The organism is Moheibacter stercoris (assembly GCF_040545805.1).
In the GTDB taxonomy this organism is placed as follows: Bacteria; Bacteroidota; Bacteroidia; order Flavobacteriales; family Weeksellaceae; genus Moheibacter; species Moheibacter stercoris.
The window spans coordinates 1-57671 of sequence record NZ_JBEPMO010000007.1 but is presented as its reverse complement, the minus strand read 5'-3'; the positions used below and the strand labels follow the sequence as shown (position 1 = coordinate 57671).

Here is a 57671-nt window from a genome sequence, read left to right as displayed (position 1 = left end):
AAAAAGATTTTGGCAATCGCAAACATATAGGTCATATTTTGCCAAACAACTGGGAAGTTGAACATACCCAATTTGGCTAAATTCAATGAAAATTCCCCAACATTGGGTTTGATCATCGCAATTCCCACACCCATCAAAATCAACATCACAAAATACAAGATGGTGAAAATTCTCGCTGTTTGATAATAGAAAATTTTATTCCATTCAATTAATAATAAACGGATCATACTATTTTAATTTTTGGGTGATTTGTAAAAACTGTTGCTCTAAACTTTCTTTGCGTTTGACCAAATGGTTGACCACAACCCCTTGTTCAAATAGAAGTTTGTTCAAAGATTCTGAACTAATATCTTCTTTTAAAATCGCTTTGAAATAACCTCCTTGAGAAGTGATTTTGTCGAAATAAGGCATGGATTCCAAGAAATTCTGTAGTTTTTGAGAATCATTGGAACCAACTTCAATGTATCCATAACTTGCCGTCATCTCATCAACAGATCCACTGTAAAGAGTTTTTCCTCTTTCTAAAATCACCACATGAGAACAAACTTTTTCAACCTCATCCAACAAGTGACTTGCTAAAATGATGGTGGTTCCTTGCGCCGCAATATCTTGGATGATTTCTCTAATTTTGATAATCCCTTGAGGGTCTAAACCATTGGTCGGTTCATCTAAAATCAACACATCTGGATCATTTAACATTGCGCCTGCAATCGCTAATCGTTGTTTCATCCCCAATGAAAAAGTTGAGAACTTATCGTTTTTGCGCTCCCATAAACCAACGATTTTTAATTTCTCTTCAATTTTCAGATAATCTGCCCCTTTGATTTCGGCCACGATTTCTAAGTTTTTCTTGGCTGATAAATACGGATAGAAATTAGGTCGCTCGATGATGGCTCCTACTTTTTTTAGGGATTCAATGGAATGTTCTTCTCCAAACCATTTCCAATTTCCTGAAGTCGGATTTACGACATTCAAGATCATTCCCAAAGTGGTGGATTTCCCACTTCCATTGGGGCCTAATAGCCCATAAACATTTCCTTTTTCAACCGAAAAACTTAAATCATTGACGGCAGTCAATTTTCCAAATTGTTTCGTAAGGTTATTGATTTCCAAAACTTTTTCCATACTTCAAATATTCAATGAAGAAACTAGTTGATTTTTCATATTGGTAGTAGGATTTTAAAATATGTAACAATCAGAAACCAAAAAACTTCAAAAGTTTTCACCTTTGAAGTTTTTAGATAAATTTTAATTTTTTCAATTTTTTATTTCACATCATATTTTCCAGGATTTTCAGCAAACATTTCCTTACAACCTTTGCTACAAAATCCAATCACTTTTCCGTTATAATGAAGGGTATCTGATAAATATTCTGCCGTTACCATTTCACAAATTGGATCAATTTTATTGTCTACTTCCACATTTAGTTTTTGAGAAGCTTCCATCTGATGTTCGTCAACTTTGTTGATTTCAATCGTTTCCTCTTTTTTATTGTCACATGAAATAAAAACTAAGGAAAGAACCCCAACCAATGCAATCAATTTTTTATTCATACTAATGTTTGTTTATAGATTATAGATTCGTTTTATTCTTGAAGTAGAATCAAAATATCTTCTTTCAAGTAATTTATTTCGGGATGGAATTCGCCACCCAAACTTTCAATTTGCCCTTCAGCATCAGAATAATTTAAACCAGAATAATACAAAATGGGCATTCCTTTTTCGTCGTAACGTGACCGAATCATCCCATTTTTATCGACCAATGCCAATTTCCCACTATGGTTCAATCCTTCTGAAGATGCATAATCTTTCCCAATGTAAATATTAAATTCCTTGCTCACATTGTAAATATAGTCTCGATCTCCCGTTAGAAAATGCCAATTTGGATTTTGAACTTTCAATCGGTTTTTTTGAATTTTTAAAATTTCTGGTGTGTCACGTTTTGGGTCAATGGTGATGGAAATAACGCCAAAATCAGGATGGTTGATTTCCTTTTCAATCTCCATAATATTGGTTTTCATCACAGGACAAATGGTCGGGCAGTTCGTGAAAAAAAATTCCACCAAATACACCTTTCCCAGCATGTTTTGATTGCTGATTTTTTGGTTATCCTGATTGGTCAGTTCGAAATTTGGAACCTTCATAACCGTAAACAATTCCGAACGATTGAAGTTTTTGTAGAGAATAAAAACGACAATTGAACTTATGACCAAAATCAATCCAACAATAAATTGCTTTTTCATGAGAAATAATCTTCCTCCAAATTTACGAATCGATTGGAAAATAAATTCCCAATATAAATCAGTTAATCTAGCATTCGATAATTTATAAAGAATATCCTTTTTTTATTTAGAATTATTCTATAGTTTTGCGTTTATTTAGAATTAATAAAAATAACAAACATTTGAATAAATGAAAAAATTTAGCATAGCATTACTATTAATTGCCTCAGTTGCAAACTCATCATGTAAAAACGACACTCAGTCGACAAATGAAGAAACGACAACTTCAACTCCAGTTGACAATCAAAAAATTGTCACACTTAGTGGAGCTATTACCGAAACAGTAGCCGCTTTGGGTAAAAGTAGTGAAATCGTGGGACGCGATGTTACGAGTACTTTTCCAGCAGATTTAACAGCTACAGATTTAGGTCATGTAGGAAGAGGTATGACCGTTGAAGGTGTGATGGCTACTAATCCGACTTTGGTTATCGCATTGGAAAAAGAAGCAGGATCTGAGGTTTTGACCAAAGTAAAAGAATCAGGAATCAAAACAGAATTTGTTCCACAAGAATATTCAGTAGAAGGTGCTAAAAACTTAATCAAATCTGTTGCTAGTTTAATTGGTAGTTCAGAATTCCAACCATTATTGGATAAAATTGACTCCGATATGGCTCAAGTTCAACCTATCGAGAAAAAACCAAAAGTCTTGTTTATTTATTCAAGAGCCAATATGTTGATGGTTGCTGGAGCAAAAACTCCAATGGAAGCCATTATCAATTTGGCAGGTGGAGAAAGTGCTGTAACCGAATTTGAAGAATTCAAACCCTTAACACCTGAATCTTTAATACAAGCCAATCCAGATGTCATTTTAATGTTTGACAAAGGAGTTGAAGGTTTAGGAGGATTGGAAGCAGTTTTGAAAGTTCCAGGTGTTGAACAAACCAATGCAGGGAAAAACAAAAAAATCATTTCCTTGGACGGAGGTTTGTTAACCAATTTCGGTCCTAGAACAGGTGAAGCTGCTTTGGAATTGAACAAATTATTGATCGAAGCGACAAAATAATAATTACACAAATTCCCCAATTGAAGTTTCTGAAAACTTCAATTGGGGTTCTTTTTTTCCATGCAAAATAAACTTCTCCTATATCTTATTTTAAGCATAATTCTGTTAATCGCTTTAGCGATTGGGGCTTTATTTATGGGTGTTTATGATTTTGGTGGAAAATCGCCTATCAGAGTTTTGCAACAAATCATCGCCCATGATCCAAACATCAATTTAAGCGAAAAATATGTCCTTTGGGATGTACGTATGGCACGAATTGTTATGGCAATTCTTGTCGGAAGTATTTTAGCCGTTTCGGGTACTGCGATGCAAGGAATGTTCAAAAATCCTTTGGCAACGCCTGATTTAATTGGAATTACAGCGGGTGCAACTTTAATGGCTGCCATCACCATTGTTTTAGGCAGTTTTTTCCGTCACCTTCTCCCCGATTATTTGCAATTTTCCTTGCTAAGTATCGCCGCATTTGTAGGTGCATTAATTACAACCATATTGGTATACAAAATGTCCACAACTCAAGGAAAAACCAACGTCATTATCATGTTGCTTTCGGGAGTTGCAATTTCTGCTTTGGGATTTGCTTGTACTGGATTCCTCATTTATTTGTCCAAAGAAGAACAATTACGTGATTTGACGTTTTGGAATTTAGGAAGTCTGGGCGGAGCAACATGGGTAAAAAATGGAATTCTTTTGGTGGTTATGATCCTTTCTTATTCTATTTTAATTACCAAAGGAAAAGCTTTAAACGCCATGATGTTGGGCGAAAAAGATGCTGAACATTTAGGAATTCCTGTTGAAAAAATAAAAAAACAAATCGTCGTTTTGGTAGCGTTGATGGTCGGAGCTTGTGTGGCATTTTCAGGAACGATTGGATTTGTTGGCTTAATTGTTCCGTATATATTACGCCTAATATTCAAATCCAATTACCAAATCATTTTGCCGCTTTCGGCAGTGATGGGAAGTATCTTATTGTTGGTTGCTGACACTTTTAGCCGAACGGTTGTAGCCCCATCTGAAATTCCGATTGGTGTTTTAACTGCATTTTTGGGTGCGCCTGTATTTATTGCGATTTTAATTCGATATAAAAATTCCATGTAATGATAAAGGGAACTAACATAACCTATTCTCATAAGAATTTTCCCATATTGAATGAGATAAATTTGACAGTTGAATTCGGGGAATTTTTAGCCATCGTTGGCCCAAATGGCGCAGGAAAATCAACTCTTTTAAGTGTGTTGGCCAATGAAATTTCTATTGTCAATCCAAAAGATGTTTTGTTCAAAGAGAAAGAATTTAAACAATGGAATTTAAAAGATTTAGCTCATAATAAAGCGAAATTTTCTCAACATAATCCCGCAGAAATTACTTTGGTCGTAAAAGATGTCGTAATGATGGGACGTTATCCCTACTTTCATTCGACTCCATCTCAAGTTGATTTTTTGGCTGTTGATGAATCTATGTCGGAAACCGATGTAACCCATTTGAAAGATCGTGAATACAATACGCTTTCTGGTGGTGAAAAACAAAGGGTACATTTGGCGCGAGTTTTGGCACAATTAAAAAATGACATTCATCAAAAATTGATGTTTTTGGATGAACCTTTGAATAATTTAGATGTGAAACATCAATACAAAGCTTTGCAAACATTGAAAGATTTTACTAAAAAAGAAAACTCGGCTATTGTGGTGATGCATGATTTGAATTTGGCAGCGCAATTTGCCGATCGAATTTTGTTGATGAAAAACGGTAAAGTGGTTTCGCATGGCAAACCAGAAGAAGTATTCGAAGAAAAAACAATCAGTGATACCTATAATTTTCCTTGCGCAATTTGCAAACATCCCTTAACAAAAAATCCAATGATTATATTTGGAAATTAATTACTTAGACTTAAAGAACGAGACATTATACATTTATACATTATATAATAAGAAAAAACATGAATACAACCATCGATACATTAAAAGAAAAGTGGGAGGCTTTGAAAACAGAGCAACCCCAAATGCGCATTCGTAACGCAGCAGATGCTTTGGGCGTTAGTGAAGGTGAATTGATTTCTACCCAAGTAGGTGACTATGTAACAGTTTTAAAACCCGATTTTGCTGGAATTCTAACCGAAGTTGAATCTCTTGGGAAAGTAATGGCGTTAACACGCAATGATGAATGTGTACACGAGCGTAAAGGAGTTTATTTAAATCCTGATTTCAGCAGTCCGCACGCACAATTGTTTGTAGGTGAAGACATCGATTTACGTATTTTCGGAACGCATTGGAAATATGCTTTTGCAGTTGTTGAAGGCGACAAAAAATCCATACAATTTTTCGGAAAAGACGGTATGGCTATCCACAAAATCTATTTAACGAAAGACAGTAACGAAGCAGCTTTCGACACTTTAGTGGAGAAATTCAAAGCAGAAGAACAAAACCCAGGAATGCAAACGGAAGCTATTGCCCCTAAAGCCGAAGAAAAACCAGACTCCGAAATTGATATCGAAGGTTTTCAAACTGCTTGGAAAGAATTAAAAGATACGCACGATTTCTTTATGATGATGCGCAAATTTGGTGTGAGCAGAACCCAAGCTTTGCGTTTGGCGCCAGACACGACTTTTGCGAAAAAAATCGACAACGAAAAAGTAGTGACGATGTTGGAACAAGCTTCTGCTCGTGATTTACCAATTATGGTTTTCGTTGGAAATAGAGGAAACATCCAAATCCACACAGGAAATGTCAAAAAAGTAATGTGGCACGGACCGTGGATCAATGTGATGGACCCAAATTTCAATCTACATTTGGACACGACTCGAATTGCTGAAACTTGGGTGGTTCGCAAACCAACTGAAGACGGAATGGTTACAGCAATCGAAGTATTCAACAAAGAAGGCGAAATCATCGTTCAATTCTTTGGAAAAAGAAAACCTGGAATTCCTGAATTGGAAACTTGGAGAAATTTAGTAGCAGAATTAGAAGCATAAAAAATATGAAACCTCATTTTGAATGGGGTTTCTTTTTAAATTAGAACTATGAAAAAATTAATCGCATTCCTTTGTTTTTTGTCAACCACTTTTGTATTTGGACAAGATTTACCCGCTTATAAATTTTACAACCAAAAAGGAAAAGAAGTGAAATTTTCCAAAATGGTTAATGAGCTAAGCCAATACGATATTGTTTTGTTTGGCGAACATCATAATAATTCCATCAACCATTGGTTGCAATTACAACTCACCAAAGAATTGTACAAGAAAACCAATGGAAAACTAATTTTGGGTGCCGAAATGTTTGAACGCGACAATCAATCTCAACTCAATAAATATATAGCAGGTGAATTAGACGAAAAGGTATTGAAGGACTCCATGCGATTGTGGAATAATTTCACGACCGATTACAAACCTCTCGTTGATTTTGCCAAAACGCACAAATTGGAATTTATTGCTACGAATATTCCACGTCGCTATGCTTCGATTGTTGCCAAAAAAGGATTGGATAGTTTGAATACTGTTACCCAAAAGGAAAAAGCTTGGATGATGAAACTTCCCGTAGAAGTAACACTAGATACACCTGGCTATCCCGAAATGATGGAAATGATGGGCGATCACGCCGGACCCAATGCAATGAATTTCGTAGCGGCTCAAGCAGTAAAAGACGCCACAATGGCAGAATCCATTTTGAATGCGTACCAATCGGGGAAATTATTTCTGCATTACCACGGAGATTACCATAGCAAAGAATATGGAGGAATTTATTGGTACCTGAAAAAAGCGAATCCAAAGTTAAAAATTGCGGTGATTTCTGTTTTCGAATCAGAAAATCCGAATTTACCTACACCCAAAGAAAACTATAAACCGACGGAATATAACTTGGTTTTTCCGGCAGATATGACGAAGACGTATTAAGCTATACGTTCTAGGTTTTAAGTTGTGAGTGAAGACAATAAAGATTAAACTGTAGACGCCTCAGAGTAAACTGCAGATGTCACAGATTAACAAGTTTAGGTGTTTTTTTTTACTGCAGAGAGCGCAAAGAGTTCGCAGAGGCCGCAAGAAGAAAATCATTTGAAAGAGAATGAATCATGCTTCAACATGCTCAACTTGACATGAAATTATATAATAGACAAATAGCTTTGTCAAGGCTTGAATTATTTAAGACAACTTGTAATTTTTATGAATAAAATAGTGAATGATCAAGATTTACAAATTCTTTTGGATAAAGATGAAAAAATTCGTTTTATCTATTCGGAATTTGGCGTTCCACCCAATTGGAAACGGGAAGCGAATTTTATTTCACTTGCTAAAATCATCCTAGAACAACAAGTAAGTTTAGCATCAGCCAAAGCACATTTTTTAAAATTAAAGGAATATATAGGAGAATTCACACCTGAGAATATTTTGAAATTGACTGATGTAGAAATGCGGAATTGCCAAATCAGTCGACAGAAATCAATCTATTTAAAGGAAATTTCTAAAGCAGTCATTTCAGGTAAACTAAATTTTAAGGAATTGAATCATTCAGATGAAAATACAATCCGTGAAATTTTAACTTCCATAAAAGGAATCGGAAATTGGACAACTGAAATTTATCTTCTCTTTTGTTTACAGCAAAAAGATATTTTCCCCATTGGGGATATTGCGATTCGAAATTCCATCAAAGAATTGTATCTAGTTTCAACTATAGATGAAATCAGTCAGATTGCAGAAAATTGGCGCCCCAACCGATCTTTGGGAACCTATTTTATGTGGCATTATTATTTAAAGAAACGAGGTAGAACTGCGGAATATTAAAAAAAAAAAACTTTCGAAAGGGTCATTAAAATTGTATAATGATTCTTTCGAATTTATGAACTATGCTTCGACAAGCAGCATGACACCTAACTATTTTCTAGGTAAATAGCCTTGCCAAGGTTCAAAACCTTGACAAGACTGAAAAAAAAATTTCTATTTCACCAATTCAACCAAGCGGATGAATTCTGCTTTGTATCCTTCTGGATCATTGCCAACGGCTTGTTTCGCGAAATCGGAAATGGCTTTGGTTTCTTTGTTTTGGATGAATTCGGAATCGCGTAATTTCAATCCGAACCAAGCAACAGCACTCGCAAATTTGAAATCTTCCGAAGCTTGAGTTAAAGATGAACTATGATTGGAAATCGGTTGAACGATTTCAATACTTTTTTCACCATCTGTTTTTTTGTATCGGAATTTTACCGTTGCCAATTCGTTTTGAAATTCTGCATTGGCTGTATAATTCGAATATTTCAAATCTTGTGGTTTCTCCACATAATTCGTCTGAGTACCCATCGGAATGATTTCATACAAAGCAGTTACTTGATGTCCTGCACCTATTTCACCTGCATCAATCGCATCGTTAACAAAATCTTCGTCGTTTAATTTTCTAGTTTCATATCCAATCAAACGATAAGCTTGCACCAAATTCGGATTGAATTCAATTTGAATTTTTACATCCTTCGCGATTGTATAAAGGGTTCCCGAAAATTCCTTCACCAAAAATTTATTGGCTTCTTGCAAATTATCGATGTAAGCATAATTTCCATTTCCTTTGTTGGCAAGGGTTTCCATACGATTGTCCTTGTAATTGCCCATTCCATAGCCCAAACATGTCAAGAAGATACCTGTTTTGCGTTTTTCAGCGATCAAAGTTTCCAAATCCATTACCGCAGAAGTTCCGACATTGAAATCGCCATCTGTAGCGAGAATCACACGGTTGTTTCCACCTTTGATGAAATTTTCTTCTGCCAATTGATAGGCCAATTCAATTCCGGCTGCACCTGCAGTACTTCCGCCCGCAGAAAGATTGTTCAAGGCATCTAAAATCTTGGTTTTCTCGGCTCCTGAAGTTGGCGGCAAAACCATTCCGGCTGCGCCTGCATAAACTACAATCGAAACTTTGTCTTTATCTCGAAGGTTGTTGACCAAAAGTTCGAAAGACTTTTTCAGCAAAGGCAATTTGTTGCTATCATTCATCGACCCCGAAACATCGATAAGAAAAACCAAGTTAGAATTCGGCAAACTTTCAACTGGAAGATTTTTTCCTTGTAAACCAATTTTGACCAATTTATGTCCAGGATTCCAAGGCGCTTCGCTGTATTCAGTATTTATTAAAAACGGATGCTGACCTTGGGGTTGCGGATATTTATACGAGAAATAATTGATCATTTCTTCGATTCGCACGGCATCTTTGGGAACTTTTTGACCATTGTTCAACATACGTCTGATGTTGGAATAAGCTGCTTTGTCAACATCTACAGAAAAAGTAGAAAGCGGATTCATTTTTGGGCTTTCGAATTTGTTTTCGATGAAAGAGGAAAATTCCTCATTGTTCACTTCCACTGGTGGAATTGGAATTTGATTGCCTTGTTTTTCCATTAACTTTTCCAATTCACGGCGTTCTTTTCTGGAAAGTCCCTTTTTGGTATTGATGATAATGACACCGTTTGCGGCGCGTGCACCATATAAGGCTGTAGCAGAAGCATCCTTTAAAACGGTAACTTCTTTAATTATGTTGGGATCAATATTATTCAAATTTCCTGCTTTTACCACAATTCCATCTATGACGTACAAAGGATTTTGCATATTGTTAAGTGAACTAACACCTCGTATTGCGACTTTATTTGTAGTACCAGGTTGACCATTTTGTGGCGTAATTTGAATACCAGCAACTCTTCCAGCCAAAGCTTGTTCGATGGAAGCAATGGGTTGGGTATTGGTAGAATTATAGCCTTTGGATTTAATGTCTTCTGATTTTACAACAGAATAAGAACCTACTTGCTGCGCAGAATCCATTTTAATACCACCAATTAATACCACTTTTTGTAATGCAACCGTTTGACCAAATTTTAATCTTCCTAAATTGTCTTTGGTAACAGGAAATTCTTCTGTTATTCCCATCAAGTCTGTAACAACAAGGACATCTCCAATATTTGCTGCAATATCAAATTTCCCACTTCCGTCCGTAATGGTGGTAAGATTTTTTCCCTTGATGCTAACTTCAGCATCTCCGATTGGTCCATACTCATCTTCTAAAAAACCTTTGATTGTAGTCATAGGTTTAGATTCAGGTAAAACTTTTGTCAATTGAATGATTTCTGGTTCTGTTGAAAAAGTAGAATTTGAATCATCTACGTCTACATTTTGTTTTTTAATTCTATCGCCTATGAAGACACCTTCGGAATCAGTTGTTCTTGAATTTTGAACAATTTGGGGTTCCAATTGTTCACTAATCTCAACATCTTTTGTTGGCTTTGGAACGAATTTCTCTTGGTCAGATTGAACAATCTCTGCTTCATTGGTTGGAATGATTTCTTCTGAATCCTCCATTTCAATTGGTTGAATTTCAGTTGGAAGCTCTTCTAACTTCACCATTTCTGGAATTGATTGAGTCGTAGAATTTTGATCGGATTGGTTTTGCATCAACCAATATCCGAGTCCAAGAATCAACGCAAGAGATGCAGCAATTCCGATGGATTTCCACCAAGGAAAAGCAATGACTTTTTTGTTTTCTTGTTTGGGTTCGGTATCTAATTTCTGTTCGAGTTTATCCCAAATGTTTTCTTTGCTTAAAAGGTCGCGAGATTCTCCCGCTTCTAATTTTTGGAATATCGTTTCTAATTTGTTTGAATCTTTCATTTTAATTGGCTTTTGAAAAGTAATACACATTGACTAAATCTTGTAGTTTGGTTTTCGCAACGTTTAACTGCGATTTGGAAGTCCCAACCGAAATGTTGAGTTCCTCGGCAATTTCTTTGTGCGAAAAACCTTCTACGACAAATAGATTGAAAATCGTTTTGCATCCGTCTGGGATTTTCTCGAGCAAACCCATTAGATCTTCCATTTCGAGTGAATCGGCAAACTCCCAATTCGTCAAAGAAATTTCGGATTGATTTTCATCTATTGTTATTTCAAAATCCACTTTTTTCTTAAGGTAAGCCAGACATTGGTTGACCATGATTCGTTTGCTCCATGCATGAAAAGCATTTGAATCTTTCAATTGGTCCAATTTGGTAAAGATGGTCATAAAAGCATCGGCCATTGCTTCTTCTTGATCTTCTCTGGCTTTCAGGTAGCGTTTACATATAAAATGTAGTTTCGGATAAATAGCATCGTACAAATGCCGCTGGGCATTTCGATCTTTTTGGATACATAGTTGTAGAATTTTTACGTCCATAGTGACAGGTTTCTACCTATATAGAGAGCTATTTATCTCCAAAGGTTGGGAGAAGGTAAAAAATATTTCATTTCATTTTGGAAATATCAGAAATTCAGGCATAAAAAAATACCCTCTCGTTTGAAAGGGTATTTTGGATATTGTTATTTATTCGTTAGAATAGTTGAATAAAATAATAAATCAAGGCTGCAATCAAAGCCGAAACTGGAATGGTTAAAATCCAAGCCCATAAAAGGTTGATCGTTACTCCCCAACGAACTGCAGAAACACGTTTGGTGATTCCCACCCCGATGATAGAACCGGTAATCGTGTGCGTTGTTGAAACTGGAATTCCTAAAAATTCCGATAAATATAAGGTCATCGCACCTGCTGATTCAGCTGCTACACCTTCTAATGGCGTTACTTTGGTAATTTTGGTTCCCATTGTTTTCACAATTTTCCATCCGCCAGACATGGTTCCTAAACCAATTACCAAGAAGGAAACAAAAGGTACCCAACCCCATTCTTGTACGAAATAGTTGAACTGATTTGGATGATTGATCCAATCGGCATGACCTGCATCTACGTGATAGAAAATTACCGCTGCTCCAATGATACCCATTACCTTTTGCGCATCGTTACCTCCGTGCCCTAAACTGAACAAAGCTGAAGATACCAACTGCAATCTTTTGAACCATTTTTCCGCCTTTTTATGGTTGGATCGACGGCATATATTCATGATGAGAATAGTCAAGAAATAGGCAATCATCATCCCAATCATTGGTGCGAGAAAGATAAACAAGAATACTGGTAAAACCTTTACATAGTTGATCACATCTACTCCATCTTGCGCCAAAGCTCCTGCGTGAGCAACTGCTGCACCCATAAATCCACCTAGTAAGGTATGAGATGAGGAAGAAGGAATCCCAAACCACCAGGTCAATAAATTCCAAATAATGGCGGCTATGATCCCCGCAAGAATAACTTCTAGCGTGATAAAATTTTCGTTGACCGATCGTGCAATGGTATTACCAATTTTAAATTCTCCAATCCAATAAAGTGAGATGAAATAAGCTGCGAAGTTAAATGATGCAGCCCATAAAACAGCTTGAAAAGGGGTCAAAACTCGAGTCGCTACAATTGTAGCGATTGAATTTGCAGCGTCGTGAAATCCGTTGATAAAGTCAAATACAAGTGCTAAGACTATGATGACTATCAATAGTATTAATTGTGGTTCCATCTAAAGTCTTAAGAATGTTTAACTGAAATCCCTTCTAAAACGTCTGCCACATATTTACATTTGTCAGTCGTTGTTTCAAGAGCTGAAAATACTTCTTTGTATTTAATGATTTCTTTAACGTTTTCGTTTTCATTGAAAATTTCGTAGATCTCCTTGTCATAAATGTTGTCTACTTTGTTTTCCAATTTGTTGATTTTCTCACAAGATTTTAAAACGGCTTTCAAATCTTTGAAGCCTTCTAAAGATTTGATGGCTTTTTGAATTTGCTGACAAGCTTCCAAATTCGCTTCTGTAATTTTACGAATGGATTTCTTTACCTTGTCAACTTGGTACAATCTCATACGACTTGCACTTCCGTCAATATAATCTGTCACTTCATTCATTTTACTGGTCAAAGCATAAATGTCTTCGCGGTCAAATGGTGTTAAGAAGTTTTTACTCAATTCAAAATTAACAGTTGCCATTAATTTCTCACTTTCTACTTCTAATTCTCCTAATTTATTGAAGAATGGTTCTCTCTCTTCTTGTTTTACATTTACTGCTTCATGTAATGTCGTTGCCATATCTACCAAGATTTGAGCATGTTGATGAAACAATGGAAAAAATTTCTTGTCCTTTGGAACCAAAAATTGTAAAATACTATTTAATGACATATTTCTATTTTAAGAATGCGCAAATTTAGGAATCTCTATGTTAACTCATTGTTAAATCAAGCCGCCTTAATATCAGATTATTAACAAAATTAATGAAAATGAAATTATCGATTTTCCCACAAATAATTCACTAATAATCAGTTAATTTACATAAAATTCAATGAGCTAATGTTGGTAACCAATATTATTTAAATGTTACGAATGATGGGTTTCGCTGTGAACTATTAGTATTTAAATAACCTTGACTTAAATTTGCAAAAAATTTCTCATGACAGTTGAAATTATATTAATTATTATCACTCTGTTATTCATACTGGCAATAGCAGATTTAATTGTGGGCGTGAGTAATGACGCAGTGAATTTCTTAAATTCAGCAATTGGGTCAAAAGCTGCGCCTTATAAGGTAATTCTTATCGTTGCAATATGTGGAATTATCATAGGCTCGATGTTCTCAAGCGGCATTATGGAAATCGCAAGAAAAGGAATTTTTCATCCGGAATTTTTCACATTTGATAAAATTCTTTTTGTCTTTTTAGCGGTTATGCTAACGGACATCATTTTGCTGGATATTTTCAACACCATGGGACTTCCTACTTCCACAACCGTTTCCATTGTTTTCGAATTATTGGGAGCGTCACTTATGGTAGGACTCTTAATGACCTTTGACCAAAATGCAGCGATTAATGAAGCCTTTAAATACATCAATTTTGAAAGTACACGATCGATTATTTCCGGAATATTTCTTTCTATTATAATTGCATTTACTTCGGGTGCGATCATTCACTATGCAACTCGTTATGCATTCACTTTTAATTATCAAAAACGATTGAGTAAAATCGGACCTTTTTATGCAGGTCTTGGTTTAACTACGATTGTTTATTTCCTTTTGATCAAGGGAATGAAAGGAACCACAATTTTAAGTGAGAATGCCAAAGAATGGATTGATTTATATACATGGCCATTAATGCTAGGAATATTGGCAATCAATACCCTTATTTGTTTCATCGTATATAAATTCGCCAAAGTCAATCCGTTAAAAATCGTGGTGTTGGCGGGTACTTTCTCTTTGGCTATGGCCTTTGCAGGAAACGACCTTGTCAATTTCATTGGAGTTCCTATTACCGGATTTTTAGCATTCGAAAATTGGCAAGCTTCAGGAGTAGCTCCAGAAAGTTTATATCAAACTTATTTGGCAGGAAACGATGTCATTGTTCCGAATTATATGTTGCTTATTGCTGGTATTGTCATGGGATTGACTATTTGGCTAAGTGCCAAGGCGAAAAAAGTAACGGAAACCGAGGTAAATCTTTCTCGACAAGATGAAGGAGAAGAAAGATTCAAACCCAACGAAATGTCAAGAAACATCGTTCGAACTTCCATGCGTTTAGGTAGCTTGTTGAATGTTTTGATTCCAGAAAAAGTACGTCGCAGCTATGATTTAAGTTTCGAAAAAAGCAAATTGAGACATGCAACCAATACCCAAGAATCTACTGCATTTGATTTGGTTCGTGCTTCATCTAACTTGATCATTGCATCTGTTTTAATTGCCTGGGCAACTTCTCTAAAATTACCTTTATCTACAACTTATGTCACGTTTATGGTAGCAATGGGTAGCTCACTGGCCGACAAAGCTTGGGGTAGAGAAAGTGCTGTTTATCGTGTAGCTGGTGTGATGAGTGTTATTGGAGGATGGTTTATCACTGCCTTGATTGCCTTTTCGGTCGCAGCTATTTTTGCTTTCATCTTGTATAAAGGAGGAACTGTAGGGCTTGTTTTGCTTGTACTTACGGTTATTTTCTACAACATCATTTCACATGTTTCTTTTTCAAGAAAAGAGAAACTTTCTAAAATGAAAAATGAAAAATTATTATTGCTTGACGAGAACGATATCGACATTATCCAAACTCATAAAACGATGACTTTGAACATCATTTCCGATGTCAAAAACAATTACAACAGCGTTTTGGAAGGAATTCAATTGGGCGATAAGAAAATATTGAAAGCAGCCAATAAGAATTTGAATGAGTTGGAGGATTATTCCAGAAAACTTCGAAACAAAAGTTTGAAATTCATCCGAAATTTAAAAACAGATCAAGTTGGACTTGCCAAAACGCTTGTTTACAGTAGTGATTTGATTCATGACATCATTCAATCCAATCAGGTTTTAAGCGATGAAAGTTTGAATTATGTGAAGAATCTACACAAAATGCCAACCCGAAATTTCATTCTATTGTTGAATGAATTAGAAGAGAAAATGAATTCACTTTTCAACTCTGCGTATGTTTATATTGAAAATGAAGATATCGCATCGTTTGAAAAATTAATTGAAGAAAGAAATTCAGTTCGTGATTTCATCAACCAGAAATTGGAAAAACAGATTTTGGATATTCAAAATGAAAAAATGGGTGTTAAACAAAGCTTTTTCCAAACCAACATCCTACTACAAAGTCGCGATATTCAAGCCGTTTTGATGCGTATCTCTAAAATGTACAAAAAGCAACAAGATAGCATTGCCAATGATTCAAAAGAAATCTAAACAATAGATTTCAAGTAGTTCATTATACTTTTTATAATAAATTAAAAAAGCCTGAACAGATTAATTCTATTCGGGCTTTTTCATTCATTCAATTCAATTTATACCTGCTTAAATTTTGGATTGGTTCAAGTATTTTCCGAATTCAGAACTTAAAAATCTTTTCATTTTTCTTACACGAATTAAACTAGAATTTGAATAGGTAAGCAACGATCATTACTTTACCTACTAACTGAATTTAGAAGTTAAGAAATATAGATTTTAGTATGCTAGTTGAATTCTACCTACCATATCCAATTATCCTAGAGAATGAAAACAAAAAAGCCTGAACAAACGAATTTGTTCAGGCTTTCTTATTAAATATAACAGAAATTAATAATCGTAATTATTGGATGTTTCTCCTCCAAATTCCCATGTAAGGGCAAATCGTAGGGTATTTTCCAAGGCATTGTTGGTATCAGACATTGGCAACAAATACGAGAAGTCTAGTCCGAATGCATTGTATTTCAAACCTGCTCCCAACGTCAAGTGTTGGCGATCTCCTTTCATAGGACTCTCATGGAAATAACCAGCACGAACAAATAATACATCATTGTATGAATATTCGGCAGAAGCACTCCATGTAAACTCTTTCAATTCTTCGCTAAATCCGCCTGGAGCATCACCAAATGAACTAAACATCCCTTCCACAACCCCTTTGTTTGGAATATATTTTCCAGTCACCAAACCTGTACTATCATTGACAATGTATTGAGGAGTTGGAACCAATAATTTGGACGTTTCCAAGGTAATAGCTACGGTGTTGTATTCATCTAAGAAGAAATCATATCCAGCTCCAATTCGTAAATTGGTTGGCAAATAAGCAGCATTGTCTTCTGAATTGGAATAATCCAATTTTGGTCCAATATCGCTAATGTTGAAACCTGCTCTTAAACGACCTTCAAAATTGTTCCATTGGTGTCTTGGCGTCTGATAGAAACCAGAAACACCTGCAGAAAATGTGTTGGCTGGTTGAACGGTTTGATCGGGAACGTTGTTGAATAAATCGGAACGAATGAAACGTCCTGTTACCGCCATACTATAATTATCTGTCAAACGTAAACCATAAGACAAATCAAATGCGAATTCGTTGGGTTTTGCTGTTCCGTTAGAAACGATGTCTGTACCCACGATTTCTGTTAAGTCAATTTCTCCAATATTGAAATAGTATAAACTTGCCGATAAGGTACTTCTTTCATCTTGACCCAAAAAGGTATAAAAAGATGCATTTAATAAGAACACATCATCGGTAATACTACTCATATAAGGAGTATAAGACAATGCTACTCCAGAATGGCTACGGCTAAATGCATATTTAGCAGGGTTCCAATATTGTGAAAACGCATCAGCCGAAGTAGCTGCACCCATGTCTCCTAACGCACCAGCTCTTGCATCTGGTGAAACACGTAAAAACGGGGCTCCTGTCAATACAGGATTGGGCTGATCTTGTTCTTGCGCAAATGTTCCTACAGAAGCTAGTAGTAAACATCCAATCGTAAGTTTCTTAATATTCATTATCATCTATTTTAATATCACTAGTTTTTCTACTGCTGTGGCCGATCCTTTACATACATCAGGATTCACACCTCTCGCTGTGACGCGGTAAATATACACACCTTTTCCAATTTTATCACCAAAATCATCCAATCCATCCCATGGAATTGCAAATCTTCCAGTGCGGTAACCCTCTCTCCAAGGTTCTGCTGAAACGGGCTGACGTATGGTCTTTACCAATTTTCCAGATACGGTAAAAATTTGGACCATGACTTCCAATTCAGAATCACAATTGTGCTCAAAGTGGAAATAGGTTTGATTGGTAAAAGGGTTGGGCCAGTTCAATAATTTGTCAATGTAAATGGACTGAGACCCTTCATGCATCACTACGAAATCTAACGTTTGTTCAGAAGAATTATTGTTAATATCCCATGCTTTGAAAACAATTTGATGGTTCCCCAGTTCCAAATTGCTTAAACGGTACATGACTTGACCCTTTTGGTAATCCAAAACTTGAGGGTTGGTACATGGATTATTATCACCACCTTCATAATATTCGTTCAATACATAAGTTCCTTCTAAATTTTGATCCAAAACTGCCGTAATATCATGTCCTATGGCAATTCCACTCGTGTTGATCCCAGTGTCATCTACCAAACAAGCCAATAAATACGGATTTTTATTGGTGATGCCACCGTCCACAAAATTCAAATTATTCATATACAAACCGATAGTAGGACCTTTGTCATCATTTAAACCTTCAGGATTTTGATCACCGACCATTACATGTTGGTAGGTAACGCCATCGGTCACATTGTTATGAGCATATACAACGAATTTTCCTTCGCCGACTTCATAATTGATGTCTTTTGGAATGTAGAATTGAAATTTAAATTCTCCATTGGTCACATTGGTTCCTCCTTTGAAAATCGAATTCACTTGTTCTTGGAAATTCATCACACCCATGCCTCCGTCATTGTTCAAGGTTGATTTGTTAACAGGCTTGTCAAACAAAGTTCCATTGGCTTTTCCGTTAAAGGAAACGTCACGTTGGGTTCCTTGAACATTCAACACTTCTCCTTCAATTTCAACAAAATCCATCGCGCGTAAAGTTCCCGTAAAGGTACTCGCATCTTCCCCGTTGATTTTGGTTATACGCAATTCACGAGGTGGTTTTGCTATACTCAACATAGGGTCACCCAATAAATTAATCTTCAATCCAAATGGTGAATTTTGATTAATTTTTGCTTTGGTTAAGGCTGTTCCAAGTGCTTGGTATTTATTTCCCTCGACCGTCAATACTTCTTCTACAATTTTTTCATTGAATTCACCTCCAAAAAATACTCCAACAGGTCTACTTGTGGTGACCATAGCAGCTGCACCACCCAAAGGAGCCTTGAACATATAGACACCTGCCGATGGCAAATATGGTAAATCCCAAACGGTAAATTCGCAGGTAATCGTCATAACAACTGGTAATCTTGAGAATAATCCTGTATAGTTGGAGAAATTATTGATTTCTTCATAGGTAATTACCCTTTCTTGCGCCCAACTACGAGGCCCTCCATGTCCAAAATAAACAATAAGTGAGCTTCCTAAGTTAAAAGAATTGGAAATTAATTGATTAACAGCAGGGTAACGTGGACCGGCCGAAGTTCCTTCTTGTACATAGGCATCCAAATATCCTTTTTTCAAGGTAGCATATGGAATATTTTGTTGAATGAATTGTGCAGAACTATTTTCTACCACTTGATGGAATGGTGGTCCACCATCCTTATCATCATCCACCACCAATAAAATTTTGGTTTTCCAATCTCCAAAAGAAGTTCCTTGGTTTGGTAATTTGTTATAATAAGAGATGGTTTTATCAACCATAATTTTCATCTCTGTTAAATCATGCGCTGGAAATCTTCCAATTGCTACATCCATTTGGTTCCCAACTCCACCTGTTTTAAATTCACTTGGACGATCAATGTTTGTCAAAATTTCATCGGAATTGTCCAACATGGTAAAATAATCATCGCTCACAAAAGAACCATCCAAATCTTTGGAGTTAAAACTAATATAGGAAGGAACGAAATTGGAATTATTTTGAATTCGATCTTTGTAATCAAATGAAGCACCACCAAACATCAAAATGTATTTCAAAGGATTTCCTGTATCACGAAGATGTTTGAAAAAATCACGAATTCCCGAAACATCTTGCGCACCCGATGAAAAATCATTGTAGACTTGTTCGGTTGTGACAACCTGAATTTTGATTTGGTCATTTTGTTGTCTAAAGTTGGCAAATCTTGCAGCCTCTCCTAAAAATTGAGGATGCGTCACAACGATATATTCTACATCTGTATAACTTCTCAAATCCTGATTGGCAACTGTACCAACATATTCGATTTGAGTATAAGCAGCCGATTCATTGAATGCTACGAACTCATTTAAAAAATGAGGACTTGTCGATTGATATTTGTAAACTCCACCAGAACTGATGACATTTTGCACATTGGTTATATCCGAAATATTCCAAACTTTTTGAGGCCCATTCAAGCTAAATCCGTAAACATTTCCATCGTTTAAATTTTGTAATCGACGAAAGTTCATTTGGGTTCCATTGAACGTCAAATTGGCCAAATATTTCACTTCCAAATAATCCAAAAAGGTAAATGATCCTGGATTGGACGAATTCCCAATAGCAATATTAAACGTAAAAGTATTTCCTGAAGCAGTAAAAGGAAATCCATTACTAGTAAATAAAGGAACATCTACAAAAGCCCCTGGCCCAAAGGTTCCAGTTGGTAAAGTCGTACCATTTATTGAAACATTATAGCTTACTCCTCCAGCATCTTTTCCTAACAATTTAAACAATGCATAGGCCTCACCTGCTGCAGGCGCAGAACCTGTAAGCGTAAAAGATTGGTTGGGTTCCAAATTGAAGGATTCTCCCGCCCATTGTTTTCCCAATTGGTTCAAACTAATGGAATCTTTTTCATGAAAAATATATTCATCAAATTGATTGAAAGTCTGAATTGGATTTCCTTCGATGGAAACATCTTGGACACGTTTCCCTGGTGAACCTCCAAAACTGATAAAGTAGTACGCGTAATCTGAATATTGATTAAAGCGATGACGTAAATTTTCTAAGGTTGAATTGGGCAAACGAGTCCAATCATGTGGACCTTGCGCATAAAAGTAAATGGCATCATTGGCATCAAACGATCCATCTTCTTCTCCATTGAATTGGATAGCATTTTCTTGTAAAGCTCCATAACGGAAATCTCCCGGATTTTCATTCAACATCTTTCCTCCATTTCCATAGATTTTCAAGGTTCTCGGATCAAAATTCGTAGGAATATTATGTTGTTGGAAAAAATTTCGATCCAATTTAAAAATCCCCGATTTCTTTACTCTGATTTTGTACCAATTACCCGATTTTAATACACTTGTAGTAGCGGGATCGATGGTTTCATCCGTTCCATATTCAGGAGTTGCACCTTGTTGAAATTGGATATCAAATGAAACAACTTTCTTAATCTGATTGTTTTCTTTCACAAAAGGATTCATCCCAACAGTGACAAAATATTGACTACCTGCTTGATTGACTTTGGCTCGATAATCCAAAGAAGTTGGAATATTCGAAATATTCAGTTCACCTCTTTCATTAGAATTTACAGGTGCAAATTGAATGTTAGAAATTTGAACAATTCCCTTACCAGAAACTTCATACGAATGGGTGAAATACGGCAAATCATTCAATAAACTATAACCATCATTATTAAAATGTGGTAATTTTTTTTGAACAGTTTCATTGATAGAAATATCTTTCACTCCGTTCCAATCGATTGATATAGATTGGGATTTCCCTAAAATGAACGATAAAAACAATAAAAACAGAAAGGATTTTTTCATGTTGTGTTAACGATAATTCGACAAATATATTCTATCTCACAATAAAAAAATAATAACCACGTTAAAGATAGGCAGAGTTAAGTTTGTGAATTCGCGAGAATTTGTTTTCTTTGCAAATCGTTTTTCGAAAAATATAGTTGAAATAACATATAGTAACATATGAACAAGGGTAGAATTTTAGCGATTCTTTTAGTAGCATTTTCATTAACTGTCGTGAGCTGTACAGGTCGCGGTGGCGGAAGAAAAAAAGGTGGTGGTACTAAGAAGTTCACCAGTACAACAGGTTGGAAACCCAACGACCAAAAAGGTTGGTTTTTCAACGGAAAGAAAAAACCCAAAGTTAAAGCATGGCCAGGAATGGTATTCATTGAGGGTGGATCCTTTACCATGGGGTTAGTAAAAGATGACGTAATGCATGATTGGAATAATACTCCAAAGCGTATGCAAGTTCGTTCATTCTTCATTGGAGAAACAGAAATTACCAATTATCAGTACCGTGAGTATTTGACTTGGTTAAAAGTTGTTTTCCCACCAGAAGAAGATCAATACAAACACATCTACGAAGGATCACTTCCAGACCCTGAAGTTTTCAACAACAAATTATCTCGTAATGATTTCGATAATGAAACTTATTTGTTCTCGAATGAATTTAGCTATTACCCAGTTGTTGGTGTTACTTGGTTACAAGCAAGCAACTATTGTGATTGGTTAACAGACAGAGCAAACGAAAAAGCATTGATGGATAAAGGTATTTTGAGCAAAGATTATTATTCAAACGAAGAATATAATTATGGTTCAAAATATTTCGATGCTGAATCTTACAAAAACAGCGATAGCAACGTAAAAGATGCAATCGACACCACAAGATTGGCAAAACAGACGTTGATCAAATCTACGAATCAAAGAATTCAAAAAGCAAACCGTTCTACGACAGCATTAGAAGTTGCTCCATTCCGTTTACCAACAGAAGCTGAATGGGAATATGCAGCTTTGGCTTTACCTGCTGATAGAGAATACAACGAATACAAAGGAAAACCAGTTGTTCAAAATGAATTGCGTGGTCAAAAAGGTAGAGATCGCGGACAATACATGGCTAACTTCAAAGTTGGACGTGGAGACTATTCAGGAATCGGTGGATACGGAAACGATGGTTCAGCGATTACAAGTGACGTTAAAAAATACCAATCAAACGAATTTGGTGTGTACGGTATGTACGGAAACGTTGCGGAATGGACTGCTGATGTTTACCGTCCAATCATCGATGATGAGGCAAATGATTTCAACTACTTCCGTGGAAATGTTTACAAAACGACTATCGACAATGAAAATGGTGGTTTCGCAAAACATGAAGACGATATTGAATTTGATACCTTAAACAATGGTAAATTGACGTACAAATCTTTACCAGGTAAATACAAAAAAGAAATTGAAGAAGATAACATTAACTACCGTGATGGTGACCGTATGTCTTCTTTAAATCCAAGACCACAAGATGACATGGCAGAAACCTTTGCTTCAAACGTGATGACAGATTCTTTAGGAAATGTAATCGAAATGCCAACTGATTCTTCTTCTAACATCATGGGTGGTTCTTCAAGACCTGCAAGTACAACAGGTGAAATGTATAACGCTCCTTCTCGTAAATTCTACGTTGACGAAAAAGGTCGTGTTATCTTAGAAAAAGAAGATGAACAAAGAACTTCTCAAATTTCAGACGAAGTACGCGTTGTGAAAGGTGGTTCATGGAGAGACCCAATCTATTGGTTGGATCCAGGACAAAGAAGATTCTTGCACCAAGCTGAAGCAAAAAGCTGGATTGGATTCCGCGTTGCTCAAGATTACCAAGGTTCTCACGAATCTAGCAGATCTAAATCAGGTACAAAATAATCTGAAAAACATATAATAATCTTATCCCAATCTGAGAAATCTGATTGGGATTTTTTATTACATTTACTCTATGAACATCGAACAGCTTTACTCCTTGTATTTACGTTGCAATATGGTTTCTACCGACACGCGCAACATCCCAATGAAGTCCATGTTTTTCGCTTTAAAGGGAGCCAATTTTAATGGAAATCAATTTGCTGAAGAAGCCATCAAAGCAGGGGCTCTTTTTGCAATTGTGGATGAAAAGGAATACGAAAATGAATCCATGGACACTTACTATGTCGAGGATACCTTAAATGCACTTCAGAAATTGGCAATGTATCATCGATTGAAGTTGAACATACCCATCATCGCACTAACTGGAAGTAATGGCAAAACGACGACCAAAGAATTGATGACAAATGTTCTGAGCAAACGATACAATGTTCTGGCAACCGAAGGAAATTACAACAATCATATTGGCGTTCCATTAACGCTTTTAAAAATAAATCCGAATCATGAAATTGCAGTCATCGAGATGGGTGCCAATCATTTGATGGAGATTGATTTTTTAAGCAATCTTATCCAACCCGATTTCGGGTATGTGACCAATTTTGGTAAAGCGCATTTGGAAGGTTTTGGCGGATTGGAGGGTGTGATCAAAGGGAAGTCGGAATTGTACAATTACCTACGTGAAAATGAAAAAACCGTTTTTGTGAATTCCAATGATGAAAAACAAGTGGAATTAACAGAGGGTATCAAACGAATTTGTTTCGGAAACAATGCAGAAGCAGACTATCCTATTTTTTTCTCAGATTCTTTATCTGGAAAATGCCCTTCCATAGTATACGAACAAACGCATATAGAAAGTCCATTGATTGGCGAATACAATGCAAGTAACGTTGCAGCAGCCATTGCAGTCGGATTAACATTTGAAGTCGATTTAGAACAAATCAAAGAAGCTATTGAAGAATATGAAGCCGACAACAACCGTTCGCAAATCATCGAATTAGAAAATCATAAAATAATTTTGGACGCTTACAATGCCAACCCATCTAGTATGGAAGCAGCCCTTACCAATTTTCAAAAATTAGAAGGTTCCAAAATGGTGATTTTGGGAGATATGTTTGAATTGGGAGACAATACCTTGGAGGAACATCTTATCATAGCCAAAAAAACTCAGGAATTAGGTTTTGATAAAATTTTATTGGTTGGACAAAATTTTCATCAGATTGATTTAAACGATCAAAACAATTTATTGAAATTTGCCACCAGAGAAGAAGTTGAAGAATATTTGGATTCACAAACAATTTCAGAGCAAACCATTTTAATCAAAGGTTCAAGAGGTATGCAGCTAGAAAAATTGTTAAACCATTTCCCTTCCTAAAATAAAATGTTTATTTTTAAGTTATTAAAGTACTAATTCAACTTTTTAACTTACATGAATAAATTATTTTCTCTTGTCTTATTGATGATAATGGGCATATCGTTTGCCTTTATCAACCAAGACTATTTTGAATGGTCAAATGAAAAAAAGTTATCATTCAATGATTTTAAAGGAAAAATTCCAAGCAATATTGCGACAGGCGCAAGTGTAAACTTGTCAACCTTGATTTCTTATCAAACTTCACAAGCACAAGGATCCGTTCCAAAAATTACGATTTTCAATTATGTCGATCGGAACAGTTCATGGATCAAAGTAAAAAAACAAGAAATTCTAGACATCCAACAAATCAAATTTGATCAATCGGAATTAACTGTTCGTAAAATCCGCAAAGAGATGGAGAACATGAACAAAAAAGGAGTTAAAGATCGTCAAGCTTATTTAGATCGAATTACCAAAATGAGTCAGTCAGCCAAGCAGAAAAACAATTCAAAATTTGTGATGCTGGAAGATCAACCTCATTTGATTAAGATTATGAAAAAAGACATTTCAGATTCATTGAATCTTTATAAGGCATATGCAAAATAAAAAAAGGCAACTCTAGAGTTGCCTTTTTTAAGTATTGTAAGATTGCTTTAGAAATCTTCTATATCAATATCAGAATCAATATCCAAATCATCAAATCCTGCCTCAGCATCATCATCCAATGTCAAAGGCTCATCTTCATCTAAATTGATGATATCATTGTTTCTTTTTGGTGCTTTTAATGGCATTGCTCCAAAACGATAAACCGTTAATGGATAATTCAAAACAGCTTTCTTGTCTTCAATCGAAATAACTTCAACCGAGAAAGTCCACATATCCAAATAGTCATAAACAAAAATCATACGAGATCCAACCTCTGGCAACACTTCATAAATATGATAGTCAGCCATGGTGTTGTCTTCGTTTGACTCGTCCATACTTTCCAATGGAATTTCTCTCCCTTGCGTCCATCCTTCATCAGACTCGTAAAATGAAGCCAATTCTTCACCTTGTAAGCTAAATGCACTCATTATGCCCTTATAGAGTGTAAATAACGTCTGCTTATCACGAACCTCTATATCCCTAAAAACATCTTCTTTTGTGTCGAGAATTACACGAATTTTATAAATCACTGTTCTTTAATTTTGGTACCAAATATAATTTTTTTCCTAATTCTAACATATACTTTAACGCAGATTCGTAATTATTTTCAATTTCTCCTTCCAAAATAGCTTCTTTTATGCTCATTTTGATTATTCCAATCTCTTTACATGGCTGTAAACCAAAGGTTTCCATAATCTCTTCACCCGAAATTGGAGGTTGAAAATTTCTTACCCGATCACGTTCTTCAACTTCTTTTATTTTTTGCTCAACAACTTGAAAATTTTCTTTAAACTTTCGTTGTTTGCGTTCGTTCTTGGTGGTAATATCTGCTTTACAAAGCGTAATCAAATCGTCAAAATCCTCTCCAGCCTCAAATAACAATCTTCTCAAAGCAGAATCCGTAACGTGTTCATCAATCAAAGAAATGGGTCTTGAACTCAATTTCACAATTTTTTGAACATATTTCAAAGGCGCTCCCAATGGCAATTTTTGTCTTTTGAACAATTTAAAGGCCATTTTAGCCCCGACAAATTCATGCGAATGAAAAGTCCAACCAATGGTTTTATCGTATCGTTTGGTTGGTGCTTTTCCTATATCATGCAACAAGGCGGCCCATCTTAACCAAATATTGTCAGTATGAGGAGCAATATTGTCCACAACTTCCAAAGTATGATAGAAATTATCTTTATGCTTCTGCCCTTCTACTTCTTCAATTCCTTTTAAAGCGACCAATTCTGGCAAAATATATTGCATCAATCCCGCATCATCCAACAGTTTCAACCCAATGGAAGGTTTGTCTGTTTGCATGATTTTTTGGAATTCATCCATGACACGTTCTTGCGAAACAATTAAAATTCTTTCTGCATTTCGGATAATGGATTGAAAGGATTCTTCTTCAATTTCAAACTGCAACTGTGCTGCAAAACGAATCGCTCGCATCATACGCAAAGGATCGTCAGAATACGTAATATCTGGATCCAATGGTGTTCTGATGATCTTTTGTTCTAAATCCTGAATGCCTCCAAAAGGATCAACCAATTCGCCATAGTCCCCTTGATTCAAAGAAATCGCCATCGCATTGATGGTAAAATCTCTTCTTTTTTGGTCATCATCCAAGGTTCCGTCTTCCACATAGGGTTTTCGGCTATCTTCGGAATAACTTTCTTTGCGTGCTCCAACAAATTCAAGTTCCAAATCATTCATCTTGAACATCGCGGTTCCAAATCGTTTGAAAACCGAAAGTTTTGAAGCTGACTTCACCTTACCATGAACGTTTGTTGCCAAATTAATCCCACTTCCAACAGTCACAAAATCGATATCCTTTTTTTGATTTCGATCCAATAAATAATCACGCACAAAACCTCCAACAACATACACATCTTGTTGTAATTCTTGAGCGGACTCGCTAACCAATTGAAAAATAGGATGTTTTATAGCACCTTCCAGATTCATGGTGCAAATGTAAGCATATGATAATTTTAATCCCCAAAATTCTATTCAAAATAATCTAAGTTTTGGGGAATTTTCACATATTATTCACGCAATACTTTCACAACGCCATCTTTTGAAAGTTTGATGACAGAGGATCCAGAAAATTTAGGATGAAATGTTTTCGTTTCTGGAAAAATATAATCGACACCATTTATAATTTCTTCCGAAATTTCCTCAAAGGAACTCGGCGTTGGTTCTCCCGAAATATTGGCAGAAGTTGAGACAATCGGTGCTTTTAATTTGCCAATAATTTTTTTACATCCTAAATCATCGGTCAAACGAATCGCAATTGTACCATCTTCCGCAATCAATTCTTGGGGTAAATTTTTAGGATCATCGTAGACAATTGTTACGGGTTTTTCTGACAAATCCATAATGTCCCAGGCCAATTCTGGAACGTCCACAATGCTTTGCAACCTCGCAGGTGTATCGACCAAAATGATCAAAGATTTAGACTCTGCTCGTTTTTTCAAGTCGAAAATTCGACGAATACTTTCCACATCATTCGCGCTACACCCTATTCCAAATGTGGTATCAGTTGGGTATAAAAAGATTTTATTTGCGATCTCCTCCATTTTTTAGTTTTTGAAAATAAAAGTTAAATAATTCGATTTTTGTGTTTCAAATTCAAATTCTGGCAATTCTTCAAATTTGTCCACATCATGTTCTATCTGTTCGAATATTTTGACAAAATTAGTAAACTCATAGAAAAGACAATTCTTCCGAAATTCCTTGAGGTCTTGAAAACTTTTTTCCATCAATAATTTCTTTTGATACCCAAATCCTAAATTATAGCTTCCACTAATCTTGTATTTCAAGAAATTCTCAAAATGCTCAATATTGGGATGAATCAATGGCAAAATATAATCGGTTTGGCTGATGTAATTTTGGAAGCTAGCATTGTCAACGAATTCCTCAAACCATATAAATTGCTCAGAATTTGCGTGCGATTTCAATTTCTCTAAAAATTCAAAAGCCTGATTTCCAACAGGCCTACCCAAGATGATAAATTTAATGTGTTTTGGAATTTCAAGTTTCAACAATGCATTGTAATCGCGTTTATTAAAATCAATAATTCCAGGAATGGAAATCCAAACTTCTCCCTCTTTTTTGGGTTCAATTATTTCAGGTTTTGGAAAATAAATCGGATAAAAATGAGAAAGTTTTTTGTTGAAAATTCTTTCTTTTCTCACCACCTCTTCAATAAATTCAGACAAAACCAAAATTTTATGCAATCTTCTCGCAATGAGTTTGTTCTTAAATTTCTGCTTGACTTTTTGTGTATTGTGAATGATACCAGTTAATTCCGTCTTACGAGGAAAAGGTAATAGAATCAATTTAAAAATATTGCTTTCGGCGGTATTGAAGACAACTTTTGTAATTTTTTGTTGCTTGACAAATCGCCGTATTTTAAACCAATTTTTGTATTTATTTTTCTTTTCAGAAAAATCCAAAAACAAAAAATGATCTGCAGGATAATCCTTTACGCGATCTTTGATTTTTTCATTACAAATTAAAAACGTTTCGTGTTCCGAGTTGGCAAAAAATAAAAGTTGGCTGTATAAACATTCATCATGAAATGTCGCTACTTCAATAATAGCGACTTTAGCCATTTAGGTTTGAGTTTAAAAATAATTGCATTACAAGATAAAAATAAGACATTTGTGAAAGAATGGAAAATAAAATTATATACGTACTCCATAAATCGGGAGCAAACAGTCATTATACGGGTCTTGAAGAATTTTGCCAACAAAATGGTTATGAGGTACGATACCGCGAATTTTCTGTTGAAAGTACCCTTTTTAAAAGTATCCTAAAATTCAATTTTAAATTGTTTCGCAAACAACTTGTCAATGCTAAATTTTTGAAAAGTTTGCCTCAAAACAAAAATTGGAAAGTCGTTTTAGGAATAGCGCCTTATGATTATAAATTGCCTGGACTTCTGAAAAAACTGGAGAATCACCAAGTATATTACCATACCTCTTGGACCAATTGGGATGGAAGTTTTGTTCCCAACACAAAACACCAAACTCCAGAATTAACCGAGGTTTGGAAAGAATTTATTGAAAAAAAATCCCAACATATATTCGCCGTTTCAAGCAAAACCAAAGATGAATTGTTGAAAAATTATGAATTAAGTCCAGAGAAAATTTCTGTGGTGTATCATTCGTTGAATTCCAAACATTTCAATTCCAACAAAAGCCAGCAAAGTTCTGAATCAACCTTAGAATTTATGTACGCGGGACGTTTGATCCCTTCTAAAGGTTTGAATGAATTATTAAAATTTTTCGCAGAAAATCCCGATAAAAATTTGAAAATCGCGGGCAAAGGAAAGTTAAAATCTTTGGTCGAGCAATATGCCCAAAAGCATTCCAACATTCAGTTTTTAGGACAAATTTCCAATCCCGATGAACTCGCCAAACAGTTTGGACAATCGCATTATCTCGTGTTGAATTCCAAAAAATCGGGCAAATGGGAAGAATTATTTGGGATGGTGCTTATCGAAGCAATGGCTTGTGGTGCGATTCCAATCGCAACTTTGCACACAGGTCCAAAAGAAATTATAGAACATAACAATTCTGGATATTTAGTTGAAGAAAACCAAATGATTGAATTTTTGAGCAATTTGACTCCGAAATCTTATTCAGTCGAAATAAAAAACAACGCAATAAAAGCTGCAAAAGAATACGAATTGGAAAAAATTAGCCAGCGATGGAAAGCGATTTTAGAGGATTAAATTTTTGATTCCCAAAACGCTTTTACTTTGGGTTTGTTAAATCCGTGACAGGCAAAAGGCAATTTGTTTCCATTGATTTTAAAAGCTATATGCGGTTTTCGATCGATACAAAAATCTACCGCTTCTTTGTAATCTGGAATTTTCATTTCTGGAAAAAATCTTGGAGCATACAAAGAAATGAACACATCTTCCTGGTAGAATTTCAGTTCGTCTCGGGTAACCAACATTTTTTCGATTTCTGGCTTCAATTCCGTTACAATTCGAAACATGGTTTGCACTTTTCGTAAGGAAAATCCGCCATTTCCAACTTTGAAAAAATGATGATCTGATTTCTTTTTGGAATTGAATGCATTTCGAATTTTCAACATCATCTTGTTCCAGGAATTTTGTGGTGAAGCAATCCATGGAGCGCCGATGTAATCATAATTTTTCTGGCACCAATAGGTCAATTCATCTCGAAAAACATATACATCTGTTTGACAAATCAAAATATAGTCGACATCTAAAAATTCCTTGTAAAAATCTTCAGATAACATCAATCGATTATAACCTTCAATTCCCTTGAAATACAATGGATCCAATCGTTTGATTTCCCAATTGGTTTGTTGAAAATAAGGTTCAATTTTCGAAATATCAAGACCTTCTGGACAAATGATTGAAAAATGAAAATTTTTCAAAACCTCAACCGAACGTTGAAGACTTTTTTGTTCAAAATCATCTAAATCAGATTTATAAATAGGAACGACAATTTTGACAGAATTCATGAAAATTTTTATGAGATTAACTTCGAACAAAATTAGTGAATTAAATGTCTAACTTTCACTATTTTTGCCCAAATTCAACGAATGACATTTCAAATAAACCCTGAATTTGCCCAATACGAAAAAGAAATTCGAGATTCTTTTCAATCTTTTGATGCCAAAGGAGAAACTTTTATCAAGGGAGAACGAAATACCATCAAGCTATTTGAGATTGGCAATGAAAAGATGAATGTCAAATCGTTTAAAATCCCCAATAAGCTCAATCAATTTGTCTATCGCTATTTCAGAAAATCCAAAGCGAGACGTTCATACGAATTTGCGACTATTTTATTGAGCAAAGGAATCGGTACGCCTACGCCAATTGCTTACCAGGAAAATTATGGAAGTTTAAGTTTGCAAAGAAGTTTTTACGCTAGCATTCATCAGCCTTACGATTTAACTTTTCGTGAATTGGTGGAAGTGAAAGATTATCCAGATGAGGAATCTATTTTGCGACAATTCACCCGATTTTCCTACAAAATGCATGAAGCTGGAATTGAATTCAAAGATCATTCGCCAGGAAATACTTTGATTAAAAATTTGGGCAATGGTCAATATGAATTCTTTTTAGTAGATTTAAACCGAATGAATTTCCACGATTCCATGAGTCTAGATCTTCGCATGAAAAATTTATCAAGATTGACACCCAAAAAAGAAATGGTGGAAATCATGTGTGACGAATATGCTCAATTAATTGGTGAAAATCCACAAAAATTAACCGATCTATTATGGGGTTATACGTCAAAATTTCAAGAAAAATATCATCGTAAGCTGCGCGCCAAGCAAAAATTAAAATCTGTATTTAAATAAAATGAACTATTGCTTTTCCCTAATCCTTACACTTATTTTCATCCAATCTTATTCGCAATCCATCCTAAAAGTAAAATGGGGCGAAATTTCCCAAGAAGAAATACAATTAAGTTCTGTTGAATTTGAAAAAGATGCAGATGTTGTTATACTTTACGAAAAAGGAAATGCCATCATTGGGGGAACCTTTCAAAATCATGTCTACCGTAGAGTTAAAATTTTAACCGATAAAGGTTTGGATTTCGCCAATCAGGAATTGAAGTATTATTCCTTTAAAAACATCGAAAACATCTCCAACTTAAAAGCACAGACCCTAAATATAGTCAATGGAAAACCCGAAATAAGTACAGTTGACAAAAATTCAATCTTCGATGTCCAGGTAAACGAATATTATCATGCCAAAAGGTTTGCTTTCCCCAATGTAAAAGTTGGTTCCATACTGGAATACGAATACAAGATTGTAGACCAAAATATCCATCATATTGATGCTTGGCAATTTCAACATGAATACCCAACTCTATTTAGTCATTTTTCTATTGAAAATAAAATGCAATTGAATTATAATTTTATTGCCATTGGAGATAAAATCATCCATCAACCCAAACTCAATACTCGTTCTGAAGTTAATTCATGGTTCTTAAAAAATCTTCCAAGCTATGGTAAAATAGACTATCTGCACAATGCAGAAGACATGGCTGAAAGAATCATTTTTCAGTTAAACGGTTCGTCCTATTCTAGCATAAATTCGTCATTGAACACAATAACTACTTGGAAAGAATTAAAACAAAATCAATTCAATTATTTCCAAGAATATCTCAATAATGGAATTGGGAAAGAAATTGCCAATCAAATTCCAAAAGGCAATTCAGAATTGGAAAATTTAGAAAACATTTACCAGTATTTTAAATCCAATTATAGATGGAATTCATTCATTGGCATTTCTCCAAAACTAAACAACCGACAATTGCAAAAAGAAAAACTTGGCAATCAAGCAGATTTAAATCTTTTGTTACAAGCCATTTTAACCAATAGTGGATTTACATCGGAGCTTATTTTACTCAGCAATCGCAGCAATGGAAGAATTTTAACTGGATATCCGTATTTGGGAAGTTTCAATATGCTAGTCAATCTTGTTACACTTAAAAATGGTGCGACATATCTTATCGATGCTGCTCGTATGAATGGTGATTTAGGATACGCGCCCAAAGACATTTACAACTATTATGCTGTTGCATTACAACCCTTTGATGAAAGCTTTATAAGTTTGAAACAACAAATTTCAGAAAACTTATCCTTACAAAATTTCATTTTTCATAATGGGAAATGGAATTTGATCCGTACCGATAAACGAAATGGTTATTTCAAAGAAAACCTATCTGAGAATTCTAATTCGTCAGAAGTTGTTCATTCTATGGATTTGAAATTAAATGAAATCAAAAAGGAAAATAGAAATCTTGACGAAAAAAATTATCGTATTGATAAAACACAACATTCTTCGGAATCTTTGATTGAACCTGAATTTATACTAATTGAAAATCCGCTTAAAAAAATCATTTCAAAGTATACCTTTACAGAATTAGAACGCGATCGATATTTGGAATTTGATTTTCCGTTTTACTATAAAACCGATGTAATTGTAAAGATTCCAGATGGATACAAAGTTGAAATCCCTGCCGATTTTAACCAGGTTTATCAAACAGAAACCAAACAATTTATTTACAATCAAACCACATCACAACAAGAAGATAATTTGATTGTGCAATATGAGTTTTATTTAAAAGATTATATTGTAACCGATAAGTATCTAGATGTAAAATCTTTCTTTGAAAAAGTTAATTTGGCCGGAAGCAAAACATTATTATTAAAAAAAATTTAAGCAATTATGAAATACCCTCTTTCATTCATCATCCTTTTTATAAGCATTGTTTCTCAGGCACAAATCAACAAAAACACCAAATGGGGACAGGTTTCACAAGAAGAAATTCAGTATTCCGATGTAAATTTTGAACCAGGAGCTTCTGCAGTAATCTTGTATGAAACTGGTTTCATGTTCATGAAAAAACCCATTCAAACAAAAGTATATAGAAGAATTAAAATTTTGAACGAACATGGATTGAAACAAGCCAACATAAGTTTGGGTTTTGAACATCACGAAAAATTACAAAACATATCAGGACTACGTGCACAAACCTTGAATCAGGAAGGAGGAAAAACGGTAAATTATCCTTTAAAAAACAGTGATTTTTATACAAAACAATTGAACGATTATCATTCTTCAATTAGTTTTACGTTTCCAAATGTCAAAGTTGGTTCCATTATCGAATACGAATATACCTTTAACAATGACAACATTCGTTGGATTGAGGCATGGCAATTCCAACATGAAATCCCAACTGTTTTCAGTAAATTCTCTATAGATCCAGAAAATTTATTGGCAGGATTTGCAACCATTGCTGTTGGCGAAAATTTTTCCAAAACGCCAAAGAAAAGAGATGGTTTTAACCAACATGAATATTCAATGAGCAACCTAAAAAGCTTCTCCAATGTTGATTTTGCGTACAATAACACAGACCAAGCAGAAAAATTAATCCTGCAGTTAAAGAGTTATTATGCAACCCAAAACAGCTATTACAATACATCGCCTCAACTTATGGAAATCACCACCAAGTGGACCGATTTGTTGAAAGAAGTAGAAAATAGACAAAATTCATTTACCAACAATAGTTTCGCAAAAACGCTGTTGGCTGAAATTCCAAAAGGTTCAGACAAGCTTTCTTATTTGCAAAACATTTCGGATTATTTTCAGAAAAATTATCGATGGAATGGTTTAACCTCAACCGTTCCGATTCCGCAAAGCTCTAATCGTCAAGTTCATAATGACAAGATTGGAACGTTACCTGATTTAAATTTGCATTTATACTCAATTTTAAAAGCAGCCGGATTTGATACTAGTTTGGTTATTTTAAGTACCCGAAATCACGGAAAAATCATCACCACTTATCCATATTTAGGTCAATTTAACGCCGTTGTCAACATGGTTAAATTTCCAACAGGTGAAATTTATTTTCTAGATGCATCCAATCTAAGCAATGGTCTTGGATTTATGCCAAAAAACAATTACAACCAAGTCGGACTCATCGTCAATTCCAAACAAGAAAATTTCATATCGATCAATTCTCCAGTTTCAGAACTGCATATTTCTCAGAATTATGCTTTTACCAACAATCAAATCACAGCTGTTTCTACACAAACCAGCAATGGATTTTTCAACGAACAAAATTTTGTACAATCATCTAAAATCAAACCTTCATTAGACGTAGAGTTTGTTGAAAAGTCAAAAACCAATCCCACTTCAATCGCGACAAAATACTTGGGTTTTAGAACCACTTCTCAATCCGAAAACATCAATCAAGAATTTTATACGATTCAAAATCCTTTGAATACAATACTTCAAGAATTCAAATTCACCGAACAAGCACGTGAACGCTCATTAGAATTTGATTTCCCATTAATGTACAAAATTCAAACAATTGTCAAAATTCCAGAAGGTTACAAGGTTGAAATTCCTTCCAATTTCAATTCTGTTCATAATGTTCAAAAAGAGGATTTGGCTTATAGCCAAAAAGCTGAATTGAAAGATGGAGAACTTCAAATTGTCTATGAATTCTTATTGGGAAAAGCAATTATTGCCAATCAATATCAAGCTGTGAAATCTTTCTTTGAAAAGGTCAATGTAGACGCTCAAAAATCTATTTTATTGAAGAAGAATTAAACATCTGCAACCATTAAATTGCAGCCCCGCACATCTGAATGATCAAATCTACCAAGGATTTCAAAGGTTCCGTCTGGATAAATCTTTCCTAAATCATCGGTAGCAATAAAACTACAAGAGTTTAAATTGGCAAGGTCGATGACATTAATTCCACCTGTTTTGCCTACTGGCAGTAGATTTAAAGGATCCTCCGTGTCGCGAATTTGAATTTTCATCCATTGGGGCGTTTGAAATTTCGCATTTCCTTTGGAATAAGCTTGAGACAAAAGTTCCGTCATGCCATATTCGGAATGAATTTCCTGCAATCCAAATCCATCGCGCAAAATCCGATGTAATTCTTCTCGCGTAATTTCCTCTTTACGACCTTTCATACCACCGGTTTCCATGACGATCGTATGATTCAGATTCATCGAAAAATTCTCCACAAAATCCAGTAGCGCAAAGGAAACCCCAATTAAAATTGCTTTTTTTCCTTGACGTTCGTTTTCCATCAAATCACGGTACAATTCTTCATGATTGTATAAATAAAAACCGCCTTTCCCCGACTCTTTGATCCAGTATTCGACCATATCAATCAAGGATGAACCTTCTCGCTCCAAGTAAGAAGGCAATAAGGCAAATAGGGTATAATCCTTTAATTCACCATAAAAATCAGAAAAGCTTTTGTCTAAACTTTCATGATAAAAAGAAAGATCGGTTACGAAATGTTTGCTTACAGAACTTCCTGTTGTTCCCGAACTGGTAAAGATTTTTTCTGTTTTTCGATTCCCTGAAATTATTTCGAAGTCTTTAAAAAACCGAATGGGTAAAAAAGGAATCGCTTGGATAGAATGAATTTCCTGCACCTTCACATTCAAAAACTCCAAAAAATTGGCATAAATCGGATTATTGGCAGCCTGAAATTGAAAAACTTTCAAAGCGATTGCTTCAAATTCATGCTCATTCTGAATGGAAAAAATTTCTTCTTTGGAAATCATGACGCAAAAATACAATTAATCGGGGAAGAATAATTACTTGCCCAAAGCCTTATTGGCTTGGTAAAGATGATCTCCAATAATTTCATAATTTCGAATCAATTCGGTATAATACAAAGCAGATCGAGCCGACAATTTTTCTGACTCAATCGCCTTTAGCAAAGCATCTTCTGCTTTCCCAAATTTCTTATCGATTGATTTTTCAATTTTCTTTGCAGCCATTATATTGGCATTGCCTTCGGTTTCGTTTAAATTCTGAACCAAAGTTGTGGTTGCCATGGACAAAGAATCTTGTAAATCTATTAAATAATCTCTCAATTTTGGCGTGATGAAACTATTATTTTTACGTCTTTCGGTATGAATGGAAGCAATTTTGATCGCCATATCTCCAACATTTTCCAAATGATGACAAATTTCAATCAATCGATGGATATTTAGTGCAACGTCTCCCGACATTTCAAATTCGTAAATGGAATTCAAATAATTCAAAATACTTTTTTCCAATTCGTCACTTTCACGCTCAAGGGCAAAAATTCGTTTTCGAAATTCATCCAATTTCTCATCATCACTTTCCGAAATCATTCGACCCAAAGCACTCACAATTTGTCTTGTGATACCAGCAAATTTCACAATTTCACGATTGGCTTCGTAAACATACATTTTGGCGGTAGGTCCAAAAGGTCGACCGATTAGTTTCAATGAATTTCGGTTGTTTTCCTTATTTAAAAATCGATCATTTGCCCAAACCGATAAAGGTTTGATAAAGGGTAAAATCAAGATAGCCGAAATCACATTGAACAAAGTGTGAAAGCTAACCAAAATGATTTCATTGTCAGAGGAAATATAATCTGAAATAAATTTTACAATACTTGGAACAAGGAAAAAGAACAAAATCGCGCCAGCAAGATTCAAAAAGAAATGAAACCAAGCCACAATTTTAGACGCTCTATTTCCTAAAGTAGATGCAATCAAAGCAGCCGATGTCGTCCCGATATTAGCTCCAATGACCATCATCGCAGCTTGTTGAACTCCTAAACCATTGGTCACCAAAACGGCAGCCAAAAGTATAAATGCACTCGATGAATGAAAAAGAAATGTTACCACAATTCCAATCAACACAAATAGCAAAGAAGAAAATAAATCTGTTTCTCCACCGTATTTTTCAATGGAATTTTGGAAAGTTTCGTATTGAGTAAAATCTGGAAGAAACTGATTGAGAAAATAAAATCCTATTAAGATTAAGGCAAATCCAATCGCGAAATTGGACCATTCCTTTATTTTACGATTATTGAAAAAATAAAGAGTTACGGCCAAGGCAATAACAGGCAACGCCAATGATTCGATATGCCATACCAATCCCAAACCAACCACTAACCAAAGCTTGATGGTCGTTCCAATATTAGCTCCTACAATGATAGAAAAGGCTTTTTGAAGATTTAAGATTCCAGCATTGACAAAACTCAAAGTCAAAATACTTACAACCGAGGATGATTGCAATGCTCCTGTAAAAATAGTTCCTGCGAAAGCACCTGAATAGGAATTTCGCGTCATTTTGTTTAGAAAAACTTGTAATTGTTTCCCAGCAGAACGTTGTACTCCTTCACTCATCACTTTCATTCCATATAGGAAGAGAGAGACAGCTCCAAGAACGTTTAATATGAGAAGGATGACTGACATTTTGCTTTTAAAAATGCAAAATTAAGACCTTCAATGTAAACTCATTGTTAAGATTTCAAGCACCTAAAACACAAAGAATTATTGAAAATACTTTTCGGCTTCTAAAACACTTTCGGGTCTCCCAACATCAATTAATAGACCTCCACTATGATCAAAGCCCAAAATAACTTCGTCTTTCATCAATTCCATGTAGGTTTTCATGATAGAGAATTTTCCATTGGTAGGCATTTTTTCAAATATTCGAGGATTGATCATATGAATGCCACTAAATGCTTTTTCTGTCAACGGATTTTCAGATTCAATGATTTCTTCTCCAGTTTGAAGATTTCTCCAACCTTTTAAGTGATGATTGGAATCCAATAATAATTTTCTAGAACTTGCGCGATCACTTACTGCTAAAGTTGCCAAAGGCTGATGCTGGTAATGAAATTGCATCAAATCTTCTACATTTAAGTCGGTCAATATATCCACATTCATCACCAAAAAACTTTCATCGCCCAACAATTTTTTGGCTTTAACAAGACCGCCGCCCGTTTCTAACACCTCATCTGATTCGTCAGAAATTTGAATGTTGACATCAAAATAATTGTTTTCCTCTAAATAGGATTGGATTTGATCGGCGAAATGATGCACATTGATAATGAATTCTGTGATTCCAAAAGATTTCAAATACGCAATGTTTCTCTCCAATAATGTTTTACCACTCACCTTAGCCAAAGCTTTCGGATGATGATCTGTAAATGGTTTAAGCCTCGTTCCCAATCCCGCAGCAAAAAGCATGGCTTTTGGGAGTGTAGCAAAAAATGGGTTGGAAGTTGGGGGCTGGAAGTTGGGAGTATCGTTCATTGAATGCTTTTTCGAAATGCAATTAGTGAATTCATTAAATCGTATGCAAATTTATAATAGAATTCGAATTCGTCCTCCTTTAAATAAAATCTATTTTTGGCTTTATACAAACATGTCACAACTTCCGCCAACGAACGAATGGAATAACCTAAAAATTTTTGAAACTCAAGTTTGGATTGTAGAATTGAACCTTCTGAATTATTGAGAGCTAAAGAATCTACCGCTCTTCGAATTTGTGAGGTTAAGTAAATTTCTCCTCTTCGGGAAATGTTTTTGACAAATTAAAAATCAATTCGCCATACTCCATGGCTCTCTGTCAAACGATTAATTTTTCGAATTTGAAGCTCATAAGTTAGTAAGTAATAGTTCGTTTAGTTAATTTATAAAAAAAACCTCACTTCCCACTTCCCACTTCCTACTTCCTACTTCCCCCACTAATACACTTCGTTAATCCAATTCTTCGCTTCTTGCTCTACGTGTTGAACCTCAACTTTTGCGGCAGGAAATTTTTCAGCAATGTGTTGGGCCATTGCATCTGCCGAATAAACCGAACGATGTTGTCCGCCCGTACATCCAAAATTGATGTCCAAATTACTAAATCCTCTATCCAAATAATCTTGAATCGAAATATCAACCATTGCAAAGGCAGCATTTAAAAATTCCTGAATTTTGGTTTCGGACTCCAAATAGGCTTTCACTTCTTGATCTCGACCCGTTTTGGTTTTGTACTCCTGAATTCTGCCCGGATTTAAAATCCCACGACAGTCAAATACATATCCGCCTCCATTCCCAGATGTATCTGCTGGAATTCCTTTTTTGTACGAGAAACTTCTCACATTGATTTGAAGTTTATTCTCCATCTATTCGTTTTTTTATTTCGTTAAAAAGTTCAGGATTTCCTAAACTTAAAATGACTTTCTTTAATTCTGGATAAGATTCAAGTAAATCTAAATCTTTAATTTCTTCTAAGTTTTTCAATGCAAAACCTATACTTGCTAAAAAATGAGGTTTTCGCTCATAAATTCCTCTAAATCCATAGGCACCCAAAACTTGTAACAATCGTTCAACTAGGCATAGTTCATATCCACGTAGAAATGAATTCCGATCCAAATCTTGTTGAGTCGCATCAATGAATTCTTTGACATACAAATCATAGAATTCTTTTTTCCATTCTGCTGATAAATTTGCTTTGGCTTGCCAAATCAAGGAAACCAAATCATATTGCGCAGGTCCTTTCATTCCTCCTTGATAATCGATGAAGTATGGATGATCGTTGTGGATCATGATATTTCTCGATTGGAAATCACGAAACACAAAATACTGTTCTGGAATAGACGAAAAATCATGGGCAAATTGTTCAAAATCTTGCAATAATTTCCCTTGATTGAATTCAATTCCAGATAAATTGAGGAAATAATTCTTGAAGGAAAACAAATCTCTCAAAACCAAAACTTGATTGAATTTCGGATAGCTAAAAGATTTCGAATAATCCAAACCTACACTCGCCTTCACTTGCATTTTCACCAATTCTCGAATGGATTTTTCGAAAAGTGATTTCGCTTGTTCGCGATCCTTTTCCAAAATATCCATCAAAGAAACATTTCCCAAATCGGATTGAACATACATTGAATAATCCTCTGAAACTTTGATGATTTCTGGTAAATTATCCATTACACGTCCAAAATGTTGTGTAAAATATAGAAAGGTCTGATTTTCTTCTAGATTCTCACTTTCGGTTAAAATAAAGGAAGCTCCTTGAAACTGAAACCGATAATATTTTCGGGAAGATCCGCTTTGAGCTAGCAAGATCAAACTCGCAATCGCTTCGCTACCAAAATTTACATTCAAAAAAGATTCTATGCTCGATTTCATATTTGCATTCAAAGTTATCATAAAATAAAAAGACCCCAAAAGAAATCTTTTGAGGTCTGGATATATCGTTGTGGATACAATGACTAAGAAATGGCTAATTTTTCTTTCAAATTTGCCAACATGGTTTCAGTCATTTTCGCTAAGTCAAATTCGTATTTCCAATTCCAATCTTTTTGAGCAACACTATCGTCAATGCTCGCTGGCCAAGAATCTGCAATTGCTTGACGGAAATCTGGGTTATACGAAATTTCAAAATCTGGTAAGTGTTTTTGAATTTCAGCTGCCAATTCAGCCGGTGTAAAACTTAAAGAATGAAGGTTATAGGAAGTTCGTACGGACAATTTTGTTGGATCTGCCTGCATCAGTTCAATGGTTGCGCGTATCGCATCGTCCATATACATCATAGGTAAAGCCGAATTTTCGCTCAAGAAACATTCATATTTTCCTTCTTCCAAGGCTTGATAAAAAATATCAACCGCATAATCTGTTGTTCCACCACCAGGACGTGTTTTCCAACTGATTAATCCTGGATAACGAATGCTTCGAACATCCACTCCAAATTTTTCATGGTAGTATTGACACCAAAGCTCACCTGCTCTTTTGGAAATCCCATAAACTGTTGAAGGAATTGTCAATGCATTTTGATCGGTATTGATTTTTGGTGTTTCAGGACCAAAAATGGCGATGCTACTTGGCCAATACAATTGGTTGATTTTTTTGTCTTTGGCTAATTCCAAGAAAGTCAAAAGTGAATCCATGTTCAAATCCCATCCTTTCTTAGGGAATTTTTCAGCTGTTGCAGACAACATAGCTGCCAAATGATACACGATAGTAATTTCATGTTTTTCTACCACCGAAGCGATTTGTTCAGCATTCATCACATCGAGTGTTTCATAATTTGGATCCTCAACGTTTGCAGGATCTTGAATATCGGTTGATAAAACATTTTCAACTCCGTAAATTTCACGTAACGCCAATGTCAATTCAGACCCTATTTGACCTAGTGCCCCTGTAACTAAAATCTTTTCCGTCATTATATATTGCTTGTTTTGCCTAGCAAATATACTATTTATAGCAAATTTCTTATAGATTTGTAAGAATAAGATTTCACCAACTTATACAATCATTAATAAAAAATTGTAACCATAATGAAAAAAACAATTTTATGGGGTTTATCCTTGGTTTGTGCCGCTAGCTTTGGACAAACAAATTTTAAAGCAATCGATGTGTCTAACATGGATTTAACAGCTAAACCACAAAATGACTTTTACCAATTTGTCAATGGAAATTGGATGAACAAAACCCAAATTCCTTCGGATCGTTCTCGTTGGGGAAATTTTGATGAACTTCGTGAAAATACCGATTTAATCAACTTGAAAATCTTAAACAGTTTATTAAATTCCAATGCTCAAAAAGGTAGCGATGAACAAAAAATTGGTGATTTATACCGTTCATATATTGATTTTGATGCTCGTAACAAAACAGGTTTAAAACCCATTCAGCCTTATCTTGATAGAATTGATAAAATCAACAATCTTAAAGATCTTCAGTCGTATTTAACGGAGGTAACGCCAATCGGCTTGAATCCTTTTTATGGATTTTTCGTTAGAGCGCATATGAAAAACAGCCAAATGAACACCGTTTATTTAGGCAATGCTAGTCTTGGTTTGGGTCGTGCTTATTACCAAAAAGATGATGAAAACAACCGTGAAACATTAAACAAGTATTCACAATTTATCGATAAAATCTATTCGTTTACCGGTGAGAAAACGCGTGATTTAAAAGGTCCGAAGATTGTTGGATTTGAGAAAACGATTGCGTCCAATATGTTAACTGTTGAGCAAATTCGTGATGCAAAATTACGCTTCAATCCTTATGCTGTAAAGGATTTGAATAAATTATCTAAAAACATCGATTTGGCTAAATTCTTAACCGATTTAGGTGTTAAAACAGATTCTGTTATTATCGGAGAAATCAAATATTTCCAAAATTTAGATCAAATTTTAAACGAAGGAAATCTTCCAACCATCAAGCAATTCATGAAATTTCATTTGATTGAAGGAGCTTCAGGAATTTTGACCAAAGAATTGGATGAACTAAGTTTCGATTTCCACGGTCGACAAATGAAAGGTCAACAAGAACAACGTGCAATTGAAAAAAGAGGATTGGAGTTCGTAAATGGATCGGTTGGGGAACTTTTAGGAAAATTATATGTCAAAGAAAATTTTCCACCAGAAGCCAAAGCCAATGCGCAAGAAATGATTGATTATTTGTTTAAATCATTCAAAGTTCACATCAACAATTTGGAATGGATGTCACCTGAAACCAAAGTAAAAGCTTTGGAAAAATTAGGGAAGTTTACAGTGAAAATTGGGTATCCAGATAAGTGGAAAGATTATTCTCAATTGGAAATCGTTTCGCACAAAGAAGAAGGAGCTTTGTTCAAAAACCGAATGAACATCAGAAAATGGCACTACAACCGAAATTTAGAAAAAATCGGACAACCAGTAGACAAACAAGAATGGGGTATGTCACCTCAAACAGTTAATGCGTATTTCAATTCTTCTAATAATGAAATCGTTTTCCCAGCTGCAATTCTTCAATTTCCTTTCTTTGATATGAGAGCAGACGCTGCTGTAAATTTTGGTGGAATTGGTGCGGTTATTGGACATGAGGTTTCCCATGGATTTGACGATAGTGGTTCTCAATATGATGGAGATGGAAATTTGGTGAATTGGTGGACAGAATCAGATCATGCAAAATTCAAAGCCGCTGGAAAAAGATTATCGGAACAATTCTCACAATATGAACCCGTTCCAGGAACTTTTGTAAATGGAGATTATACCTTAGGTGAAAATATTGGGGATTTAGGTGGATTGAACGTTGCCTATGATGCTTTGTTGATGTACTTAAAAGACAAAGGAAATCCAGGATTAATTGATGGATTTACCCAAGAACAACGATTCTTCATATCTTGGGCCACCATTTGGAGAACCAAATCAACAGATGCTGCCTTGATCAATCAAGTAAAAACTGACCCGCATACTCCAGGTTATTTTCGTGCAATTGGTCCATTGGAAAACATTGACGGATTTTACAAAGCTTTTGATGTGAAAGAAGGAGACAAAATGTACAAACCAAAAGAAGAAAGAATCGTAATTTGGTAAGAAAAATGATCATACCTAAAATCTTTAAATGGCTATTTTTTAGAAAAAAAATAATAAAAATGACAACAGTAGAAGCAATAAAAAATCCGAATGCGAGCTTAGTAGACATTCGCGAACCCTATGAATTAGAAGTAGATGGATTGGTTGAAAAAGCAATCAACATCCCAATGGGAGAAATTCCAGATCGTTTGGAAGAATTAAAATCTCTTCCAAAACCTTTGGTAATTTTTTGCCGCAGTGGAAAACGCGCTTCCTCTGTATTAAATTTTCTAAATGAAAATGGAATTGATGACGCTTTCAATGGAGGCGGATTTGCAGACGTAAATGAAATTTTAAGCGAAGATTAATTTCTTCCTTTTGAAACCTATAACTTTGCCATCGTTTATCTTAAAAAGGTAAACATTGGCAAAGTTTAATTTTATAGCGGAATGACAAAAAAAGAACGAGCGATTTATGTAATGACGGAATTGGAGAGATTATATCCACAACCTCCCATCCCACTTGACCACACAGATCCATTTACCATGTTAATTGCCGTTTTATTGTCTGCTCAAACTACGGACAAAAAAGTCAATGAGGTAACTCCCGATTTATTTGCAAGAGCAAGCAATGCCAAAGCAATGAGTTTGCTAGATGTGGAGGAAATCAAATACCTCATCAGACAAATTGGATTATCCAACACCAAAGCCAAAAACATCAAAAGACTTTCCGAGATCTTGGTAGAAAAATACGATGGTGAAGTTCCTGAAAGTTTCGATCAATTGGAAGAACTTCCTGGCGTTGGCCATAAAACAGCATCGGTGGTCATGGCTCAAGCTTTTGGTCATCCAGCTTTTCCAGTGGACACCCATATTCATCGATTAATGCACCGATGGAAATTATCCAATGGAAAATCAGTCGAACAAACCGAAAAAGACGCAAAACGTTTATTTCCAAGAGAAACTTGGAACAAATTGCATCTGCAAATCATCTATTATGGAAGAGAATATTCGCCTGCTCGAGGATGGAATTTGGAGAAGGATTATATCACCCGAAATATTCTAGCCAAAAATCCTGAATGAACTTAACGTTAATTCAAGTTTATATTTATTAAATTTGCACTTAAAATTTTGAATTTCTTGCTATGTTGAATACCATCATTACTGGATCTGGTCACTTTTTACCTGAAAGAATCGTCAAAAATTCAGATTTTCTGAACTATGAATTTTATGACGAAGCAGGAATCAGAATAGAAAAAACGAACCAGGAAATTATTCAAAAATTCCAAGAAATTACAGAAATTGAAGAAAGACGATATGCAGAAAACAATTTATACACCTCTGATATCGCAACAATTGCAGCTCAACGAGCAATCGAAGATGCAGGGATTGACAAAGAAGACTTGGATTATGTAATCGTTGCCAACAATTATGGTGACATCGATGCTGAACATCGTCAGGTTGACAATATGCCTTCTATCGCCACTCGTGTCAAACATAAATTGGGAATCAAAAATAACAAATGTCGTCCATACGATATGTTATTTGGTTGTCCAGGTTGGATTGAAGGAATTATTTTGGCTCATCATATTTTCATGTCGGGAACAGCTAAAAAAGCTTTAATCATTGGTGCTGACACCTTATCAAGAGCAGTTGATCCACATGATAGAACCGCTATGATTTTCGCAGATGGCGCAGGTGCAATCGTGTTGGAAGCCAAAGAAGGAACAGAGAAAATGGGTATTTTATCCTATGATACCATTTCTGATTCTATGGATGAAATGACGTATTTATTAAATGATGTTTCCTTAAAATCAGATTACGAAGGATCCAAAATTAATATCAAAATGCGTGGACGTAAAGTATACGAATATGCCTTACGTAAAGTTCCAGCATTGATCAAACGCGTTATCGACAATTCAGGAGTTGAATTCACGAATATCAACAAAGTTTTGCTTCATCAGGCCAATGCCAAAATGGATTATGCCATGGTAGAACGTTTGCATAAACTTTACAACATCACGGATTTCGACCATGATATTGCGCCGATGACGGTTCAAAAATTAGGGAATACTTCGGTTGCTACCGTTCCTACTATGTATGATTTGATTCAAAAGAAACAATTGGGCAATCACGAATTTCATTCAGGCGATCATATTGTCCTTGGTGCTGTAGGTGCTGGTATGAACATCAATGCGATTGTCTACAAAATGCCCTAATCTTTTTCAACAAGAATCCTATTTAAATTTTATTGCAACCTGATTTATTGTACTCGATAAATCCGATCAAACCTGCCCAAAATTTAGGATTATAGATACTTTTTTTTTGGGAAATTTCAGCAAATATTTAGTCGATTTAGGAAGAGGAAGAAAGTTTTTTTTCATTTTTTTTTATTATTTTAACGCTTTTACTTGTTCATTTTCAGATATTTAAATATTTTAATTATCTTTAGGATGAAATTTTTTAAAAAAATTATGTGACTTTTTTGAAACACTGGTGTCATAATAATTGAAAACAAGTCAATGGCGTTCCAAACTTCAATCGATAAGATAACAGATGAGGAACTTGTACAAGAGATAATCAAATCAAATGATACACATTTGTTCGGTCTGTTGTATGATAGGTATGTCACGATTGTTTACAACAAATGTCTAAGTTTTATTGCTTCGAAAGAAGATGCACAAGATTTAACCCATGACATTTTTGTGAAGCTCTTTGTCAAGCTGAAAACATTTAAAGGTGATTCCAAATTTTCTACTTGGATTTATGCATTTACCTATAATCATTGTATCAATCATTTACAACGAGAAATAAAAAGTCATAAAAACACGTTTTCAATGGAAGATGATATAGAAGATCAATTCCTTGAAGAAGTAGATGATGCACAAATTTTCGAAATGAAAACTGAAAAATTATTTGCCTCCTTACAACAAATTAAACCTGAAGAAAAAGCTTTACTCTTGATGAAATATCAAGATGATTTGTCGATCAAAGAAATAGCTAACCTTAACAACCTGGGGGAGAGTGCCGTAAAGATGAGGCTAAACCGAGCTAAGTCAAACCTCCTGTTAATTTACCAAAAATTGTAAGCATGCAGAATCCATTTAAAAAAATAGTTGAGAATCAACAGGTTCCAGAAATGCTGAGAGAACGCGTTATGGGAGACATTCGCATGATTAAGCTTACAATGGATTTAGCAGATTTAGTCGCTGTTAAATATCCATCTACAATTGCTGATATTTTGAATGCCACTGGTTCCAACAAAAAGAAGAAAAATAAATAAATGATTTAACCGATTAGAAAATGAAATTACCTTTACACTTAATAGAAGATTTGTACGCTGATTTTTTGCAAATGTTACCCAATTTATTGATGGGCTTTGCTTTTGTTGTCATCGCTATTATTTCCTATAAAGCCATTATATGGATTGTAAGGAAATTGCTAAAGGCTTCCAAAATTGAAAAATTAAACAAAATCATCAATGACAATGAATTGATTCAAAAGTCAAATGTTTCCATTGATATTACCAATGTCATCGTAGGAATTTTGAAATTCATTTTGGTCTTAATAATTTTAATTATAGGTGCCGAATTCCTTAATCTTAAAATAGTTTCTGAACAAATTGGAAAACTATTGGAATACTTGCCTAAATTACTAATTGGACTAATCATTTTCGTTTTTGGAACTTATTTAGCGAGTCAAGCAAAAAAATTGGTTCATAGTCTCGTGAAATCATTGGATGCAGGTGGCGCAAAAGCTATTAGTACGATCGTATTCTATTTCATTTTTGTATTTGTTTCCATAACTGCTTTGAACCAAATTGGCGTAGATACCGAAATTATCTCCAATAATTTATCCTATTTCATTGGTGCTGCCCTAATTGCTGTGACCATTGCCGTAGGATTAGGATCAAGAGATATTGTATACCGACTGATTCTGGGATTTTATACCAAAAAGAATTTAGCAGTTGGTATGAAGATTGAAATAAACAATAAAATCGGTGTGATTGAATCAATTGACAATATATGCTTGATATTAAAAACTGAAAATGAAAAACTTATGATTCCTATTAAACATGTGAACAATTCAGATGTCCGAATTATAAGCGAATAAATTGAAACTAACTTAAACCAATCAACCAAATCTAAACTACAGGTTTAACAATGCCCTAACCAATACAAACAAGTTAAACCCTAATTCTGCCGGTTCCCTGCCGGCAGTTTTTTTTTAATTAATGATTTGTTAATAAATTTTAACATTCGTTAATGTTTTCCTAAAGTTCTTAAAAAGATTACCTACCGTACGCATATCCTATTAGTTTTGCGAACGTAAAGTTAAGAATCATCAATTTTAGCGGGTAGAAATGAAAGGTATAAATTTAGCAATAATTGCTGTCATCGCAATATTCACTACGTCTTGTAGTACTCTAGTATCGACCAATCAAGCTAAATCTAGTTTTGTTCCTTTAGAAAGATCTTACTACACTCAAAGCACCATCATCAATAAAAAACTTTTTGCTGAAAACAAATCAAATGAGGTTGCAACTGTTAAAGTTAAACCTGCAAAAACAGCTATTGAAGAATTAAACGATATTCATATGATGGCCATGAACTCGTTTGTAACCCAAATTTTATCAGAAGCAGAATCCTATCTTGGTGTACCATACCGTTTTGGTGGTACAACGCGTAAAGGAATTGACTGTTCTGCATTTGTTCAAAGTGTATTCCAAATGTTTAACCACGAATTGCCTCGTGTTTCAGCTGCTCAAGCAAAAGAAGGTGAAATTGTTCACAAAGAAAATATGCGTGCCGGTGATTTGGTTTTCTTTGCAACCAATGGTGGCTCAAGAGTTTCGCATGTCGGAATCGTACACAATGTTTCAGACGATGGCGAAATTGAATTCATTCACGCTTCAACATCTCAAGGTGTTATCGTAACTCCTTTAAGCAGCGATTATTGGTCAAAACGTTTTCTTTACGCAAAACGCATCATTGACTAAAACTCTTTAAAATTTTCCTGAATCCATTTCTCTGCTAGTAGATAGGGATTCGTTTCATGCAACAAATTTTCCAAAGAATTATCTTGCTCATATCGAACCATAATTCGATGAGTAATTTTCTCCTTTATGTATTCTTTCACGCGCAAATTCATTTGCTCCTTTCTTCGATTTTGAATATATCCATTGCGGGTAGTCAATTCAAAATATTCTTCAATCGAAGTCCAAACCTCTTCCAATCCTTTGCCAGTCAATCCAGATCCCATCAAAACTTTCCGTTTCCAACTAGAATCCTTTTGAGGTAGAAACTGCAAAGACCTCGCCAAAGTTACTTTTACTTCTTTTGCTTTTTCAGAACCAAAGTCATCCACTTTGTTGACAAAAATAATATCTGACATTTCCATGATACCACGTTTGATCCCTTGAAGATCATCACCCGCACCTGGAATTTGTAGAAACAAAAACAAATCCGTCATTTCATGCACCAAAGTTTCAGACTGCCCTACTCCTACGGTTTCAATTAAAATCACATCAAAACCCGCCGCTTCACATAACAACATGGCTTCATACGTACGAGATGCAATTCCTCCTAAATATCCAGCTGTCGCAGACGGACGTATATAGGCATTTTCATTTCGAGCCAAATCTTCCATACGGGTTTTATCGCCCAGAATACTTCCTCCCGACAAGGAACTACTTGGGTCAATCGCTAAGACAGCTACTTTCAACCCTTTCTGCGTTAACAAATTTCCAAAACCTTCAATGAAAGTACTTTTTCCAACTCCTGGAACTCCGGTGATCGCAATTCGCTTGGCTTTCCCAGTAAATGGCAAAAGAAGTTGAATCAATTGATGCGCTTTGTTTTGATTTTCAATCAAGGTATTCTCTGCCAATGTGATGGCGCGACTAAGAGAAACACGATTTCCATTTCGTATACCTTTAGCTAATTCTTCTATCGTTTCTGTCTTCATCTATCACAAATGTACTAAATTTTGAATGTGGAATTGGATTGCCACTTCCGAATCAAATCTGTAATTTTGACGAAAATAAAAGTTTGCAAATTCCTACTTTAAAATACCAAGATAAGGTTGCTATTGTTGCTCCTTCGGGAAGAGTTTTCGCTTCTGAATTAGATGAAAATATGGAATTTTTGAAATCCATTGGGTTAATTCCCGTTTTGGGCAAAAACTTGTTTCAAAATCACAATGAAGGCTATCAGTATGCGGGTACAAAAGCGCAACGTTTGGCCGATTTCCAAGAAGCCTTGGATGATGATCAAATCAAAGCGATTTGGTGCGCTAGAGGTGGATATGGAGCGGTACATTTGCTAGACGAACTCAATTGGGAAAGATTCAAAAAAAATCCAAAATGGATCATAGGATATTCCGACATCACGGCGATTCACAATCATATCAACAATTGGGGAATTCCTAGCATTCATGGAATCACGGTTAAAAAACTGAACACGCAATATTCAAAAGAATCCTTTGAAAGTTTAAAAAATATCTTGTTCGACGGAAAAATTTCCTACCAAATTCCTTCTCACTCTTTGAATCAAATTGGTTCAGTTGAAGGAAAATTAGTCGGTGGAAATTTATCCTTGATTTATAGCTTGATCGGAACGGAATCAGAATTAAAAGGAGAAGATTTGATTTTATTTATCGAAGATTGGAACGAAAACTGGTACCATTTGGACAGAATGATGATGAATTTGAAACGAAATGGATTGTTTGATCGAATCAAAGGATTAATTGTCGGGAGCTTTACGCGAATGGATGTTCAAGAAGAAAATCCAGAATTTTTACAAGATTACGATCAGACCTCTTACCAATTAATTCATACATTTATGAATGAATACAATTTCCCAATCTGTTTCCAATTCCCTGCGGGACATATTGGTGATAATCGAGCATTAAAATTGGGCGCAAACGTCAAATTAGAAATTACAGAAAACATCACATCGATAGAATTTTAACAAGATGAACAAATTACACATCATACAACACCCTTTGATCCTTTCCAAAATGACGCAAATCAGAAGAAAGGAGACTCCAACAAAAATGTTCAAAGAATTGGTCAATGAGATTTCCGCGCTCATGTGTTATGAAATCACGAGAGATTTGGAAACAGAAGAATTTGAAATCGAAACTCCTGTGAGCAAAACCACCGGATATCGAATCAAGGGAGAAGATTTGGTTTTGGTTCCAATTTTACGAGCTGGTTTGGGAATGGTAGAAGGAATTCAAAATTTAATGCCTAGCGCCAAAACGGGACATATTGGGATTTACCGCGACCACGAAACACTACAGCCGGTGGAGTATTTATGCAAACTACCATCCAATATGCAAAACAGAGACATTATCATATTGGATCCCATGTTGGCGACAGGTGGTTCAGCAGTTAAGGCGATCGAAATCTTAAAATCGTATCAGGTGAAATCCATCCGATTGGCTTGTTTGGTAGGTTGTCCAGAAGGAGTGAAATACGTTCATGAATCTTATCCAGAAATTCCAATTTACTTGGCAGCTTTGGATGAGAAATTGAATGAACAAGGATATATTGTTCCTGGCTTAGGTGATGCAGGAGATCGTTTATTTGGAACAATATAAAAATGGCTACGCATAACGATTTTGGAAAAGAAGCCGAAAACCAAGCGGTCAAATTTTTAGAGGCCAAAGGTTATCAAATACTTGATCGAAATTGGGTTTTTCAAAAAGCCGAAATCGATATCATTGCTCAAGACCTATCCTCCAATGAATTAATCATTGTAGAAGTAAAAGCGAGAAAAGAACATTCTTTGACCAATCCAGAAGATGCTGTAACCAAAAGCAAACGAAATCTTTTGGTGAAGGCTGCAAATGAATACTTAATTTCCAAAGACATTCAATTAGAAACTCGTTTTGACATCATTAGCTTAGTGAAAAAACAAGATTCTTGGAAAATTGAACACATTCCAAATGCTTTTTTATCATTTGAATAAGTTAATTCTTTTGATCTCGGTATATTTTTTTCTGTCTAATTCAAAAATTTAAATTAATTTAGGTAGATTAAAATTATAGAAGTATGAAAAAATATTTTGTGGCATGCTTGCTTTTTAGCATAGGAATCTTCGCATATTCACAATCACCAATTGGAGTTTGGAAAACGATTGACGATAAAACAGGAAAAGAAAAATCGCATGTAAAAATTTACGAAACTCAATCAGGTAAATTACAAGCCGAGGTTGTGAAAATTTTGACTCCTGGAAAAGAAGATGCGAAATGTACAGAATGTAAGGGAGCCAAAAAAGATAAACCTATTTCAGGAATGGTTATTTTATGGGGATTGGAAAAAGACAATGAGAAAAGATGGGATGATGGAAGAATTCTGGACCCTAACTCAGGAAAAGAATACGATTGTAGGATTACCGTAAAAGACAAGAACACTCTTGAGGTTCGTGGTTACATGGGTGTACCAACACTTGGAAGAACACAAACTTGGACTCGAGTAGAATAATATTATCCTAAGATAAACTTAGAAATCTCTTTTGATGTATTCAAAGGGGATTTTTTTATACTTTTGACACTAGATTGAATGATATGAAAAAGATTTTTGCCGTTTTGTCCTTAAGCCTATTTTTGATAAATTGTTCAGAGACCGACGTCTTGATTAAAACTGGAAAATTAGAAGTGACAGATCTAAATTTACCTCATCTTCCCGATGGTTACAACTATGAAGGTTGGCTTTTGGTGGATGCATCCTATGTTTCGGTTGGGAAAATCACAAATGATTCCATCAATCAAAATCTTGCAAGATTTTCCAATATTGAAGTCAATGATTTGGCAGACGCTCAGTCTTTTGCCATAACAGTTGAGTCTTCAGGATCAGCTGCACCATCGAATTATGTTTTGTTAGTAGGAAATTTCAATGGAACCTCAGCCCAATTATCTTCAGACGCTGAAATTCCTAGTGGTGTTTTACCATTAGCCAAACGTCTTTCAGCAGCATTCACCGTTCAAACCGCTACAATTCCTCAAGAAGACATGGGAATTTATAGTGAAAACGGAATTTGGTTCTTCAAAGGAAATCCCGATAACCGAGAAACGACCATTCAGTTTGATTATGAAGGCCTTCAATATCAAGCATGGCTTCGAAAATCCTATGAAAACACCTATTATGATTTAAATATGGGAGTTATCACTTCTGATACCTTATCGGATAATTGGAAAGGATTCACACTTCCTTCGTATCAAAACAATACACCCAAATTTGCAGGTGAAGATTTCTTGCAGCAACCATCAACTGGTACCACTTATCCGAGTAATTATTTTCCGTTGAACGTAAGCGGTGGAGAAATTATCATCACTCCTATTTTGGCTGGATACAACAATTCAACAACCCCATTTCCAATTTATTTATTGAAAGGAAATGTTCCAGAAAATGTTACAAATGATGCCAATCAAACTTATCCACTCATCATTAATACTAATTTTGGAGCAAAAGCTATAAAGCAATAATAGATTAAATAATTTGCTTTAACTTTGCGCAAGTAATAACCAGAAAGGGGTGCTTTTTCGCAATAGCGAAGGGCTGAGATTATACCCAAAGAACCTGGGCGGGTAATGCCGCCAAGGGAAGTTGCAAAACTTTTCCTTATTTTTTTATAGAAACTTAATTTGAACGTATATCGTTCGATATTTCTCTATGAATAAAAGGAATCAAATTAAGGGTAAATCCACCTTTCATTTAAATTAATTTAAAATGAAAAGTAGGATTTTTTTATGCGCTGTTCTTAGCGGAACACTAGCGTATGCACAAGTTGAGGAAAATCAAGATTCAACCATCATTGAATTGGAAGGGCTAAATTTGGTAGAACAACTGCCCATCACCTCAGAAAAAATCACCAAAAAATTACTCAATCAGAAGAACCTAGGACAAGACATTCCTAGTCTTTTGCAAAATGCCACTTCGGTAGTCACGACATCTGACGCTGGAGCAGGAATTGGCTATTCGACCATTCGGATTCGAGGAATTGGCCAAGAACACATCAACATTACGATGAATGGCGTGACCTTAAATGATCCTGAATCACAAGGCGTATTTTGGGTGAACATGCCCGATTTAGCATCCAATGCCAATTCCATCATGATTCAAAGAGGTGTTGGTACTTCAACTTCTGGAACTGGAGCTTTTGGCGCGATCATCAATATGGATTCTTCCAATCCCTCACCCAAAGCATTTTTAGAAAGTTCGAATTCTTGGGGAAGTTTTGCCACGCAAAAATATAGCCTAAACGGTGGAACAGGTTCAATTTTGAACAACAAACTTCGAATTGACTTAAACGCTTCTCTCATTCAATCAGATGGTTATATTGATCGTGCGTTTAGTGACTTATTTTCCTATGGAATGAATGCGAAATACGAACTGAATGAAAACACAAGTTTTCGCTATTGGACATTTTTTGGAAAAGAAAAAACCTACCAATCCTGGAATGGAATTGATGCAGAAACCATGAAAAGCAATAGACGATTTAATTCTGCCGGCGCTATTTACAATGAAGATTGGACCGATATTGTGGGTTATTATGACAACGAGACCGATAATTACCAACAACATCACAATCATTTCATTTGGGAACAGAAATATGGCAAAGGATGGAAATCCACCAGTACTTTGCACTATACTATAGGAAAAGGATACTATGAAAACTACAAACAAGGTGCTGATTTAGTTGAATATAAAATCATTTCAGATCTTGAAACCTCTGATTTGGTTAGACAAAAATGGTTGGACAATCATTTCTATGGAATCAATTTCCAAATGGAAAATCAAACCTTTGGAGACATAAAATTGTTTACTGGATTTGCTGCCAATCAATTTCAAAACGATCATTATGGAATTGTGAATTGGGTGAAAGATTTGGATAATGTAGATCCGAAACATGAATTTTACCGAAACGAATCTCAAAAAACAGATATTTCGGCTTATGCAAAAGCTTTATGGAGCCTAAATCGATGGGAATTATTTGGGGACATTCAGTACCGATATGTGAATTATCAGACCAAATTTGGTCCAAATGGTGAAAATGAATTTGAAGATTTTTTCCCTTTCGAAGGAGATTTTCATTTCATCAATCCAAAACTAGGATTCAATTTCGCATTCAACAATCAAAACCATTTGTATTTCTACTATGGAATGACCCATCGCGAACCCAATCGTTCGGACTATTTAGACAACAAAGAAACACCCAAAACAGAAAAATTGCACGATTTTGAATTTGGGTTTAAAAAATCGGGAAGACTTCAACTAAATGCCAATGCATTTTATATGTACTACATCGATCAGTTGGTTCCAACGGGTGAATTGGATGATGTAGGTGGATTCAAAAGAACCAATAGTGGGGAAAGTTTCCGATCGGGAATTGAACTTCAAGCCAATTATACGTTAATCCCTCAGAAATTAGATGTTTTTGCAAACGGAACGTTCAGCATTCATCAAAATCTTGACTATTCAGAAATTGCATATGATGAAAATTGGAACGAACTTTTGGTTCATCATGGAAAAACCGCCATCGCATTTTCACCCAATATTATCGGTGCATTTGGACTTAATTATTCACCCTTTAAGAATTTCAATTTGAATCTTTCGAACAAATACGTAGGCGAACAATTTTTGACGAATACTGAATTGGAAAACGGAAAATTGGATGATTATTTCTTGACGGATTTACTTTTTCAATACTCACCCAAATGGTTGGGATTGGAAAATTTGCGATTCTCTCTTTTGATCAACAATTTGTTTGATGTCGAGTACGAGAGCAATGGATATTATTATGAACAAGCCTTTTATTTTCCACAAGCTGGAATCAATATTTTGGGAGGGGTTCAATTTAGATTGTAAAGAAAAAAGCCGGATTTCAGAATTGAAATCCGGCTTTTTAATTCTATGAATTGAAATTATTTGATCACAACTCTACGGTTGATTTCCATTCCTTTTCCTTCTACTTTGATAATGTAGATTCCGGCATTATCAATTCTTACTTTCACTTCGGTGTTGTTGTATGGATTGTTCTGAGTCTTTACTAACTTTCCAGACAAATCATATACAGAAACCTTAACGATTGATTTTTGGTTGTTTTCCAAACGAACTACCACGTTTTTGTTTTGAGCTGTATATACTTTTACATCATCACGATCTTGGTAGTGAAAATCATTGGTATCCATCCCAACATTCCAAATTTCGTAAACCCATTCTGGATTGTCGATGTAAGGATTTCTATTTCCTTGGTGGTTGTAATAAATCAAATCATTTAAGTCTCTTTCTCTATCACTCACTGGGTCCATTACATGCCATTGTGCCAAAACTTCCAAGAAATCATCACTGAAAACTTTATTGGAAGAACCATCAAACATTACTTTCACATTTGAACCTCCAGCATTGTTATAGAAATTGGTCATTCTATTTTGGTAACAAGTAGCAAAATAAAAGAATGCACGAGCAACATCACCTTTGAATTCATCAATCGGCTCCATAACTATAATGCTAGAATCTTCAACGAAACGACCTTTTAACGTTCCATTTTTAGACTTACATGGTAAATTGGTCGCACCACTATTACAGTTATTGGCAGATTGCGGATTCTGGATAGGCCCAAATGCATAATTCCCTCTCCAACCATTTACTTTACTATCAGTTGGCCATACATGGAATGCATCTGAACGCATTGGCAAAGCTTCATCGAAATAAGATTGAGGAATCAAATGCTCTCTGTTAAATGCATCTCCTTCATTTGCTCCTGAACCCATACTTTCATTTGCACTGTAGTTGTAAGGATCAGGACCATCAGGATTTTCAGAATAAATATCTAGAATGGTATTGTCATTTTCATAATATTTATCCTTAAAACCATTTTTAGAATGATTACTTGCATATAAATCTCTTAAAGCATTGTAACTTTGAGCGTCAAAATTTTTAATAATATTGTGAAGTGCTGTCTTCAATTCATATCCTTGCAAACCTTCAGCGTCTTCATAATAACCACTTGGCACTTGCCCACAAGCAATGGAAGCAAGTGAAATGGTTAACAAGAAAATCTTTAAATTCTTTTTAATCATGTTGTTATTAAATTAGGGGGTAAAATTAAGGATAATAAGGGAGATATTTTTTCATTTTTTTTAGATATTTTTCTTCAGAAGATTTGCAGATATAAAAAAATGTTCTAATTTTGCGCTCTCATTCGAACAGATAAGTATCGAATTAGCTAAAAGAATAAAAGAATTATGGCAAATCATAAGTCAGCATTAAAGAGAATCAGACAAAACGAAGTTAAAAGAACGAGAAACCGTTACTATCATAAATCTGCACGTACAGCTATCAAAAACTTACGTACAGAAACTGATAAGTCTGCAGCAGAAGCTCAATTTCCAAAGGTTTCTTCTCAAATTGACAAATTAGCTAAACGCAACATTATTCACAAGAATAAAGCGTCTAACTTAAAAAGCAAATTGGCTAAACACATCGCTGGTTTAGCATAAGATAAATTGTTGGCCCGTTCGTCTATCGGTTAGGACTCAAGATTTTCATTCTTGCAAGAGGGGTTCGATTCCCCTACGGGCTACAAATTTAAACCACCATACGTTTTGATGGTTTTTTTTGTGCCTCTACGACAAAAATAGGTACAACAATTAAAATAGGACGGCCCGTTCGTCTATCGGTTAGGACTCAAGATTTTCATTCTTGCAAGAGGGGTTCGATTCCCCTACGGGCTACAAAAAAGAGATCAGTATTTGATCTCTTTTTTTTATTTTCTAATTGTCTCGTCCTGAAATAATGATACAAAAAAAAAGAATCATTATGAAAGAAGAGACAAATTATCAAAAGCGTACCCAACGCGATTACACCATGACA

At 35.1% G+C, this 57671-nt stretch carries 53 protein-coding genes and 2 tRNA genes (1 of these 55 running past the window's edge); 31 read left to right on the top strand and 24 right to left on the bottom strand.

Annotated features, from left to right (window positions below; translation table 11 throughout):
- The 4 genes from ABID46_RS07425 to ABID46_RS07410 all read right to left on the bottom strand — a co-directional run.
- Window positions 1–227, bottom strand: the 5' end (the start) of a protein-coding gene (locus ABID46_RS07425; RefSeq protein WP_354508625.1) for an ABC transporter permease. The gene continues 616 nt to the left of window position 1, outside the view; 227 of the gene's 843 nt are visible here — the first part of the coding sequence; it begins with the start codon at window positions 225–227; the stop codon falls past the left edge of the window.
- 1 nt (window position 228) lies between these two features.
- A complete protein-coding gene (locus ABID46_RS07420; RefSeq protein ID WP_354508623.1) occupies window positions 229–1125 on the bottom strand; it encodes an ABC transporter ATP-binding protein in 897 nt (298 codons plus the stop codon).
- 140 nt (window positions 1126–1265) lie between these two features.
- The gene (locus ABID46_RS07415; RefSeq protein ID WP_354508621.1) at window positions 1266–1553 is read right to left on the bottom strand and encodes a YHS domain-containing protein; all 288 of its coding nucleotides are present in this window, start codon (window positions 1551–1553) and stop codon (window positions 1266–1268) included.
- Window positions 1554–1585: 32 nt separating this feature from the next.
- Window positions 1586–2242 carry an SCO family protein gene (locus ABID46_RS07410; RefSeq protein ID WP_354508619.1) on the bottom strand — a complete coding sequence of 219 codons (657 nt, stop codon included), beginning with the start codon at window positions 2240–2242 and terminating at the stop codon, window positions 1586–1588.
- Between the two features lie 169 nt (window positions 2243–2411).
- Here ABID46_RS07410 and ABID46_RS07405 point away from each other — a divergent pair, with 169 nt between their 5' ends.
- From ABID46_RS07405 to ABID46_RS07380, 6 genes are all read left to right on the top strand, one after another.
- Window positions 2412–3284, top strand: a complete 873-nt coding sequence (locus ABID46_RS07405) for a heme/hemin ABC transporter substrate-binding protein (protein WP_354508617.1) — start codon at window positions 2412–2414, stop codon at window positions 3282–3284.
- 60 nt (window positions 3285–3344) lie between these two features.
- Window positions 3345–4379, top strand: a complete 1035-nt coding sequence (locus ABID46_RS07400) for a FecCD family ABC transporter permease (protein ID WP_354508777.1) — start codon at window positions 3345–3347, stop codon at window positions 4377–4379.
- Between the two features lie 47 nt (window positions 4380–4426).
- Entirely contained in the window at window positions 4427–5158 is a 732-nt protein-coding gene (locus ABID46_RS07395; protein WP_435529325.1) for a heme ABC transporter ATP-binding protein, read from the top strand.
- A 59-nt stretch (window positions 5159–5217) separates the two neighbouring features.
- Window positions 5218–6249 carry a hemin-degrading factor gene (locus ABID46_RS07390; RefSeq protein ID WP_354508613.1) on the top strand — a complete coding sequence of 344 codons (1032 nt, stop codon included), beginning with the start codon at window positions 5218–5220 and terminating at the stop codon, window positions 6247–6249.
- Window positions 6250–6297: 48 nt separating this feature from the next.
- Window positions 6298–7167, top strand: coding sequence for a ChaN family lipoprotein (locus tag ABID46_RS07385; RefSeq protein ID WP_354508611.1), 870 nt, complete (start codon window positions 6298–6300; stop codon window positions 7165–7167).
- A 267-nt stretch (window positions 7168–7434) separates the two neighbouring features.
- Window positions 7435–8052: a DNA-3-methyladenine glycosylase family protein gene (locus tag ABID46_RS07380; protein ID WP_354508609.1), complete on the top strand. Its 618-nt coding sequence runs from the start codon at window positions 7435–7437 to the stop codon at window positions 8050–8052.
- A 153-nt stretch (window positions 8053–8205) separates the two neighbouring features.
- On the opposite strand, the gene ABID46_RS07375 is transcribed toward ABID46_RS07380, so the two are convergent.
- The 4 genes from ABID46_RS07375 to ABID46_RS07360 all read right to left on the bottom strand — a co-directional run bounded on the left by ABID46_RS07375 (window position 8206) and on the right by ABID46_RS07360 (window position 13321).
- Window positions 8206–10911 carry a YfbK domain-containing protein gene (locus tag ABID46_RS07375; protein WP_354508607.1) on the bottom strand — a complete coding sequence of 902 codons (2706 nt, stop codon included), beginning with the start codon at window positions 10909–10911 and terminating at the stop codon, window positions 8206–8208.
- Window position 10912: 1 nt separating this feature from the next.
- On the bottom strand, window positions 10913–11449 hold the full coding sequence (locus tag ABID46_RS07370; RefSeq protein ID WP_354508605.1) for an RNA polymerase sigma factor: 537 nt from the start codon (window positions 11447–11449) through the stop codon (window positions 10913–10915).
- Window positions 11450–11603: 154 nt separating this feature from the next.
- Window positions 11604–12668, bottom strand: coding sequence for an inorganic phosphate transporter (locus ABID46_RS07365; RefSeq protein WP_354508603.1), 1065 nt, complete (start codon window positions 12666–12668; stop codon window positions 11604–11606).
- A gap of 8 nt (window positions 12669–12676) precedes the next feature.
- Window positions 12677–13321 carry a DUF47 domain-containing protein gene (locus ABID46_RS07360; protein ID WP_354508601.1) on the bottom strand — a complete coding sequence of 215 codons (645 nt, stop codon included), beginning with the start codon at window positions 13319–13321 and terminating at the stop codon, window positions 12677–12679.
- Window positions 13322–13589: 268 nt separating this feature from the next.
- Here ABID46_RS07360 and ABID46_RS07355 point away from each other — a divergent pair, with 268 nt between their 5' ends.
- On the top strand, window positions 13590–15857 hold the full coding sequence (locus ABID46_RS07355) for an inorganic phosphate transporter (protein WP_354508599.1): 2268 nt from the start codon (window positions 13590–13592) through the stop codon (window positions 15855–15857).
- A 369-nt stretch (window positions 15858–16226) separates the two neighbouring features.
- Here the strand turns inward: ABID46_RS07355 and porV are convergent, their stop codons facing one another.
- Window positions 16227–17408, bottom strand: coding sequence for a type IX secretion system outer membrane channel protein PorV (gene porV / locus ABID46_RS07350; protein WP_354508597.1), 1182 nt, complete (start codon window positions 17406–17408; stop codon window positions 16227–16229).
- 6 nt (window positions 17409–17414) lie between these two features.
- A complete protein-coding gene (gene porU, locus ABID46_RS07345; protein WP_354508595.1) occupies window positions 17415–21290 on the bottom strand; it encodes a type IX secretion system sortase PorU in 3876 nt (1291 codons plus the stop codon).
- A 159-nt stretch (window positions 21291–21449) separates the two neighbouring features.
- Between porU and ABID46_RS07340 the strand changes: the two genes are divergently transcribed.
- The 3 genes from ABID46_RS07340 (at window position 21450) to ABID46_RS07330 (ending at window position 25128) form a co-directional block, all read left to right on the top strand.
- Window positions 21450–23177 carry an SUMF1/EgtB/PvdO family nonheme iron enzyme gene (locus tag ABID46_RS07340; RefSeq protein ID WP_354508593.1) on the top strand — a complete coding sequence of 576 codons (1728 nt, stop codon included), beginning with the start codon at window positions 21450–21452 and terminating at the stop codon, window positions 23175–23177.
- 70 nt (window positions 23178–23247) lie between these two features.
- Window positions 23248–24543 (top strand): UDP-N-acetylmuramoyl-tripeptide--D-alanyl-D-alanine ligase, encoded by a 1296-nt coding sequence (locus tag ABID46_RS07335; RefSeq protein WP_354508591.1) that lies wholly within the window; start codon window positions 23248–23250, stop codon window positions 24541–24543.
- Between the two features lie 54 nt (window positions 24544–24597).
- Complete coding sequence (locus ABID46_RS07330; protein ID WP_354508589.1) at window positions 24598–25128, top strand: hypothetical protein; 531 nt, start codon at window positions 24598–24600, stop codon at window positions 25126–25128.
- A gap of 47 nt (window positions 25129–25175) precedes the next feature.
- Here ABID46_RS07330 and ABID46_RS07325 read toward each other — a convergent pair whose 3' ends face one another.
- The 4 genes from ABID46_RS07325 to ABID46_RS07310 all read right to left on the bottom strand — a co-directional run bounded on the left by ABID46_RS07325 (window position 25176) and on the right by ABID46_RS07310 (window position 28772).
- Window positions 25176–25697, bottom strand: coding sequence for an IS1096 element passenger TnpR family protein (locus tag ABID46_RS07325; protein ID WP_354508587.1), 522 nt, complete (start codon window positions 25695–25697; stop codon window positions 25176–25178).
- Window positions 25687–27120, bottom strand: coding sequence for a CCA tRNA nucleotidyltransferase (locus ABID46_RS07320; RefSeq protein WP_354508585.1), 1434 nt, complete (start codon window positions 27118–27120; stop codon window positions 25687–25689). Before ABID46_RS07320 ends, ABID46_RS07325 begins: the two co-directional genes overlap by 11 nt.
- Before the next feature lie 80 nt (window positions 27121–27200).
- Window positions 27201–27734, bottom strand: coding sequence for an L-threonylcarbamoyladenylate synthase (locus tag ABID46_RS07315; protein WP_354508583.1), 534 nt, complete (start codon window positions 27732–27734; stop codon window positions 27201–27203).
- A 3-nt stretch (window positions 27735–27737) separates the two neighbouring features.
- Window positions 27738–28772 (bottom strand): hypothetical protein, encoded by a 1035-nt coding sequence (locus ABID46_RS07310; RefSeq protein WP_354508581.1) that lies wholly within the window; start codon window positions 28770–28772, stop codon window positions 27738–27740.
- Window positions 28773–28831: 59 nt separating this feature from the next.
- On the opposite strand from ABID46_RS07310, the gene ABID46_RS07305 reads away from it, so the two are divergent.
- The gene (locus ABID46_RS07305) at window positions 28832–29896 is read left to right on the top strand and encodes a glycosyltransferase (protein ID WP_354508579.1); all 1065 of its coding nucleotides are present in this window, start codon (window positions 28832–28834) and stop codon (window positions 29894–29896) included.
- Here ABID46_RS07305 and ABID46_RS07300 read toward each other — a convergent pair.
- Window positions 29893–30660, bottom strand: coding sequence for a DUF5672 family protein (locus tag ABID46_RS07300; protein ID WP_354508577.1), 768 nt, complete (start codon window positions 30658–30660; stop codon window positions 29893–29895). The genes ABID46_RS07305 and ABID46_RS07300 overlap by 4 nt on opposite strands.
- A gap of 81 nt (window positions 30661–30741) precedes the next feature.
- Between ABID46_RS07300 and ABID46_RS07295 the strand changes: the two genes are divergently transcribed.
- From ABID46_RS07295 to ABID46_RS07285, 3 genes are read left to right on the top strand one after another with little or no spacing between them, the layout of a single operon-like run.
- Window positions 30742–31506 carry a lipopolysaccharide kinase InaA family protein gene (locus ABID46_RS07295; protein ID WP_354508575.1) on the top strand — a complete coding sequence of 255 codons (765 nt, stop codon included), beginning with the start codon at window positions 30742–30744 and terminating at the stop codon, window positions 31504–31506.
- Between the two features lies 1 nt (window position 31507).
- Entirely contained in the window at window positions 31508–33379 is a 1872-nt protein-coding gene (locus ABID46_RS07290) for a DUF3857 domain-containing protein (RefSeq protein WP_354508573.1), read from the top strand.
- A 6-nt stretch (window positions 33380–33385) separates the two neighbouring features.
- A complete protein-coding gene (locus ABID46_RS07285) occupies window positions 33386–35275 on the top strand; it encodes a DUF3858 domain-containing protein (RefSeq protein WP_354508571.1) in 1890 nt (629 codons plus the stop codon).
- Here ABID46_RS07285 and ABID46_RS07280 read toward each other — a convergent pair.
- From ABID46_RS07280 to ABID46_RS07250, 7 genes are all read right to left on the bottom strand, one after another.
- The gene (locus ABID46_RS07280) at window positions 35272–36252 is read right to left on the bottom strand and encodes a LuxE/PaaK family acyltransferase (RefSeq protein WP_354508569.1); all 981 of its coding nucleotides are present in this window, start codon (window positions 36250–36252) and stop codon (window positions 35272–35274) included. The genes ABID46_RS07285 and ABID46_RS07280 overlap by 4 nt on opposite strands.
- A 33-nt stretch (window positions 36253–36285) precedes the next feature.
- Window positions 36286–37926, bottom strand: a complete 1641-nt coding sequence (locus tag ABID46_RS07275) for a Na/Pi cotransporter family protein (protein WP_354508567.1) — start codon at window positions 37924–37926, stop codon at window positions 36286–36288.
- A gap of 78 nt (window positions 37927–38004) precedes the next feature.
- Window positions 38005–38772 carry a nucleotidyltransferase family protein gene (locus tag ABID46_RS07270; protein WP_354508565.1) on the bottom strand — a complete coding sequence of 256 codons (768 nt, stop codon included), beginning with the start codon at window positions 38770–38772 and terminating at the stop codon, window positions 38005–38007.
- On the bottom strand, window positions 38769–39005 hold the full coding sequence (locus tag ABID46_RS07265; RefSeq protein ID WP_354508775.1) for a four helix bundle protein: 237 nt from the start codon (window positions 39003–39005) through the stop codon (window positions 38769–38771). The genes ABID46_RS07270 and ABID46_RS07265 overlap by 4 nt, the downstream gene beginning before the upstream one ends.
- Before the next feature lie 201 nt (window positions 39006–39206).
- The gene (locus ABID46_RS07260) at window positions 39207–39632 is read right to left on the bottom strand and encodes a RapZ C-terminal domain-containing protein (protein WP_354508563.1); all 426 of its coding nucleotides are present in this window, start codon (window positions 39630–39632) and stop codon (window positions 39207–39209) included.
- Window positions 39622–40644, bottom strand: coding sequence for an aminoglycoside phosphotransferase family protein (locus ABID46_RS07255; protein ID WP_354508561.1), 1023 nt, complete (start codon window positions 40642–40644; stop codon window positions 39622–39624). The genes ABID46_RS07260 and ABID46_RS07255 overlap by 11 nt, the downstream gene beginning before the upstream one ends.
- Window positions 40645–40727: 83 nt before the next feature.
- A complete protein-coding gene (locus ABID46_RS07250; protein WP_354508559.1) occupies window positions 40728–41678 on the bottom strand; it encodes an NAD-dependent epimerase/dehydratase family protein in 951 nt (316 codons plus the stop codon).
- Between the two features lie 114 nt (window positions 41679–41792).
- Here ABID46_RS07250 and ABID46_RS07245 point away from each other — a divergent pair, with 114 nt between their 5' ends.
- The 8 genes from ABID46_RS07245 to ABID46_RS07210 all read left to right on the top strand — a co-directional run bounded on the left by ABID46_RS07245 (window position 41793) and on the right by ABID46_RS07210 (window position 48788).
- Window positions 41793–43811, top strand: a complete 2019-nt coding sequence (locus tag ABID46_RS07245) for a M13 family metallopeptidase (protein WP_354508557.1) — start codon at window positions 41793–41795, stop codon at window positions 43809–43811.
- 59 nt (window positions 43812–43870) lie between these two features.
- The gene (locus ABID46_RS07240) at window positions 43871–44158 is read left to right on the top strand and encodes a rhodanese-like domain-containing protein (protein ID WP_354508555.1); all 288 of its coding nucleotides are present in this window, start codon (window positions 43871–43873) and stop codon (window positions 44156–44158) included.
- 81 nt (window positions 44159–44239) lie between these two features.
- The gene (gene nth, locus ABID46_RS07235) at window positions 44240–44872 is read left to right on the top strand and encodes an endonuclease III (RefSeq protein ID WP_354508553.1); all 633 of its coding nucleotides are present in this window, start codon (window positions 44240–44242) and stop codon (window positions 44870–44872) included.
- Between the two features lie 62 nt (window positions 44873–44934).
- Complete coding sequence (locus ABID46_RS07230) at window positions 44935–46008, top strand: 3-oxoacyl-ACP synthase III family protein (protein ID WP_354508551.1); 1074 nt, start codon at window positions 44935–44937, stop codon at window positions 46006–46008.
- 303 nt (window positions 46009–46311) lie between these two features.
- Entirely contained in the window at window positions 46312–46878 is a 567-nt protein-coding gene (locus tag ABID46_RS07225) for an RNA polymerase sigma factor (protein ID WP_354508549.1), read from the top strand.
- A gap of 2 nt (window positions 46879–46880) precedes the next feature.
- Window positions 46881–47072, top strand: coding sequence for a hypothetical protein (locus tag ABID46_RS07220; RefSeq protein ID WP_354508547.1), 192 nt, complete (start codon window positions 46881–46883; stop codon window positions 47070–47072).
- Window positions 47073–47092: 20 nt separating this feature from the next.
- The gene (locus tag ABID46_RS07215) at window positions 47093–47902 is read left to right on the top strand and encodes a mechanosensitive ion channel family protein (RefSeq protein ID WP_354508545.1); all 810 of its coding nucleotides are present in this window, start codon (window positions 47093–47095) and stop codon (window positions 47900–47902) included.
- Between the two features lie 250 nt (window positions 47903–48152).
- Window positions 48153–48788: a C40 family peptidase gene (locus tag ABID46_RS07210; RefSeq protein ID WP_354508543.1), complete on the top strand. Its 636-nt coding sequence runs from the start codon at window positions 48153–48155 to the stop codon at window positions 48786–48788.
- On the opposite strand, the gene meaB is transcribed toward ABID46_RS07210, so the two are convergent.
- Window positions 48785–49756: a methylmalonyl Co-A mutase-associated GTPase MeaB gene (meaB, locus tag ABID46_RS07205; RefSeq protein ID WP_354508541.1), complete on the bottom strand. Its 972-nt coding sequence runs from the start codon at window positions 49754–49756 to the stop codon at window positions 48785–48787. The genes ABID46_RS07210 and meaB overlap by 4 nt on opposite strands.
- A gap of 83 nt (window positions 49757–49839) precedes the next feature.
- Between meaB and ABID46_RS07200 the strand changes: the two genes are divergently transcribed.
- The 6 genes from ABID46_RS07200 to ABID46_RS07175 all read left to right on the top strand — a co-directional run bounded on the left by ABID46_RS07200 (window position 49840) and on the right by ABID46_RS07175 (window position 55664).
- Window positions 49840–50760 (top strand): S66 peptidase family protein, encoded by a 921-nt coding sequence (locus ABID46_RS07200; protein WP_354508539.1) that lies wholly within the window; start codon window positions 49840–49842, stop codon window positions 50758–50760.
- A gap of 4 nt (window positions 50761–50764) precedes the next feature.
- Entirely contained in the window at window positions 50765–51394 is a 630-nt protein-coding gene (upp, locus tag ABID46_RS07195; RefSeq protein ID WP_354508537.1) for a uracil phosphoribosyltransferase, read from the top strand.
- Between the two features lie 2 nt (window positions 51395–51396).
- Window positions 51397–51765 carry a YraN family protein gene (locus ABID46_RS07190; RefSeq protein ID WP_354508535.1) on the top strand — a complete coding sequence of 123 codons (369 nt, stop codon included), beginning with the start codon at window positions 51397–51399 and terminating at the stop codon, window positions 51763–51765.
- An 83-nt stretch (window positions 51766–51848) separates the two neighbouring features.
- A complete protein-coding gene (locus ABID46_RS07185; protein ID WP_354508533.1) occupies window positions 51849–52280 on the top strand; it encodes a DUF2147 domain-containing protein in 432 nt (143 codons plus the stop codon).
- 83 nt (window positions 52281–52363) lie between these two features.
- Window positions 52364–53281, top strand: a complete 918-nt coding sequence (locus ABID46_RS07180) for an anti-sigma factor (protein ID WP_354508531.1) — start codon at window positions 52364–52366, stop codon at window positions 53279–53281.
- Window positions 53282–53525: 244 nt separating this feature from the next.
- Window positions 53526–55664, top strand: coding sequence for a TonB-dependent receptor (locus ABID46_RS07175; RefSeq protein WP_354508529.1), 2139 nt, complete (start codon window positions 53526–53528; stop codon window positions 55662–55664).
- Between the two features lie 56 nt (window positions 55665–55720).
- On the opposite strand, the gene ABID46_RS07170 is transcribed toward ABID46_RS07175, so the two are convergent.
- Window positions 55721–56878: an endonuclease gene (locus tag ABID46_RS07170; protein ID WP_354508527.1), complete on the bottom strand. Its 1158-nt coding sequence runs from the start codon at window positions 56876–56878 to the stop codon at window positions 55721–55723.
- A 165-nt stretch (window positions 56879–57043) separates the two neighbouring features.
- Between ABID46_RS07170 and rpsT the strand changes: the two genes are divergently transcribed.
- The 3 genes from rpsT to ABID46_RS07155 all read left to right on the top strand — a co-directional run bounded on the left by rpsT (window position 57044) and on the right by ABID46_RS07155 (window position 57532).
- Complete coding sequence (gene rpsT / locus ABID46_RS07165; protein WP_354508525.1) at window positions 57044–57298, top strand: 30S ribosomal protein S20; 255 nt, start codon at window positions 57044–57046, stop codon at window positions 57296–57298.
- Between the two features lie 11 nt (window positions 57299–57309).
- Window positions 57310–57381: transfer RNA gene (locus tag ABID46_RS07160), tRNA-Glu, on the top strand.
- 79 nt (window positions 57382–57460) lie between these two features.
- Window positions 57461–57532, top strand: a tRNA-Glu gene (locus tag ABID46_RS07155).
- Window positions 57533–57671 lie beyond the last annotated feature (139 nt).

What these genes read in the sequence shown, in the direction of transcription:
- ABID46_RS07420 (WP_354508623.1), bottom strand. Translation starts at nt 1,125, where the DNA reads ATGGAAAAAGTTTTGGAAATCAATAACCTTACGAAACAATTTGGAAAA.
- ABID46_RS07415 (WP_354508621.1), bottom strand. Translation starts at nt 1,553, where the DNA reads ATGAATAAAAAATTGATTGCATTGGTTGGGGTTCTTTCCTTAGTTTTT.
- ABID46_RS07410 (WP_354508619.1), bottom strand. Translation starts at nt 2,242, where the DNA reads ATGAAAAAGCAATTTATTGTTGGATTGATTTTGGTCATAAGTTCAATT.
- ABID46_RS07405 (WP_354508617.1), top strand. Translation starts at nt 2,412, where the DNA reads ATGAAAAAATTTAGCATAGCATTACTATTAATTGCCTCAGTTGCAAAC.
- ABID46_RS07400 (WP_354508777.1), top strand. Translation starts at nt 3,345, where the DNA reads ATGCAAAATAAACTTCTCCTATATCTTATTTTAAGCATAATTCTGTTA.
- ABID46_RS07390 (WP_354508613.1), top strand. Translation starts at nt 5,218, where the DNA reads ATGAATACAACCATCGATACATTAAAAGAAAAGTGGGAGGCTTTGAAA.
- ABID46_RS07385 (WP_354508611.1), top strand. Translation starts at nt 6,298, where the DNA reads ATGAAAAAATTAATCGCATTCCTTTGTTTTTTGTCAACCACTTTTGTA.
- ABID46_RS07380 (WP_354508609.1), top strand. Translation starts at nt 7,435, where the DNA reads ATGAATAAAATAGTGAATGATCAAGATTTACAAATTCTTTTGGATAAA.
- ABID46_RS07375 (WP_354508607.1), bottom strand. Translation starts at nt 10,911, where the DNA reads ATGAAAGATTCAAACAAATTAGAAACGATATTCCAAAAATTAGAAGCG.
- ABID46_RS07370 (WP_354508605.1), bottom strand. Translation starts at nt 11,449, where the DNA reads ATGGACGTAAAAATTCTACAACTATGTATCCAAAAAGATCGAAATGCC.
- ABID46_RS07365 (WP_354508603.1), bottom strand. Translation starts at nt 12,668, where the DNA reads ATGGAACCACAATTAATACTATTGATAGTCATCATAGTCTTAGCACTT.
- ABID46_RS07360 (WP_354508601.1), bottom strand. Translation starts at nt 13,321, where the DNA reads ATGTCATTAAATAGTATTTTACAATTTTTGGTTCCAAAGGACAAGAAA.
- ABID46_RS07355 (WP_354508599.1), top strand. Translation starts at nt 13,590, where the DNA reads ATGACAGTTGAAATTATATTAATTATTATCACTCTGTTATTCATACTG.
- porV (WP_354508597.1), bottom strand. Translation starts at nt 17,408, where the DNA reads ATGAATATTAAGAAACTTACGATTGGATGTTTACTACTAGCTTCTGTA.
- porU (WP_354508595.1), bottom strand. Translation starts at nt 21,290, where the DNA reads ATGAAAAAATCCTTTCTGTTTTTATTGTTTTTATCGTTCATTTTAGGG.
- ABID46_RS07340 (WP_354508593.1), top strand. Translation starts at nt 21,450, where the DNA reads ATGAACAAGGGTAGAATTTTAGCGATTCTTTTAGTAGCATTTTCATTA.
- ABID46_RS07335 (WP_354508591.1), top strand. Translation starts at nt 23,248, where the DNA reads ATGAACATCGAACAGCTTTACTCCTTGTATTTACGTTGCAATATGGTT.
- ABID46_RS07330 (WP_354508589.1), top strand. Translation starts at nt 24,598, where the DNA reads ATGAATAAATTATTTTCTCTTGTCTTATTGATGATAATGGGCATATCG.
- ABID46_RS07320 (WP_354508585.1), bottom strand. Translation starts at nt 27,120, where the DNA reads ATGAATCTGGAAGGTGCTATAAAACATCCTATTTTTCAATTGGTTAGC.
- ABID46_RS07315 (WP_354508583.1), bottom strand. Translation starts at nt 27,734, where the DNA reads ATGGAGGAGATCGCAAATAAAATCTTTTTATACCCAACTGATACCACA.
- ABID46_RS07310 (WP_354508581.1), bottom strand. Translation starts at nt 28,772, where the DNA reads ATGGCTAAAGTCGCTATTATTGAAGTAGCGACATTTCATGATGAATGT.
- ABID46_RS07305 (WP_354508579.1), top strand. Translation starts at nt 28,832, where the DNA reads ATGGAAAATAAAATTATATACGTACTCCATAAATCGGGAGCAAACAGT.
- ABID46_RS07300 (WP_354508577.1), bottom strand. Translation starts at nt 30,660, where the DNA reads ATGAATTCTGTCAAAATTGTCGTTCCTATTTATAAATCTGATTTAGAT.
- ABID46_RS07295 (WP_354508575.1), top strand. Translation starts at nt 30,742, where the DNA reads ATGACATTTCAAATAAACCCTGAATTTGCCCAATACGAAAAAGAAATT.
- ABID46_RS07290 (WP_354508573.1), top strand. Translation starts at nt 31,508, where the DNA reads ATGAACTATTGCTTTTCCCTAATCCTTACACTTATTTTCATCCAATCT.
- ABID46_RS07285 (WP_354508571.1), top strand. Translation starts at nt 33,386, where the DNA reads ATGAAATACCCTCTTTCATTCATCATCCTTTTTATAAGCATTGTTTCT.
- ABID46_RS07280 (WP_354508569.1), bottom strand. Translation starts at nt 36,252, where the DNA reads ATGATTTCCAAAGAAGAAATTTTTTCCATTCAGAATGAGCATGAATTT.
- ABID46_RS07275 (WP_354508567.1), bottom strand. Translation starts at nt 37,926, where the DNA reads ATGTCAGTCATCCTTCTCATATTAAACGTTCTTGGAGCTGTCTCTCTC.
- ABID46_RS07270 (WP_354508565.1), bottom strand. Translation starts at nt 38,772, where the DNA reads ATGAACGATACTCCCAACTTCCAGCCCCCAACTTCCAACCCATTTTTT.
- ABID46_RS07260 (WP_354508563.1), bottom strand. Translation starts at nt 39,632, where the DNA reads ATGGAGAATAAACTTCAAATCAATGTGAGAAGTTTCTCGTACAAAAAA.
- ABID46_RS07255 (WP_354508561.1), bottom strand. Translation starts at nt 40,644, where the DNA reads ATGAAATCGAGCATAGAATCTTTTTTGAATGTAAATTTTGGTAGCGAA.
- ABID46_RS07250 (WP_354508559.1), bottom strand. Translation starts at nt 41,678, where the DNA reads ATGACGGAAAAGATTTTAGTTACAGGGGCACTAGGTCAAATAGGGTCT.
- ABID46_RS07245 (WP_354508557.1), top strand. Translation starts at nt 41,793, where the DNA reads ATGAAAAAAACAATTTTATGGGGTTTATCCTTGGTTTGTGCCGCTAGC.
- ABID46_RS07240 (WP_354508555.1), top strand. Translation starts at nt 43,871, where the DNA reads ATGACAACAGTAGAAGCAATAAAAAATCCGAATGCGAGCTTAGTAGAC.
- nth (WP_354508553.1), top strand. Translation starts at nt 44,240, where the DNA reads ATGACAAAAAAAGAACGAGCGATTTATGTAATGACGGAATTGGAGAGA.
- ABID46_RS07230 (WP_354508551.1), top strand. Translation starts at nt 44,935, where the DNA reads ATGTTGAATACCATCATTACTGGATCTGGTCACTTTTTACCTGAAAGA.
- ABID46_RS07225 (WP_354508549.1), top strand. Translation starts at nt 46,312, where the DNA reads ATGGCGTTCCAAACTTCAATCGATAAGATAACAGATGAGGAACTTGTA.
- ABID46_RS07220 (WP_354508547.1), top strand. Translation starts at nt 46,881, where the DNA reads ATGCAGAATCCATTTAAAAAAATAGTTGAGAATCAACAGGTTCCAGAA.
- ABID46_RS07215 (WP_354508545.1), top strand. Translation starts at nt 47,093, where the DNA reads ATGAAATTACCTTTACACTTAATAGAAGATTTGTACGCTGATTTTTTG.
- ABID46_RS07210 (WP_354508543.1), top strand. Translation starts at nt 48,153, where the DNA reads ATGAAAGGTATAAATTTAGCAATAATTGCTGTCATCGCAATATTCACT.
- meaB (WP_354508541.1), bottom strand. Translation starts at nt 49,756, where the DNA reads ATGAAGACAGAAACGATAGAAGAATTAGCTAAAGGTATACGAAATGGA.
- upp (WP_354508537.1), top strand. Translation starts at nt 50,765, where the DNA reads ATGAACAAATTACACATCATACAACACCCTTTGATCCTTTCCAAAATG.
- ABID46_RS07190 (WP_354508535.1), top strand. Translation starts at nt 51,397, where the DNA reads ATGGCTACGCATAACGATTTTGGAAAAGAAGCCGAAAACCAAGCGGTC.
- ABID46_RS07185 (WP_354508533.1), top strand. Translation starts at nt 51,849, where the DNA reads ATGAAAAAATATTTTGTGGCATGCTTGCTTTTTAGCATAGGAATCTTC.
- ABID46_RS07180 (WP_354508531.1), top strand. Translation starts at nt 52,364, where the DNA reads ATGAAAAAGATTTTTGCCGTTTTGTCCTTAAGCCTATTTTTGATAAAT.
- ABID46_RS07175 (WP_354508529.1), top strand. Translation starts at nt 53,526, where the DNA reads ATGAAAAGTAGGATTTTTTTATGCGCTGTTCTTAGCGGAACACTAGCG.
- ABID46_RS07170 (WP_354508527.1), bottom strand. Translation starts at nt 56,878, where the DNA reads ATGATTAAAAAGAATTTAAAGATTTTCTTGTTAACCATTTCACTTGCT.
- rpsT (WP_354508525.1), top strand. Translation starts at nt 57,044, where the DNA reads ATGGCAAATCATAAGTCAGCATTAAAGAGAATCAGACAAAACGAAGTT.